Raw genomic sequence first — 55,719 nt, 5'->3', positions numbered from 1 at the left:
CTCAGTCCCGAGCTCCTGCAGCAGCTTGCCGAGTTGCCATGCGGTCGTGAGATCGAAAGTGTCGAAACTCAACACTTTTTCCTGTTCCGCGATCCGCTTGAGGTCTTCGTCGGGCATGGTCACGTTTGCTTCCTCTCCTGCGATGCTTTTGCCTGAACAAATGCAAGCGGAGTGGAAAAGTAAAGCGGAATCATGACGACGCCAGGATCAGCCGACGGCCCTTATGGGCGCAAAAGCGCTCATCGCGCCTGTAAAGGGCTTGGCCAGCGGCGATGCGTAGGAACCGCGCTTGCTGGTCGACAAACCGAGCGACACCAGCGCCTCCGCCTGCTTTACCGCCGCAGCAACCCCGTCAACGACAGGAACGCCATAGATCTCCTGCAGTTCGCGCGCCAAGTCGGTCATGCCTGCGCAGCCGAGCACAATCGCTTCCGCACCATCTTCGGCAAGTGCTCGTTCGATCTCGGCCCGAAGCTTCCCAATGGCACCCGATGCAGGATCATCAAGCTCGAGGACCGGGATATCCGATGCGCGCACCTTCGCACGTCCACCCATGCCGTAGCGCTGCACGAGATTGTCGATCAGCACGCGCGAGCGCTCGAGCGTCGTCACGACGGTAAAGCGTTGCGCTAGAAATCCCGCCGTGGCGACAGCGGATTCGCAAAGGCCGAGCACCGGCACGTCGGAAAAGCTGCGGGCGGCGTCGAGCCCGGTATCGTCAAAACAGGCGATGATGGCCGCATCGTAGCCGCCAGCCTTCTGTTCCTTCAACTCAGCAAGAAGCCCGGGGATCGCCAGCGCACCGTCATAGTGTCCCTCGATCGAGACGGGCCCCATGCGGGAGGTCGCGGCAATGACATCGGTCCCGAGGGCCGCAACCGCGCGGGCGGCTACAGCAGCCTTATCGGTCATGGTTTCAGTGGTATTGGGATTGACTAGAAGAATGCGCATGAAATCAGCTTATCTTTGCCTGGCGCCGGCGCAGCATGAGCATGATGCCGAGCGCCACGAGGATGATGGTGAAGGAAAACAGCGTCGTCACCGTGCCGAGCGCGTAAAGCACCGGGGTCGTGACGTTGGTGGTCATGCCGTAGATTTCGAGCGGAAGCGTATTGTAGCTCCCTGATGTCATCAACGTACGAGCAAATTCGTCGTAGGAGAGCGTGAAGCCGAAGAGACCGACGCCGATCAGGCTCGGCGCGATCATCGGCAACAGGACATGAAGGAAGGTCTGCCACGAACTCGCGCCAAGATCGCGCGCCGCCTCTTCGTAAGCCGGCGAGAAGCGGTTGAAGACGGCGAACATGATGAGCACTCCGAATGGCAGCGTCCATGTCAAATGTGCACCGAAGGCGGAAGAGTACCAGGCAGGCTTAAGGCCGCCCTGCTGGAAGACCACGCCGATCCCGAGCGAGATGATGATCGACGGCACGACGAGACTTGCGACCGTCGCGTAGAAAAGCACGGTCGCGCCCCGGAAGCGGCGGCGAAACGCCAGGCCCGCCAGCAGTGAGACGACAACGGTGACGACCATCACCATCAGCCCAAGCGTGAACGAGCGGCGGAAGGATGCGCCGAAATCGCCGACGGCCTGCTTCTCGAAGAGATTGTAGAACCAGTGAACGGAAACGCCGTTCAGCGGGAATGTCAGGCCACCGTCGGGGCCTTGGAAGGACAGGATCAGGATCGCCGACAGCGGTCCATAGAGGAACAGTACAAAAACGAGGAAGAAGGCTGCGAGCACGTAGAATTCGAAGGTGCGCTTCTCGTGGTTCATCTCACAGCTCCTTGCGAATATCGACGACGCGCAGGATGGCGGCCACCATCATCAGCACGACGATTAGAAGCACAACGGCATTGGCGGCGGCGGCGGGATACTGCAGCAGCGACATCTGGTTTTTCATCATCAGCGCCACCGAGGCGCTCTGCCCGCCTGACATGACCTGTACGGTTGAGAAGTCGGCCATCACAAGCGTCACAACGAAAATCGAACCGATGGCGATGCCAGGCTTGGCAAGCGGCAGAACGACATTCCAGAGGATCTGCCAGCCGCTGGCGCCTGCGTCTCGCGCCGCCTCGAACAGGGAGCGATCGATGCGCATCAGCGTGTTGAAGATCGGCGTCACCATGAACAGCGTGTAGAGGTGCACCATGGCGAGAACGACGGCGAAATCGGAATAGAGCAGCCACTCGATCGGCTGCGGCACGATCCCCATCTGGACCAGCGCCGAGTTGACCAGCCCGTTTCGACCGAGCACCGGAATCCAGGAGATCATGCGGATGATGTTCGAGGTCATGAACGGCACGGTGCAGACCAGAAACAGGATCATCTGCGTCGAGGTGCGCCGGATATGAAAGGCGAGGAAGTAGGCGACCCAGAAGCCGATGAAAAGCGTCAGACCCCAGACAATCACCGTGAATTTCAAGGTGTTGAGATAGGTCTTCCAGGTGACCCATGAACCGAGCGTGTCGGTGTAGTTCATGGTGAGGAACGCTGGGTAGAGACCGGCAAAGTCATAGTCCCAGAAGCTGACGACGGCGATCATGGCGATCGGCAGGATGAAGAAGAAGCCGAGGATGAGGATCAGCGGCGTAGCCTGCAGATAGGACGCTGCCCATGCCGGCCATCCGATCCGTCGGCGGCTTGTCTGTTCCGATTGTTGCTCGGCCTGCGAAGACGCGATCGTCGCCATGTTTCCGGTCTCTCCGTTTTGGACACCCTCCCCCCAAAGGAACTGGGGAGAGGGTCTGGCAGAAGCGGTTGCCTTAGGCAGCGATGAACTCGTTCCAGCGACGAACCATATAGCGGTCTTCGTCCATGACGGAGTTCCAGCACGCCACATGACCCATGCGCTCTTCGAACGAACCACCGTCGCGAACCGCGCCGGCCTTCTCCATGACCTTACCCTCAGGCGAGAGGATATCGCCCTGGGCTGCCTTGCCTTCGATCCAGTAGCCCCACTCGTCAGCCGTCATGAAGTTCTTGGCCGTATCCATGCAGGCGGAGTAGTAGCCCTGGCGGTTGAGGTAGCCGCCGACCCAACCGGATGTGTACCAGTTGATATACTCGTAGGCCGCATCGAGCTGCGCGCCCTTGAGGTGCGACGCGAGGCCAAGACCGCCGCCCCACGAGCGATAACCTTCCTTGAGCGGCTGGTATTTGCAGGCGATGCCCTTGGAGCGGACGGCGGCAACGGCCGGCGACCACATGGACTGGATGACGACTTCGCCCGAGGCCATCAGGTTGACCGACTCGTCGAAGCTCTTCCAGAAGGCGCGGAACTGGCCGTCCTGCTTGGCCTTGATCAGGAACTCGATCGTCTTGTCGATCTCTTCCTTGGTCATGTTGCCCTTGTCGGCGTACTTGATGTTGCCGAGCGCTTCCATGATCATCGCGGCGTCCATGATGCCGATCGACGGAATGTTGAGGATCGAGGTCTTGCCCTTGAACTTCGGATCCATGATATCGGCCCAGGTCGAGATCTCACGACCGACGAGATCAGGACGAATACCGAGCGTGTCGGCATTGTAGATCGTCGGCATCATGGTGAAGAGCTCGGTTTCGCCCTTGGCGAAGGTCTTGGCATCCGCGCTCTCGACATAGCCGACAGTGTGCGGCGCCGTGCCCTGCGCAATCACGCTGTCCGGCTTCAGCTTGCCGTTCTTGAACAGCGGAACGACCTTGTCGTAGTACTTCAGCTTCTTCACATCCATCGGCTGGATGACGCCGGTCGGGTAAACCTTCTTCAGGATCCAGTATTCGATGTCGGCGATGTCGTAGCTGTCAGGCTGCGTCACGGCGCGCTGCGCGGCCGCGTCTGAATCGGTTGCCGTCATCTCGAGCGTGATGCCGAGGTCCTTCTTGCACTGCTCGGCAATGGCGTTGATGTTGGAAACACCGGTGCCGAACTGGCGAAGCGTGATGTTCGACTGCGCCCAGATCGTCGGGAAGCCGGTGATGAGGCCCGAGCCGGCGGCAGCGCCGAGAGCAGCGGCGCCGGTTTTCAGCAGGCTGCGGCGGGAAATCCCGGCCTCAGTCTTCGTCGTCTTCTTTTCAGTTGTCATGTCAGTTCCCCTTTTTTGGTGGTGAGGTTCATGCACGGCCGAGGAGGACTGCATCCTCCAGGGCCCAACTCAGAGACACCGCATCGCCGACCGATACGGGTTTGGCGAAATAATCGCCGTCACTCGCGATGACCGTGAAGTCGTCACTGCCCGCGCCGGCCACGGTGAGCTTCACCGAGGCGCCGCGATATTCGATGTTGGAGACGACGCCGTTGAAGCCGAGCGTCTTGTCGGAAGCCGTTTCGAGCCGTACCCGGTCGGTGCGAACACCGATATCGACGCTCTCGCCGGCATGCTTGCCGTTGCCGCGCACCGAGAAGGTCTGCCCTTCCGGAACCTCAAGCGTGGTGACACCATCCTTCGAGGAAACGACGCGGCCGGAGAGAACATTGTGATCGCCCATGAAGCGGGCGACGAAGGCGGTGGCCGGCTCCTCGAACACCTTGCGCGGCGTTGCCGCCTGCTCGATCTTGCCGTCGTTCATGATGACGATGATGTCGGCGAGCGCCATAGCCTCTTCCTGGCTGTGCGTGACGTGGACGAAGGTGATGCCGAGTGTCTTCTGCAGTTTCTTCAGTTCGGCTCGCATGCGTATCTTCAGGAACGGGTCGAGTGCCGACAGCGGCTCGTCGAGCAGAAGCGCTTCCGGGTCGGTAATCAGCGCGCGCGCCAACGCCACGCGCTGCTGCTGACCGCCGGAAAGCTGCGCCGGACGCCGGGTCGCATAGGCGTCCATCTGCATCAGCTTCAGCATCGCGAGCGCCTTGGCGCGACGCACTTCCTTCTCGACGCCCTTCATCTTCAGGCTGAAAGCGACGTTGTCGATGAGATCCAGATGCGGAAACAGCGCATAGGACTGGAACATCATCGCGGTACCGCGCTTGGCCGGCGGAAAGTCCGTGACGACGGTATTGCCAAGCCTGATATCGCCTGAGGAAATGCTCTCGTGCCCGGCGATCATGCGCAGCGTCGAGGTCTTGCCGCAGCCGGACGGCCCGAGAAAGCAGCAGTAGGAACCGGCCGGTATCTTCAGGCTGATGGAATGGACCGCCGTCGTGGCGCCATACACCTTGGAAACGGATACGATATCGATCTCTGCGGCTTTCGACATTGGTCTTCCCCTGTTTGAGAAAGACAATGCATCTGCCGTGCCAGTTTCTATTGCGCTGCATCAAGCGACGGCAAATCAAGGGTTTGCTACAAAAATCGCCCCAGATATCAAAATTCAGGCATCAAACACAATTGCACACAAAATAGGCCATCGTCTGCAATTCGTGCAAAATATCGTATACAATTTAGCCGTCACTTTGCGCGCAAATTCCATTTAACTTTTGCGGGAAACGCAGATATCATTTCCCGGTCAAAAGGTATTCGAGTTCATGAAGTCCACCGCAACCGCCCTGCAGACTGCAGAGGATTCAGCCGATACAGGCGCACAACAGATCCGCGACGCGATCCGCGACGCGATCGTTGAGCGGCGCCTGTCGCCGGGTACCAAGCTGTCGGAGAATGATGTCGGCAATCTGTTCAACGTCAGCCGGACGCTCGCTCGCGCCGCCCTGCAAGCGCTTTCCTACGAAGGCCTGGTCAGCGTTGAAAAAAATCGGGGTGCATTCGTCGCCTACCCCTCGCCCGAGGAAGCACGCCAGATCTTTGCCGCCCGCCGCCTCGTCGAACCCGGAATCTTGCGCGAGGCAGCGGCGCGAATTTCGCCCTCGCAGATCCAGCATCTCAAGCAGTTACTGCTTGAAGAAGGACGGTTGATGAGCGAGCGCGGCCAGACGGCGCGACGCGCCGAAATCAAGGCATCAGGCGACTTTCACCTGACGCTTGCGGCCATATCAGGCAACGCCATCATGCAGCGTTTCATGGATGAGCTTGTCGCCCGCTCGTCGCTGGTCATCGCCCTCTACGGCCAGTCCACCATATCGAGTTGCGGGCATTCCGAGCATGGCGACATCGTCGCTGCGATCGAGCGGAACGATCTCGACGAAGCATGCCGGTTGATGCTGCACCACATCGCCCACATCGAGGCAGACCTCGATCTGCGCGAGCGCAAGAGCGTCGGCCTCAAGGAAGCCTTCGAACTGTAACAGATTTAGTGCTGGAGGCGGGATTGCGGCGCTATGGCCGCAACCACCAATTCAATTGCCGGAACGACGCTCGGCCGTTCGTTCTGCAACGGCGACGATATCAGGCGTGCCGTTTGCAAGCAGGCGCTTGCGGACGAGGACGCCCATGACGCGGGCGGCGGTCGAGAAGCTCATCTGGTCGAGCGGTCCTTCGCCTTCCCAGGGTTTGGTCAGCCGTTCTGTGACGGCTCCGACAATGTTCATCGGAACGATGTCGTCGCACAGACGCATCGCCTCGAAGACCTGACTGATGGGTACAACGCGACCTTCGAATGTGACGATTGGTTCGGTGAGTTCCGTATCCCATTCTTCGAAGGCATAGAGGGCTTCGCGGAAGAGTTCCTGAAGGGTGAACGGGGCGTGTCCATTGTGAAGCGGCGGCAAGGCATTCGTCATGTCTGTCTCCTCTTTAGGGCTAGTGCCATTCCTCCTCTTCGGCCGGCAGCAACATGGGAAACAGAACTCAGAATTCCCCTGCGGGACCGAAAACACGATCAATGTTATAGTGTAATATACGCGTGATAAAGCCTTTTATCGGCTCTGCGGTTCCATCATGACTAAAGAAAACAGATAGGCCGTTGATATCGCAGAAAATATCAACGGCCTATTTGGTCTGAAATTAGAGGCAGCGGAGCTGCCTTCAGGTCACTGCGCGATCGAAAACGTCACGTTGACGGTAATGTTGTAGCTGGTTTCACCACCCTGGATCGGCACCGACGAATCGGCAGCTTCCTTCATCATCGCAGCCCGCATGACGGGGACCGGTTGTGGACGCGGCGAGGTTTCACTGATCTCGATCACCCGCCCAAGCTTGACGTCAGCCGCACCCGCCAGGGTCTTCGCCTTCTCGATGGCATTGGCGACGGCATTCTTGCGGGCCTCTTCCATCGCCTTTTCCGGCTTGTCGTTTGTGAACTGGATGTCACCACCCTGATTGACACCAAGCGTGACAGCCTCGTCGAGGATGGCGCCGAGTTTGGACAGATCGCGGACACGCACGCTCAACGAGTTCGACACCTGGTAGCCGACCAGCTGCGGGGTCTGAGGCTGACCATCATTGGACTGCGGATAGACGAATTGCGGCTGTACCGAGAAGCCCGAGGTCTGGAGGTCTCGCTCGGCGATGCCAGCCTTTTTCAAAGCGGCAAGGACGTCGCTCATCGACTTGTTGTTTTGGTCGAGCGCTTCGCGCGCGGTCTTTGCCTGTTTCACCACGGAAAGGCTGAGGACCGCCATGTCAGGCGCGACGCTTGCCTGGCCCTCACCACTCACGGAAATCACGGCCTCGCGTGGCTGCGAATCAGCAGCCAGCGCCGGCAAGCCCATGGCGGCAGCGGTCGGAAGGCCAAGCAGAAGGCTTAAGGCGATTGTTCTGGTGTTCGGCAGCACGGTGTTTCACTCCCTGATTGTGAAGTCTCGATCGACGTCTTGCCGATTGATTGTGAAGCTATTGCGGCAGTCCCTTGTGACTGCAGAAGAATTGCGTTAGAGCGAAACCCGTTCCGGGGAACCATTGCGCCGGACACGGCAGCCGCGTTGCTGCATGGGCCTGTAGCTCAATGGTTAGAGCCGGCGGCTCATAACCGCTTGGTTGGGGGTTCGAGTCCCTCCGGGCCCACCATTCCCCAACAGATAGGCGTTTGCCACAAATGCACACGCCGAAAGAACCGAGGGATCGGTCTTCCCGCAGAGAGTCGTTCATGCCCGCATGGCACTGAGAACACTTGGCATGGCGCTCCTGCGTTCACGGGAGCGCCAAGCAGAGACAAGCCGAGCAAGTCACAGCCCGTGCGCTAGAACCTTCTGGCAGCTCGGCGACAGGCGCTGCATGTTTTCCCTTAGGCAGGCGATGCCGCGTCCACCGCCGAGAGGCACGGCGCGGCAGTAAGAGCGGAAATCCGGCCCGCAGGCTTCGCGAGCGATGACCATCTCCTCTCGCGGCGAAAGCTGCGGTGCCGCCGCCGGGGCTGCGGTCTTGGCGGTGCCGGCGTCCGGTGCCGCGGGTGCGGCGGGAGTGGTAGATGCGTCGGAAGACGACTTCGGGGCAGCGGCCTTGCCGCCTGCGCCGAGCGCGCTGATCGCCTGCTTGCATCCCGACGAAAGTGACGCTTCATGCTGCTGCAGGCAGGCAAGCGCCTCCTTGCCGCCAGGCGTGACGCCGGAGCAATTGGACATGAAATCGCTGCGGCAAGCGGACTTGATCGCATCGCGCTGCTGCTCCGTCGGCTGCTGTGCGCCGACGGCTCCCGCAAATAGCGAAACGGCAAAAAGCACAGACAGCCCAACGCTGCCTTTCCACCCACTCGGCTTGGCGAATCCGGTTTCTGTTGATGACGACGACAAATTATCCATGGTTCCTCTCCCTGCGGAAATCACAGTGTCGACGGTGTCGGCATCGTGAAGCCGCTCTGAGCCCTCTCCTTCGAGGGCGCTCCTTTGCCGTTCGCCTTGCTCGGGGAAATGGAAGGGCTAGCCTCCAATTCCCTGGGAAGGGAATGGCAAGCACTGGCGCGGCGTCAGTCCGCTCAAGGACCCTGTGAGGCGCCTATGTCTGGGCGTCCGGGACCGCCGCTGTTCGGCGCTTTCGATACTCTTCGAACCGCTGCAAAATAACGTAGAACGACGGCACCAGCAGCACCGCCAGGCACGTCGATGCGATCATACCGCTGAAGACTGAAATGCCGATCGACCGGCGCGCGTTGGCCCCGGCGCCTGTTGCCAGCACCAGCGGCAACACGCCGAGAATGAAGGCAAAGGACGTCATCAGGATCGGCCTGAAACGCAATCGCGCCGCAAGCACTGCGGCAGCGGCGATCTCCATGCCTTGCAAGCGCTTTTCACGCGCATATTCAACGATCAGGATGGCATTCTTCGAGGAGAGTGCGATCAGCAGAATGAGACCGATTTGCGTGTAAAGATTGTTGGCCACCCCGAGTGCGGTGAGTGCGCCGACGGTCCCGAGCAGAGCAAGGGGAACCGCGAGAATAACGGCAAACGGCAATATCCAGCTTTCATACTGTCCGGCCATAACAAAGTAGACAAGCAGAATGGCAAGCCCGAAGACGTAATAGATCTGACTGCCGACCGCCCTTTCCTGATATGACAATGCCGTCCATTCGAAGCCGGCGCCAGGTGGCAGCGTCTGGTCTGCGATCTGCTCCATGACATCGAGCGCCTGCCCCGAACTGAAGCCTGTCGCAGGCCCGCCGACGATCGTAGCGGTTGGATAGAGATTGTAGAGGCTGATAAGCGACGGGCCCGGCATGCTCTTGACGTCGATCACCGTGCCAAGCGGAACCATGGTGCCATCGCCCGCCTTGACCTTCAGATTGCGTATGTCATCCGGCCGCACCCGGAAATCGGGCGCCGCTTGCACATAGACCTGAAAGGTACGGCCAAACTTGTTGAATTGCGTGACATAGCTCGATCCCACATACCCCGAGAGGGCGGAGAACACCTGCCCTACCGTAACGCCGAGCGTCTCGGCCTTGATGCGATCGACCGAGACTTCAAGCTGCGGTGCATCAGCTCTAAACGAGGTCTGAAGCCGCTGCAGCGAGGACTGCGAGTTGCCGTGCTCAACGATCGTGTTGGCCAGCGTCTGCAGCAGCGAGAAATCGAAGCTGCCATCCTTGAGCACCACCTGCATGGTAAAGCCGCTCGCGTTGCCGATGCCCTGGATAGCCGGAGGAACGACGACCAGCGTCTGTGCTTTCATGACACTCTCCAGAGCGCCATTCAGATGCTCGTAGATCGATAGCAGGTCCTGGCCCTTTTCCTTTCCACGTACGTCCCAGTCCTTAAGAACGATATAGGCGACGCCGGCGTTCGGCAGGCTCGCACTGTTGTCGAGGACTGAAATCCCGCTGATCGTCAGAACCTGATCAACGCCCGGCGTCGATTCGGCAATCTCGCTGATCTGCTGCATGACGGCATCGGTGCGTTCCTTCGACGCGCCGTCAGGCAGTTGCGCGCTGACCAGCACATAACCTTGATCCTCGATCGGAAGGAAGGCGGTCGGAAGCCGCGTAAGGCCCCAGAAGGCGACACCGATCAGCCCGAGGCCAACGAGGACTGCAATCGCGCTGTTGCGCACGAGGCCGCTGACGAGCCGGGAATAGCCGTTCTCCGCGGCATCGTAGACCCGGTTGAAACCACGATAGAAGAAATTGCGCTTTTCGGGGGGCACGGGCGGGCGCAGCCAGAGGGCGCACTGCGTCGGCTTCAGCGTGATGGCGTTGATGGCGCTGATCAACGCTGTCGCCGCGATGACCAGCGCAAACTGCCGGTAGAGCTGGCCGGTCAGCCCCGGAAGAAAAGCAGCCGGAATGAAGACGGCCATCAGCACCAGCGTAATGCCTATGACGGGGCCGAGAAGTTCGTCCATCGCCTTCTCTGCGGCCTTCCTGCCTGGCATCCCCTCCTCGACGTGACGCGCCACTCCCTCGACGATGACGATCGCGTCATCGACGACGATGCCGATCGCAAGCACGATCGCAAACAGCGTCGACAGGTTGACGGTAAATCCGAGCGCGGCCATGGCCGCGAACGCGCCAATGATCGTTACCGGCACCGTTGTGGCCGGTACGAGCATGGCCCGCCAGTCCTGCAGGAAGAGCAGGATGACGATCAGCACCAGTACGCCGGCCTCGATCAGCGTCACGTAGACCTCGCGGATCGACGCCTGCACAAATTTCGTCGTATCGAACGGCATGCTGTATTCGAGGCCGGGCGGAAAGCTCTTCGCCAGCTCGGCCATCTTCACGCGGACAGATTCAGCGACGGCGATTGCGTTTGCCTCCGGCAACTGGAAAATGCCGATGCCGGTCGCCGGTCGTCGATTTTGCAGGAACGATTGGCTGTAGGTCTGCGCCCCGAGTTCCACGCGGCCGATGTCGCGTACACGCGTGATCCGGCCGCCATCTCCCGAATCCACCTTCACGATGATGTCTTCGAAGTCGGGAGCGTCGTTGAGCCGGCCGCTGACGTTCAGCGTGTATTGGAAGTCCTGGCCGCTCGGCACCGGTGGCAATCCCACCTGCCCCGCCGTCACCTCCTGGCTCTGCTGCTGAACCGTGTTGATGACGTCCTGCGGAGTGAGCCCGCGCGCCTGCAGAAGGTCCGGATCCATCCAGATCCGCATGGCATACTGACCGGCGCCGAAAACACTGACATTGCCGACGCCGGGAAGCCGGGCGAGCTCGTTCTGAAGGTTGATGACTGCGTAGTTCGACAGAAACAGGCTGTCATACCGGCTGTCCGGCGAGGTCAGGCTGACGAACCCGAGGATCGATGTCGACTTCTTCTGAGTCGTCACGCCCTGCACCTGCACAGCCTCAGGCAGGGATGGCATGGCGATTGCGACGCGGTTCTGGACGAGAACCTGCGCCTGGTCGGGATCAGTGCCGATAGCAAAGGTAACGGTCAACGAATAGGTGCCATCGCTGGCACTGGTCGACTGCATGTAGAGCATGTTTTCGACGCCGTTGACCTGCAGCTCGATTGGCAGTGCAACGGTATCGACGAGGGTCTTGGCGCTCGCGCCCGGATAACGCGTGGTCACCTGCACGGTGGGCGGAACGACATTCGGATATTGCGCCACCGGCAACTGGAACAGCGCTACCGCGCCGATCAGGATGATGACCAGGGCGAGAACATTCGAAAGCACCGGCCGCTCGATGAAGAAGCGCGAGATCATCTGCTTCGCCTCCTGGATCGGGTCGGGCCTCGGTTCATGGGACCTTCGATCCGCTGGGATCCCCTGTTGCCGCGGCGGCCTCTATCGTGACCTTTTCAGGCGTGACCTTCATCTCCGGCACGGCACGTTGGATGCCTGCCATGACCACCCAGTCGCCAGCGTCGAGACCGGACTCGATGACACGCATGGAACCATCGCGCTGCCCGATCTTCACCGGTCGCTGCTCGATCACATCATCCTTGCCAAGCACCAGCACGTAGTTCCCCTGCTGATTGGTGCCGATTGCATCGTCGCGAACGAGAAGCGCCTTGTCCTTATGGGCGACTGGAACGCGGACGCGCACAAAGAGACCCGGCAGCAGCGCATGTTCCTTGTTGTCGATGATGCCGCGAACCGAAAGCGTGCCCGTGGAGGCATCGACCTGTGGAGCGACGTAGTCGAGATGCCCCTTGTGTGGATACCCCTCCTCGTCGCCGAGCCCGATCTCTACCGGTATGTTCGGAAGATCGACCTGAGTGAGCTTGCGTCCTGCTTTGGCCAAGCTTTGCTTGATCATCAGGACCTGCGCTTCGCTGACGTTGAAATAGACGTAAAGCGGATCGGTTTGTACGATCGAGGCAAGCTTTGTCGGGCCGGATACCCCAACGAGCGCACCGACATCAACCAGATGGTCCGTTACCGTACCGTCGAAAGGCGCGACCACCTCGGTGTAGCCGAGGTTGATGTTTGCGAGATCGAGACTCGCCTGCGCATTCAGGATGGAAGCGTCGGCCTCATCCAGCGTCGCCTTGGCGCTATCGACAGCCGTCTGCGTCGTCACCTGCTGCTTCATGAGATTGAGCTGCCGGTCGTATTCCTGCTTCGCCCCCACCTGCGACGCCTGCTGCGAGGCCAGCTGCGCTTGCGCCTGGTCGACCTGTGCCTTGTAGGTGTCTCGCTGGATGCTGAAGAGCTTGTCGCCCTTCTTCACGGCTGTGCCGTCCTTGTAGTCGATCGACTCAAGGAAGCCCTGCACCCGCGCTTCGATGTCGACGGCGTTGATAGCGTCAGTGTTGCCAGTCAGCTCGAAATATTCAACCACTGGCTGCTGCAATGGCTGCGCGACATTAACCTTCGGTGGTGGCGGCGGCACATAAGCGTTGCTTCCGCTGTCGCATGCCGATAGGCCCGCGACGACTGTCAAAATTCCGAAAAGTTGCAACCCTCTGTATGATCTACCACGCATTTTCCTGCCCCGATGAATGCGCGAGCCTTAGATTCCATGCGTGCCTCTCGATAGATCCCGACTTCCCAGGGAGCGAGGCGACCTATAGTATGAGACAATATTTGCGCGAAAAGCAATAGTCGCGCACGCGATAAATGTTTGCCGAGACGAACCGAATTGTGTGACAAAATATGAACTTACGGTTACATTCGGCGGCAAGAAAAACAAACGCACAGTAGTCGACAGCGTGTCCCAGAGCTGGACTAAGCAGGCTGATCCGCTCGTTTGGTGTCTATTAGGTACACATCAAAAGCTTAGCCGCGCTTGCCCTTCGAGGATGTGCCGCCGAACACCTCTCGGTACCCTGCACTTAACCGGTACCCGATCTATCATTGTCAAAAAGAGGGTGTGTCATGTCGAAATTCACATTGCCGACGCGATTCAGGGCCCTGCTTGCCATGTGCGCGGTCACCACCGGATTGAGCTGCCCGACCGGAGCCTGGGCGGACGACTCAAGAGAGCTGCTGAAGGCCATGTCCGACTACCTGGCAGCTCAGAAGACGTTCTCCTTCGACTACGTTTCCTCCGTGGAGGCGGTGACGCCGGCTTTTGAAAAGCTTCAATTTGTCAGCTCCGGCACTGCCGCGGTCAGCCGACCCGACAAGATTCGGGTGACTCGAACCGGCGGTTTTGCCGACCTCGATGTCAGCTTCGACGGAGCGAAACTGACGGTTCACGGCAAGAACCTCGACGCCTACGCGCAAATCGATGCCAAGGGCAGCCTCGACGAGCTTTTTGACCGGCTGGAGAATGCCGGCGCGGAGATCCCCGGCTCAGACCTCCTGCTATCGAACAGTTTCGAGACGCTGATGGACGGCGTTACCGAGGCAAAGCACATTGCAAGCGCGGTGATCGACGGCGTCGAAGTGAACTACCTGACATTCCGCAAGAACGATGTCGACTGGCAGATCTGGATCGAGGCGGGACCGAAGCCCATTCCGAAGCGCTACATCGTCACCAGCAAGCATGTGGTGCAGGCACCGCAATACATGCTTGAGGTCCGGAATTTCCGCACGGGAGAAGATGTGAAGGTAGCAAACTTTGCGATCGAGATACCGGGCGATGCAAAGAAGGTTGATCTAAGCGAACTCGGCGAGATCGATGAACTGCCGGCGCCGACAGGCATGATGGGAGATGCACAATGAAAAACTCCGCACGGATTTTCGCCCTTCCGCTCGCAGTCGCACTTGTCTTCCTTGACATCAGCATGGAGGGCGGCGACCTGACCGCGTTGACGGTCAGGGCGTCCACCCCGGCTAGGGCCGAAATCGGTCGCCCCCTGACGCCACTCTCCTATGCCGGCGCCGCCCGTCGGACGACGCGCCGCGTCGCGCGCAGAACGAGCGTCTACGTGAACACCCTGCCAGCCGGCTGCGTCTATGGAGCGTACTACGGAGCCTACTACTACCGATGTGGATCGCTCTACTACGCTAAGAGCGGCCCCACCTACGTTCAGGTGGTCATCGAATAGCGGGAGCGCCGAGCTCTTCACGTGGGGCTGCCCCAAGGTTGCCCCGCTGTTATCGGAACCTACCGACGACAACTGCGTTTCATGCTCACTGTGGACCAGAGAGCGAGCTATAAACAGCAACTTGACGAGAAACTGGCGGCTGCGCTCGGCGAGCCACCAGCAGTCGGCGGCCTTGTCTTCATCGCGGCCCTGGAGACCGGCATTACAAGGCGAACCGTCAAGAACGGATTTGTCTATTACGATGCGGTCGGCACCCGGTTAACCGACCCGGCGGAACTCGATCGCATCGCCGCGCTCGCCATTCCGCCCGCCTATACCGATGTTCTGATCTCTGCAGATGCGAATTCGCACCTTCAGGCGACCGGCCGCGACGCACGGGGCCGCAAACAATATCGCTACCATCCCGAATGGACGGCCGAGAGGGACAGGAGCAAGTTCGAACGACTTGCCGATTTCGGCTCGGCGCTGCCGGCAATCCGCAAGAAGGTGGATTCCGACCTCAGGCGACGAACTCCCAATATCGACAAGGCGCTCGCGACGATCGTCTGGTTGCTCGACAACCTCTATATCCGCGTCGGCAACGCAAGTTATGCCGCGGAAAACGCCTCCTACGGCCTGACGACACTGCGCAACAAGCATGTGAAGATATCCGGCTCGAGCGTTCATTTCCGCTTCAAGGGAAAATCAGGAAAGGAATGGCGCCTGAGCTACAGCGATAGGCGCATCACGCGCGCGGTGCGAATGCTCCAGGAACTGCCCGGCCAACAACTCTTCCAGTACATCGACAGTGACGGCGTGCGCCACCCCATCCAATCACAGGATGTCAACGCCTACATAAGATCGGCATCAGGGACCGATTTCAGCTCGCGACAGTTTCGAACCTGGGGTGCCACGCAAATGGCGGCAACGGCGTTGGCGACCTTGGAACCGCAGGAAAGCCAGCGAGGGCGCGCGCGGCAGATCAACGAGGTTATCGACACTGTTGCAGCGCGGCTCGTCAACACGCGCGCCGTATGTCGCTCGTCATATATCCATCCGAAGGTGTTCGAATGCTTCGAGACCGGCGAACTGGCCAAGCTCGCCAACACTCGACCGAGCCGAAGCGCCAGGTTGTTGCGTTGGATGGACCAGGGTGAAATCGCCGTGCTGCGCTGGTTGAAGGGCCTGGACGTCCGCTGACGCCGCCGCGCTCGGCATTTTGACGCGCAATGGAACCAAACCGCACTTCAGGCCGTTATGTGGCATTGCCGCGAATGCGGCCACGGGAGATGGCGCCAGGGCGCCAGGGCGCAAATGGCACGTCAGACCTATTGGAAGGGCTATCTCAAGCTGTCACTCGTCACCGCCGCGGTCTCGCTGACCCCGGCGACGACTGATAGCAATCAGCTTCGATTTCACGTCTTGAACCGAAAGACGAAGAACCGCGTCGAAAGCCGCTATGTCGACAGCGTCACTCACAAGCCGATTGCCGATAAGGACCAGGCCAGGGGCTATCCGCGCGGCGAAGACGATTACGTCATTCTAGAAGACAAGGAACTCGACGAAGTCGGGCTGGAAAGCACCAAGACGATCGACATCGATACCTTCGTTCCGCGCGGTTCGATCGACTGGATCTGGTACGACAAACCGCATTTTCTGACACCGGAGGACAAGGTTGGCACCGAAGCTTTCTGCGTCATCCGCGAGTCGATGAAGGCAAACGATGTCGTGGGTATCGCGCGGCTCGTCCTTTACCGGCGGGAGCGCGCCGTCCTGCTTGAGCCACAGGGCAAGGGTATCATTCTCTGGACGCTGCATTTTGGCGACGAGGTCCGGCCCCCTGTCGCAACACTGGACAGCCACGGCAAGGTGGATTCAACCGTACTTTCCTTGATGACGAAACTGGTCAAAGACCGAACCGAAGAATGGCAGCCCGCCATGGTGCAGGATCCAATCCAGAAGCGTTTGAGGGCCATGATCCGCGCGAAGCAGAAGAACCTTGCAAAGACGGCGCCCGCTCCTTCCAAACGGCCAGCCACGAGACCTACAGGCAACGTTGTCAACATCATGGACGCCCTGAAGAAGAGCCTTGCCAAGGAAACAGGGCGTCCGAAGTCCCATTGAGACGGCAGAAGGCACGTTGTCTTTACTTCCGCTTGTCGAGCGGGGCGGCAGCAGCGAAGAAATCCGCCCACGGATCGCTTCGCAGGCCATCAAGACGCGCCGGCGCGTTGTCAACGGTGAAATAGGCCGGGCCGATTTCCTCGGTCAGTTCGCTCCATGCCAGCGGCATCGAAACGGCCGCGCCCGGACGCGCGCGCGCAGAATAGGCGGCGACGGCGGTATTGCCCCGCCCATTGCGCAGGTAGTCGATGAAGATCTTGCCGTTTCGTTTCGCCTTCGTGGCGGTCGCCAGATATTTGTCCGGGTGATCGTTGGACATGCCATCGGCCAACGCCTTGGCGAAGGCCTTGACCGGCGCCCAGCCGGCCTTCGGCTTCAGCGGGCTCACGACATGCAGCCCCTTGCCGCCTGAGGTTTTGACAAAAGCCGCGAGACCCGCAGCCTCCAAACGCTCCTTCAGTTCGTAGGCTGCGGTGATCACCTCAGCCCAACTGACACCATCAGCCGGATCAAGATCCATCGTGATCATGTCCGGCCGCTCCCAGCTGCCTGTCGTGGCACCCCAGGGATGGATCTCGAGCACGGCCGATTGGACGAGGGCGACCATCCCATCGAAGTCCGATATGCGGAGCAATTTCTCACCGCCCCTGTCCTTCGGATCGGTGATCTGTTCGATATTGGAGTTCATGCCCTTCCAGGCGTGCTTCTGAAAAAAACGTTGTCCGGCAATTCCGTCGGGGCAGCGCAGCAATGCCAGCGGCCGCTTCGTCACATAGGGTTCGATGAAACGCCATACCCGAGCATAGTAGCTGGCCAACCCCTGCTTGGTGATCCCCTCCTCCGGCCAATAAATACGATCCGGATGCGTGAGCGTAACGCTGGACTGAGGCAGTTCCTGAGAAGTCGCGTTTGTTTCTTCGGACATCACTTCCTCTGGCGCCTTATCTTCTCGCAGCCCGCGAAATGCGGCGTGCCGCAAATTGTGGTCTGCCGACCATGCCTGAAACTCAACCTCGGCAACAAGCTTCGGTTCGACATAGACCAGCCCGCGACGCTCTTCAGCAGTAAGGTCATCGTCGAAGGAACTCTCCGTCTGCTCCATCGTCGACAGCGTCTCATAGAGCTCGTGCGCGACGTTGATACTGAATCCCGTTCCGACCCGGCCAACATGCTCCAGCTTGCCCTTGCGGTAAACGCCCATCGCCAGCGAACCGATCGCATTACTCATCGCGGTCGAAGGCACATAACCGCCGATCACCAGCTCCTCTCTCTGCAGACATTTCGATTTGACCCAATCGCCGGTACGCCCCGATACGTACTCGCTGTCGGCCAGTTTCGAGATAATCCCTTCGAGCCCGAGTTGGCGCGCATGCTCCAGCACCACGGCACCCTTCTCCGTAAAATGCTCGCTATAGCGAAGTCGCGCGTCGACGTTGGCGAGCAGGTTCGCAAGCAACGCCTTGCGATTGGTCAGCGATACTTGCCGCAGGTCGTACCCGTCGAGGTAAAGCAGATCGAAGGCATAGAACACAAAGCGATCATGACGGCCCGTGCTGAGATCATTCTGCAAGGCCGAAAAGTCCGAGGCACCGGTTTCCCGCTCGACGACGATCTCACCGTCGAGGATCGCCGATTTCGCCGGCATTGCAGTCAACGCTTTAACGATTTCCGGGCCGAATTTTTCCGTCCAGTCGAGCCCGCTGCGGGTCAACAGAGATGCGTTGTTCTTCTCAAGGCGAACCTGGAGCCGATACCCATCGAACTTGATCTCGTGGATCCACCCGTCTCCAGAAGGAGGCTTTGCTTTGAGCTTGGCAAGCTCCGGCTCGATGAAAGCAGGCATAACCGCCTTCGCAGCCCCCTTTGGCCACTCGAGGCGCTTGCGCTTTGAAGAGGTAGACTTCGACGCTCCCTTGGGATGGGAGTTCCAGGTGGCGTCCGGGTGCTTCGCCACTTCCTCGATCTTGCGACCCGTTTTCACGGACTCGGGCCGCTGTTTGAGAATGTCGCCTTTGTGGCTGGCCTCCGCGTCTTCGGCCTTGATAAGCAACCAGTTTTCCTGTCGCTCGCCCGGCTTGCCGTGCATACGAACCAGATGCCAGCGGCCGCTCAGTTTCTCACCGTCCAGGTCGAATTCGAGATGGCCCTTCTTGTAGCCCTTGTGCGGATCGCCATTCGGCGTCCACGTACCGCGATCCCAAACCAGCACCGTGCCACCGCCGTATTGGCCCTTCGGGATGATGCCTTCGAAGTCGCCGTAATCCAGCGGGTGGTCCTCGACATGGACTGCAAGCCGCTTCTCATCGGGACTAAGGCTTGGGCCGCGCGTGACAGCCCAACTCTTCAGCACGCCATCGAGTTCTAGGCGGAAGTCATAGTGGAGCCTCGTTGCATCGTGCTTCTGAATGACGAAGCTCAGCGCCGTTTGTGTTGGAGGCTTGCCGCCGCGCTTGCTTCCCCGCGGCTCCGGCGTCGTCTTGAAATTGCGTTTGGCTTGATAGGCCTCTAGAGCCATTGTCAGCTCGCCTTCGTCTGCCCGCTATCGGCTCGCGCCGCCTTTCCGGCGCGCGGCTTAGCGCTCAACTTGGCGCTCTGTCTCAGGGCATCCATGAGATCGATGACCTTGCCTTGCGGCTTCGGCTTGGCCTTCGGCAACTCCCGGCCCTCGATCTTCGCCTTGACCAGCTCCGAGAGCGCCATCTCGTATCGATCCTCGTATTCCTGGGGAACGAAGGTGCCCTTTTTCGTTCCGATGATATGCCCGGCCAGCTCGAGCATCTCCTTGTCGAACTTCATCTCAGGAATGTCCTTGAAGACCGTATCCGGCTTACGCACCTCATAGTCGAAGCTCAGGGTCGTCGCGATGATGTAGTCGTCCTGCGGCCGGATCAGAACCGTACGATTGCGGCGGAAAAGCACCGCTTCCGCGATCGCCGCGACCTTCTGATCGCGCATCGCACGGGCGATCAGCCCGAGCGCCTCTTCGTCATCCTCGCTGACGGGCGCCAGGTAGTAGGGTTTGTCGAAATAGAGCTTGTTGATTTCGCTGTATGGCACGAAATTCTGAACATTCAGGACCTTGTCGCTTTCCGGCATGACGCCGGCGATCTCATCACCCTCAATGACGATGTATTCGCCATTGTCCAGCTGATATCCCTTCACCTGATCGTCCCGCTCAACGGCCTTGCCGGTCTCGCTGTCGACGAACTGCCGCTCGACCCGATGGCCAGTCTTCCGGTTGATGATGTTGAATGAGATGCGGTCCGAGGTCGAAACTGCAGTATATAGCCCCACGCTGCAGACAAGGTCTCCCACCTTTAGATGGCCTTTCCAGCTTGCCCGACCTGCCATGACATCCCCCTCAGTTGTCGTTTTGCAGTTTGCGCTTGCGTCGTTCGTCTATCGCTATGATCTTCTCGACAGATGCGATGTCATCGCCGGTAACGACCGGAACGGGATCGGCGGCGATCGCCTCGAGCACTTCTTTGGACAAGCCCCCATTGCGGATGACCCATTCCAGCGTTTCGCGCGTCTGCCGCTCGGCCCTTAGTTGCGCGTAGAGCGCGACAATCAGCCGATCTCGAGCATCCATCTGCCCGCTTTTGCGATCGATTTTTCGGATGTGTGCCACCTGATGACCCGCCCGCGTCTGCAACGAAGGGATTCAACACATTGAAGGCAAAAAAGTTCCAGACAATCACGCTTGGGGCTCGCCGTCAGTGTTTGGCAGGAGCGGTCGGGATCGTGGATCCGGTTGCGGAAACTGGGTCACTTGCCGGAAACGTACCTTCCAGCCCTTCGTCCAGTTGCTCCTCCATGGCGCTCTGATCGCCAGCTGTCCTCGCGCTCGGTCGCGTCGCCATGCGCCCCGGGGCGCCGTTGCCGGTCTCCGCTGCAGCCATTTCCAACATAACCGCCTTGGCCCGTTCGATCGCGTTGATCGAGTTGATGGATTGCTTCTCGTCGTTGCGCAGTTGAACCGAGACGACCTCTCCACCGTCACCAACGAATTCAATTATGAAGCCGAGCTTGCCGCCCTTTTCCGGGATGACCTGTGTGCCGACAACCTGCATGACACTCTCCTTCAGCTCTTGCATCGAGGAGAACGGAAGCCACACCTGAATGTTCCGAGTTCTTGCGCGGCGTAATGGGCAAAAAAAAGCCACCGCTTGCACGATGGCCGAGATACGAAGGTCAAAAACCTCCAGAGGGAACAGTTGCCCATCGACCGGGAGGAATGGCCGACATGCACGAGCAACCATAACTAATATGCGGGTTTGGGGCCGCGTGCTCAATCAACCAGGCACTGAAATTCTTCAGACGCGGAAATCGTCTTTCCATCGTTTCGAGAAAACGCGCGATATTCTACCCACTGCCAAGCCGGCAGATATAGCTCCGCTTGGTATGTCAGGACGGGGACTGGCCGGCAGGTCCGGTCGATTCGCGCAGGATCAGTTCGACGGGCCACAACTCGTGAATCTCAAGCGGCGACCGCCCAGACAGCAGCTGCAGCACAAGATCTGCGCATCGCGTTCCGGCCGCGCGCATCGAAGACCGCGTCGCCGAAAGCGACGGGACCATGTTATCCGCCGTGAGATACGGGAAGACGTCGTCGTGAGCGATGACCGAGACGTCCCGGCCAATCTGAAGCCCCAGCGACCGGGCCGCGCGATAGACGCCGAGCGCCGTCATCATGGATCCGGCGACGAAGGCCGTTGGCGGGTTGGGCTGTTCGAGGAAGGAGCGCGCAAAACGGAAGCCAAGCTCGTCGGTGAAGTTCCCGCTCGCCATCAGCTGTGGATCAGGCTCAATGCCATGAATTTGTAGGGCCTTGCGGAAGCCGGTCTCCCGGTGAAGAGCGTAGGTCGCCCCCGGGCGACCGTTGATCATGGCAATTCGCCGATGACCGAGATCGATCAGATGCGACGTCGCGCGCTGGATCGCGGCTTCGTTGTCGATATCTAGCCAGGCGTGGGGCACGTCGATGGCTGACCGACCATGAACAAGGAACGGCATACCGAGTTCGTGGAGAAGCGCGATGCGCTCGTCATTGGGTTTGGGCGAGTGCACGATAATCGCGTCGACACGCCTGCTCTCCACAAGCCGGCGGTAGAGTTGCATCTCGTCGTCCTGATTCGGATCCGCCATCGGTATAACGAGAATGTCGGTCTCTTCCGCGACCAGCCGCTCGGCCATGCCGGCCATGAATTCCGCGAAGTGAAATTCGCCGGCCCGCCCCATTACCACACCAATCGCGCCCGCGCGCCCGGTCTTCAGCCGGACGGCGTTGACGTTCGGGCTGTAGCCGAGCCTGGCAGCAGCTTCCTCGACACGTGCCCGCGTCGTCTCGCTCACCTCGGGGTAACCACTCAGCGCACGACTGACTGTCGTTGGCGACAGTCCGACCTGTTTCGCGAACTCTTTAAGCTTCATGCAACATTGCGTCTTTCGTGCTGGTATGTCTGGCTGGTTCCCGCCAAGCGTTATCTTTCTTATGGCCTAAGCATAGCAGCTTACAAAGAACCAAACCGTTTTCAATTTTAGATATTCCCGAGCAACGCTTTTCGATCTTTTCCCACAACCCAATTGAGCAGCATCTGTATGATTTTGCTTTGTTATCAATATGTGATCATGGTTGTGCGACTTTGACATGAGTGCCCGCTTGACTCAATATCGACCTTCTGACAGTTTTTTCCAGCCAAACCGTTTTCAATTTTTCCAATGTTTGGTTCTTTTGGGAGGAAGATATGAAGTTTCGTTTCACAGCGGTCGCCGTCGCGGCCGCGCTGATCGGCGTCGCACAGCCCTCGTTCGCCGCAAATATCAGCATTTCAGCAAGCTCAACTGGCAAGAACCTCGACCTGTTCCGCAAGCAGCTCGACGAGTTCGAGAAGGAAACCGGCAACAAGGTCAGCATCGTGACCATGCCGTCGTCTTCGACGGAGCAGTTCTCGCAGTATCGCCTGTGGCTAGCCGCCGGCAACAAAGACGTCGACGTCTATCAGACCGACGTCATCTGGGCGCCGCAGCTCGCCGACCAGTTCGTCGACCTGAAGGATGCGGCAAAGGATGTCGTCGGCGATTTCTTCCCGTCGATCATCGCCTCGCAGACCGTGAACGGCCGCCTCGTCGCCATGCCGCTCTACACCGATGCGCCGGCGCTTTTCTACCGCAAGGACCTGCTCGAGAAGTACGGCAAGCAGCCGCCGAAGACCTGGGACGAAATGGCGGCGACCGCCAAGGAAATCCAGGAAAAGGAGCGCGCCGCCGGCCAGAAGGATCTTTGGGGTTACGTGTTCCAGGGCAATGCCTATGAAGGTCTGACCTGCAACGCGCTCGAATGGGTGAAGTCATCGGGTGGCGGCCAGATCATCGAAGCCGACGGCACGATCTCCATCAACAATGAAAACGCAGCAGCAGCGCTTGACCGCGCCAAGGGCTGGGTTGGAACGATCTCTCCAGGCGGCGTGCTCGCCTACCAGGAAGAAGAGTCCCGCGGCGTCTGGCAGACCGGCAATGCCGTCTTCATGCGCAACTGGCCTTATGCCTATGCGCTCGGCAATGGCGGTGACAGCGCCGTCAAGGGCAAGTTCGACGTGACGACGCTTCCGGTCGCCAAGGAAGGCGACACGCCATCCTCGACGCTCGGCGGCTGGAACCTCGCCGTCTCCAAGTACTCCGAGAACCCGGATGTCGCAATCGCGCTCGTCAAGTTCCTGACCTCCAAGGAACGCCAGAAGCAGCGCGCCATCGAACTCTCCAACCTGCCGACACTGTCTGCGCTCTACGACGACAAGGACATCGCTGCCGCGGCACCCTTCATGCCGAACTGGAAGCCGATCTTCCAGAACGCCGTTCCGCGTCCGTCGGCATCCGCCAAGGTCAAGTACAACGAGGTCTCCTCGAAGTTCTGGACCGCCGTTCACAACTCGCTTTCGGGTAACGGCACCTCCGCAGAAAACCTCGAGCTTCTCGAGGCCGACCTGACGACGCTGAAGGGCGAGAACTGGTAACCGACGGCATCGGCAGCGGCGGGCATTCGCCGCTGCCCTTCCCCGAAGCCGCCATCGTCAAATCGCCTCAAGAAGCGGGTACCTCATGACTGAAGCCGCAGTTTCCTCAAGCGTCGGATCGCGAGCGCGCGCCGTCAATACCTCGTCGGACTTGCGCTCCGAGCGCATCCGTTCCGCCTGGATATTCCTGGCTCCCACCCTGTTCATCCTGGCCGTCGTTGCCGGATGGCCGCTTTTCAGAACGATCTATTTCAGCTTCACGAACGCATCGCTCACCAATCTCGGCGGCGCTGAATTCGTCGGCTTCAAGAACTATCTCTCGTGGGTCACGCTGAAGAGTGGCCGCACGGTCTACAACGGCCTGCTCGCCGACCCGAACTGGTGGAAAGCGGTCTGGAACACGATGAAGTTTGCGCTTCTGTCGGTGACCATCGAGACCATCCTCGGCCTCATCGTCGCTCTGGTGCTGAACGCGAATTTCCCCGGCCGCGGCATCGTGCGCGCCGCCATCCTTATTCCCTGGGCGATTCCGACCATCGTTTCCGCCAAGATGTGGGCCTGGATGCTCAACGACCAGTTCGGCATCCTCAATGACATCCTGCTCGGCGCGGGCCTGATCACCCAGAAGATCGCCTGGACCGCCAATCCGGAGACGGCGATGATCGCCGTTCTGATCGTCGACGTCTGGAAGACCACGCCCTTCATGGCACTTCTGATCCTTGCCGGCCTGCAGATGGTCCCCGCCGATATCTACGAGGCGGCCAAGATCGATGGCATCAATCCGATCAAGGTGTTCTGGCGCCTGACCCTGCCGCTGGTCCGCCCAGCCATCATGGTCGCCGTGATCTTCCGCATGCTCGACGCCCTGCGCATCTTCGACCTGATTTACGTGCTGACGCCGAACAATGCGCAGACAAAGACCATGTCGGTCATGGCGCGCGAGAACCTCTTCGACTTCGACAAGTTCGCCTACGGAGCAACGGCCTCGACGGTGCTCTTCCTGATCATCGCGACGATCACCGTGCTCTACATGTGGCTCGGTCGCGTCAAACTCGGTGGGAGCGAACGCTGATGCTGCTGACCCTGACCAAGAACACGCTCTTCTACCTGCTCGTCACCGTTATCGTCATCATCGCTGTCTTCCCGTTCTACTATGCGATCCTGACGAGCTTCAAAGCCGGCACGGCCCTCTTCGAGGTCAATTACTGGCCAACCTCGATCTCGCTCACCAACTACACGACAGTCCTGACCACGGGCAGCTTCATCCGCAGCCTCGGCAACTCGCTGCTCGTCGCCATCCTCGTTGTCGCCGCCTCCCTGCTGCTCGCCGTCACCGCATCCTATGCGCTTGCCCGCGTCAATTTCCGCGGTCGCGCGCTGCTGATGCTGACGATCCTGTCGGTCTCGATGTTCCCGCAGATCGCCGTACTCGCCGGCCTGTTCGAGCTGATCCGCTGGATCGGCATCTTCAACACGCCGTTCGCGCTGATCTTCTCCTACATGATCTTTACCCTGCCCTTCACGGTCTGGGTTCTGACCACCTTCATGCGCGATCTGCCCATTGAAATCGAGGAAGCGGCGATCGTCGATGGCGCCTCGCCGTGGGTCATCATCACCCAGGTTTTCATGCCGCTGATGTGGCCGGCACTGGTCACAACCGGCCTGCTTGCCTTCATTACGGCCTGGAACGAATTCCTCTTCGCCCTAACATTCACCTCATCGGACGCTCAGCGAACGGTGCCGGTTGCCATCGCCCTGCTTTCGGGCGGCAGCCAGTTCGAAATCCCGTGGGGCAACATCATGGCAGCATCCGTCATCGTTACGGTCCCTGTCGTTGTCCTGGTCCTGATATTCCAGCGGCGCATCATTTCCGGCCTGACTGCCGGCGGCGTCAAAGGTTGAAGAAAGCACGATATGGCACAGATTCGACTCGACAATGTAAGAAAGAGCTTCGGTGCGCTTGAAGTCATCAAGGGGGTCTCGCTCGATATCCGCAAGGGCGAGTTCATGGTCTTCGTCGGCCCGTCCGGCTGCGGCAAGTCCACGCTGCTGCGGCTGATCTCCGGGCTGGAAGACATCAGCTCGGGTACGCTTTCCTTCGATGGCGAGGCGGTCAACCGCTACGCACCGTCGAAGCGCGGCATCGCCATGGTGTTCCAATCCTATGCGCTCTATCCGCATATGACCGTGTTCGAGAACATGGCCTTCGGCATGAAGCTGTCAGGACGCACGAAGGAAGAATGCAAGGCTCGTGTCGAGCAGGCCGCCGGCATGCTGCAGCTGTCGCCCTATCTCGAACGCCTGCCGCGCCAGCTGTCGGGCGGCCAGCGCCAGCGTGTCGCGATCGGCCGCGCCATCGTCCGCGATCCCAAGGTCTTCCTCTTCGACGAGCCACTGTCGAACCTTGATGCGGCGCTGCGCGTCGCGACGCGCCTGGAGATCGCCAAGCTTCACCGCAGCATGCACGGCACGACGATGATCTACGTCACCCACGACCAGGTCGAGGCAATGACGCTCGCAGACCGTATCTGCGTTCTGCGTGACGGCGTCGTCGAGCAGGTCGGCACGCCGCTCGAACTCTACGAGACGCCGAATTCCGTTTTCGTCGCCGGCTTCATCGGTTCACCGAAAATGAACTTCCTGACCGGTGAGTTCTCGGCGCCCTACAATGCCCACACCATCGGCGTCCGCGCCGAGCATATGGAGATCGTTCAGCAGGACGCCGCCTGGAGCGGCACCGTCATTCATTCCGAAATTCTCGGCTCGGACAGCTTCGTCTATCTCGACATCGGCACATCGGAGCCGCTTGTCGTTCGCGAGACCGGCGTATCGAGCCATCAACCCGGCCAGAAACTGGGCGTCGCCCCGGTTCAGGGCTCGGTCCACCGTTTCGACCAATCCGGACGCGCGCTCGAAAGAATATCCCTCAAGGGCGCGGCCTGACATCTACCCAAAACCACAGGATCCGCCTCGCCTCCCATCGAGGTCGATCCACCATCCGCATGAAGGAGCAAGACCTTGCCTATTCGCACCATTGTCTGGGGTGAAAACATCCATGAAAACACCAACGAGATCGTTCGGGGCATTTACCCCGAAGGCATGCACACCACCATCGCCAACGCGCTGAACTCCGATCCGGCGATCCAGGCGACCACGGCAACGCTGCAGGAGCCCGAGCACGGCCTGACAGAAGCGCGCCTTGCCGAAACCGATGTCCTCACCTGGTGGGGTCACAAGGACCACGGCGCGGTCTCCGACGTCGTCGTCGAGCGTGTCGCCAAGCGCGTCTGGGAAGGCATGGGCCTGCTGGTCCTGCACTCCGGCCACTTCTCGAAGATCTTCAAGCGCCTGATGGGCACGCCCTGCGCGCTGAAGTGGCGCGAAGCCGGCGAGCGCGAGCGTCTGTGGACGATCAACCCGCGTCACCCGATCGCAGCCGGCATCGATGAAAACTTCGTCCTCGAAAACGAGGAAATGTACGGCGAGCAGTTCTCCGTGCCGGAGCCGCTGGAAACCGTCTTCATCTCCTGGTTCCAGGGTGGCGAAGTCTTCCGTTCGGGCCTCACCTGGCGCCGCGGCGCCGGCAACATTTTCTACTTCCGCCCCGGCCATGAGACCTATCCGACCTATCATGATGCCAACGTCCAGAAGGTACTCATCAACGGCGTGAAATGGGCATATAACCCGCAAGGCGATCTGAAGAGCATCACCGACGCACCGAATGTTCCGGTCGAAAAGGCTCTCGAGCCGATCGTCGAACGCGGCCCGCGTCTGCACCAGGCCGGCGAAGCCGGTTACCGCTGAGGAGCACACACATGCGTCTACTCGTTCTTGGTACCGGCTCGATGGCCAGAAACCAGGTTGCCAACTTCCTCGCCATTGATGGCGTGGAGGTTGTCGGCGCCGTCGATACTGATCCGGCGCGCCTTGCCGAATTTGCCGATCACTTCCATATCCAGAATCGCTTCCTCTCCCTCGAAGAAGCGATCGCATGGGGTGAATTCGACGCGGCGACCAACGTCACGCCGGATCGCATCCACCACGCGACCAGTCTTGCGCTGATCGCAGCTGGCAAGCATGTCTTCTGCGAAAAGCCGCTGGCCGAGCACTACGACCACGCGTTGGAGATGACGGAGGCAGCGGAAGCTGCCGGCGTCATCAATATGGTCAACCTCACTTATCGCAACGTCGCGCCTCTGCAGCGCGCCCGCGAAATGGTGCTGGCTGGTGAGCTCGGCACCATCCGCCACGTCGAGGCCTCCTACCTGCAGAGCTGGCTGGTCTCGCGCGCCTGGGGTGACTGGCGCACGGAATCGCGCTGGCTGTGGCGCCTGTCGACCGGTCACGGCTCGAACGGCGTGCTCGGCGACGTCGGCATCCACATCCTCGACTTCGCCGCTTACGGCGCGGCGACAGATATCGACCACGTCTTTGCCCGCCTGAAGACCTTCAACAAGGCTCCCGGCGGCCAGATCGGCGAATATCTGCTCGATGCCAACGACAGCTTCACCATGTCGGTGGATTTCACCAACGGTGCGCTCGGCGTCATCCATGCGACCCGCTGGGCGACCGGCCATCTCAACGAACTGAAGCTTCGCATCTATGGCGAAAAGGGCAGCCTCGAGGTCATCCATCGCCCTGATGGTTCCGAGCTGCGCGGCTGCTTCGGAGAGGATATCGAGACCGCCACCTGGCGCGACATCGAGGTCCCGGCTGTGCTGACGAACTACCAGCGCTTTGCCGAAGCCGTCCGTACCGGCAAGCAGGACGACCCGACCTTCCGTCACGCCGCAAACCTGCAGAAGGTCCTCGACCTTGCGATCGTGTCGGAGAAAGAGCGGCGGGAGCTCAATCTGCTGGAGGCCTCCGAACAGGATAGCCCGGCAGACAAGCGGATACCGCCGCTGACCATCGTGGTCTGATACGAGTACCAGTCAGAAAGAATAAAGGCCCGCTCATGCGGGCCTTTAGACCGCCGATAAAGCCGTCAACTCGATTGATTTTCTGGAAGGGCGAAATACCCATCGCCGTCATATCGGCCTCGTGCCGTTATCCAGCGCGATCAAGTCCTTGATCGCGAAAGACTCTTTTGCCGCGCAGACGCGCGGCGAGCTGAATTCCGGCTCAAGGCCGGAATGACAGAGAAGCTAAGGATCTCAAACAACAAGAGGTTTGTCAGTAGTCCGAGGCCCGCTAACGCGGGCCTTTATAATTTCAAACTACCGAAGACGATCCGCCAGCAGGCTGATCGAAGCAGCGTCGGCATTGGCAAAGGCGAGCCTGAGATAATGCTCCTGACCTTCCCCGAAATAGCTTCCCGGCAGGCACACGACACCGGCCTCCTTCGCCAGACGCTCTGCGACAGCGGCTGAGCTGAGCTCCGCGAACGGATGGCGGATGAACGCGAAATAGGCGCCAAGCGCACCGATCTCCCAGCCGGGCAACCCTGATATCACCGCCCGCAATGCATCCGCACGGCGCGCGATCTCCAGGCGGTTTTCCGCCTGCCAGTCGACAAGGATCGGCATCGCCGCGGCAACGGCGACCTGGGCTGCGCGTGGCGCGCAGATCTGCATGTTGTCCATGACCTTGGCGATCTCGGCAACGACGTTGGCGCCAGCCGTGATCGCACCAAGGCGATGGCCCGGAATGCAGAAGGATTTCGAGAAGCTGTAGAGCAGGATCAGCGTGTCTTCCCAGCCCGGAATCGTCAGCAGCGGATGCGGAGCACCGTAACCATCAGGAAGGAAGTCGCGGTAGGTCTCGTCGACGATCAGCCACGCCCCATGCTTGCGGCAGAGGCTGAACAGCTCAAGCAGCAATTCGGGCGGATAGACCGCGCCAGTCGGATTGTTCGGCGTCACCACCGCGAGCACCTTGGCGCCGCCCTGCAGCGCCTTCTCGGCCGATTGAACCTCCGGCAGAAAGCCGTTCTCCGCGTCGCATTCGACCAGAACCCGCTTGATGCCAAGCATCGACAGCGTCGTCTCCTGATTGAAGTAAAACGGATTGGTCAGCGCAACCGTATCACCTGACCCGGCGAGCGCGATTGCCGCCGACATGAATGCCTGGTTGCAGCCCGCGGTTATGTGGATGTTGCCTGCGGAAACGGACGCCCCATAGACCTCCGACATATGCCGGGCATAAGCGTCTCTCAGCACGGCCTCGCCCTCGATCGGACCGTAGCCCGTCGTCTTCGGCGACGATGCCGCCTCGCCAAGCAGCCGCAGCATCTCGGGATGCGCTGGATAGCCGGGTACGGCCTGCGAGAGATCGACCAGCGGCCCCTTGCCGCCCCTGTATTCTCGAGCCCAGGCAAGAACCGAGGGAATGGGTGGCGGAGACAGGCGGGAAACGAGCGGATTGGCGAAGGCAGACATGCAACTCTCTTCTCGAATGAAAGTGAACCCTCACTCCTGCATGGAATGGCCTTCCTCGGCAACATGCATTGAAGAATGCCGCACAGGCACCATCAGGAGCCGCAGCAGGCCTTGAGCTTCGAGACCTTCGGGACCTCGATATGCCGGTTGGCAACGATCGAGATCACACCATCGGCTTTCAGTTTCGACATCTGGCGGGAAACCGTCTCGATCGTCAGCCCCAGGAAGTCTGCAATGTCGGCTCGCGACAGCGGCAGATCGAACTGGCGCTTTTCGCCGACGGCCTCGGGATCGAGATGCGTCGCAATCAGGAGCAGGAAGCTCGCAACCTTTTCCGCCGCCGTCTTGCGCCCGAGCGTCACCATCCAGTCGCGCGCTTCATCCAGCTCGCGCAGCGTCTGCGCCATCAGCCGTTCGGCGAGCGCAGGGTTGCTCTTGACCATGCGCTCCAGCGCGGCCTTCGGGATGCGACAGAGGTTGACGTCGGAAGCTGCCTCCACCGACACGGCATTCTCATCCGCATTCAGCCGGCCAAGAAGATCCGGCGCGAACTGCAGGCCGACGATCTGCTGGCGGCCGTCTTCCAGCGTCTTGGTGAGCTTCACGACGCCACGAATGACAGTGGCATAGGATTCGGCCGGCATCTTCTCGCCGGCAAGCTCATCGCCGGATTCGTGATTGACCAGGCGCGTATGCGCTGACAGCGCCAGCAATTCGTCGGCGCTGAGCGCGCCGCACATGCCCTTGTGACGAACCTCACAACTCATGCAACGTACTGGTATGTTTGAATTATGTATGTCTTTGCGCATCAAATCAGCTCCGCGCAAAAGCATAGACTACAGCCACAGCGGGAGAACAGCATTTTCTTGATCGAGATCAAAGTGTCGCCGTTCGGGGCCGGTTATGGCTTCCCCAAAAGGACACGCCATGAACGCCGAACTCATCGCCCGCTACGCCGCTCCCGTGCCACGCTACACCAGCTACCCAACGGCTCCGCACTTCCATGACGGCGTCGACGAAGCCGTCTATCGGGAATGGCTCGGCCAGCAGGCGGATGGATCGCTGTCGCTCTACCTGCACATCCCGTTCTGCGATCGGCTCTGCTTCTACTGCGGCTGCCATACCAAGCAGGTGCGTCGCTATGATCCGATCGCTGCCTATCTCGTGGCTCTCAACAAGGAGATCGAGCTGGTCGCCGAGAGCCTGCCGGCGAGGAGCAAGGTCAGTGCCATCCATTTCGGCGGCGGTTCACCGACGATCGTCAGCCCGCAAGATCTGCAGAGATTGCGCGACACGTTGGATCGGCATTTCGACGTGGCTCACAATGCCGAGATCAGCGTCGAAATCGACCCGACGCATGTGGACGCCGAACGCCTGCAGGCGTGGAGATCCTTCGGGATCACGCGGGCAAGTGTCGGCGTGCAGGACTTCGAACCGATCGTGCAGGCCGCCATCAACCGCCCGCAAAGCTTCGCGGAGACGGCTGAGGTTGTGACGACGCTGCGAGACCTTGGTGTCGCCTCGATCAATCTCGACCTTGTCTACGGCCTGCCGCACCAGGACAAGGCGATGCTGCTGCGGACGATCGAGCAATGCCTGTTGATGGCTCCCGACCGGATTGCGATGTTCGGGTATGCCCATGTTCCCTGGATGAAGAAGCATCAGTCGCAGATCGATGCCGCGACGTTGGCGGGTCCGGCCGAACGTTTCGAAATGGCAGCAATTGGTGCCGAATCCATAGTTGCCGCAGGCTATCTCCCCGTTGGCATCGATCATTTCGCAAAGCCCGGCGACTGCATGGCACAGAAGCTCTCCGACGGCACGCTTCGACGCAATTTCCAGGGCTACACCGCCGACGACGCCGATACGCTGATCGGCTTTGGTGCCTCCTCGATCGGCCAACTGCCGCAAGGCTACGTGCAGAACATCACCGCGACGGGACAATATTGCCGGACGATCTCTGATGGACATCTGGCCGTTGCCCGCGGCTTTGCGCTGTCAGAGAGCGACCGCGCCGCCGCGTCCGCGATCGAGGACCTGATGTGCCGCTACGCCTTCTCCGTTACCGATCTGCGCTCACGCTTCGGTCGCGCTGCCGACGCGGTCTGCACCGATGCCATGCGGGCGCATCTCTTCAACGAGGACCACCTGACGACGTTCGACGGCAACACCTTCGCAGTCACGCCGCAAGGCCGTCCCTTCGTGCGCGCAATCGCCGCAAAGTTCGACCGTTACCTCAATCAGGGACACGCCAAACATTCCGTAGCCGTTTGATCCAGATCAAGTCTAGCCGCGGAGAATCTTCCTATGACTCGCCGCGACACCAAATTGCCGCAGCCCTTGATTGCCGATTGCCCATCAAACCGACCCAGTTATAGTAATTTCAGAAATTTCTGAAATCACAGACATAACGGAAAACCAAGATGAACCTCCCACCGCTTGTTCAATCCTTCGTTCTGCACTTTGGTGAAATGGGCTCGCGCTGGGGTATCAACCGCACGGTCGGCCAGATCTACGCGCTGCTCTACGTATCCCCTTCGCCGCTCTGCGCCGAAGAAATCGCCGATTCCCTCGGCATTTCCCGTTCGAATGTCTCGATGAGCCTGCGCGAACTGCAGACCTGGAACCTTGTCCTGCTCAAGCACAAGCCGGATGACCGGCGAGACTTCTTCACCACGCCGGATGATGTCTGGCAAATCCTGCGGACATTGGCGGAAGAGCGCAAGAAGCGCGAGGTCGATCCCACTCTTTCGGTCCTTCGCGAAATCCTGATGCAGCGCCCCGCAAGCGAAGCCGAACGCCATGCCCAGGAGCGCATGAGCGAGATGCACGCGCTGATCGAGCAGCTAACGCATTGGTATGAAGACGTAAAACAACTTGAAACCGAGCGGCTTGCAACGTTACTCTCTCTAGGTGCGAAAGTGACGAAGCTGTTGGAGGCCAAGGACCGAGTTGTTTCGCTCGGCCGCAGCCGCCGGCCCAATCCTGCGAACAAGAGTTAGCGCTATGGGGAGTGCTTACTTAGACGCAAATGGAAAGCAGGCTTTCGGCAAGCCGGAAAAACCTGTGCCCAGGCATGGCGGGCTTCGAAAAGCGGCAGCCGTCCAGACGCTCGCATCGCTCCTCTGGATTCCGCAGGCGGCAATTCTCGCCATCGCGGTCGGCCGTATCGCTGACGGTGGCGGCTTCAACGACATCTTCTGGCTTGCTGTCTGTATCGCGCTGCTCGGACTAGCGAAAAGCTGTCTCGAGGCGGCTGGCGGCCGCATGGCATTTCGCGCAGCCCGCGCCGAACTGACGGCGCGGCGAAAACTTGCCATCGCAGCCCTCGCCCGGCGCTCGCCGATCGACAGCACAAGGCCGAGCTCCGGCGAAGCCGCAAGCATCATCGGCGAACAGGCCGAAATGATCGCTCCCTATCTCTCGCGCTTTCAGCCGGCACGCTTCAAGGCGAGTGCCGTGCCATCAGTCATCCTTGCCTGCGTCTTTCCGATCTCCTGGATCGCGGCTCTCATTCTCCTCTTTGCCATGCCGCTGATTCCCGTCTTCATGGCGCTGATCGGCTGGCGCGCGCAGGCAGCCAGCGAGAAGCAGCTGGCCGCGACCGGAGGCCTCAACGGCTTCCTGCTCGATCGCCTGCGCGGGATGGCGACGATCCGTTCGCTTGGCGCCGTCGATGCGACCGCGACCAGGCTTAGAGCCGACGCGGAGTCGCTAAAAGCTCGCACCATGGCCGTCTTGAAGATCGCCTTCCTGTCGTCAGCCGTTCTGGAACTCTTCGCCGCGCTCGGCGTCGCACTGGTTGCCGTCTACGTCGGTTTCTCCCTGCTTGGCGAAATCCGTTTCGGCGCCTGGACAAGCGGCCTCGACCTGACGAGCGGTCTCTTCGTCTTGCTGCTGGCGCCTGCTTTCTTCGAGCCACTGCGTGAACTCTCGGCGGTCTGGCATGATCGCGCCGCCGGCGAAGCGGCGATAAATGCAATCGATGGGCTGAGCGCGGATGGCCTGCAATTGCCTGTTGCTGCCGATTCTCCCGCAAACGAAACGGCTGGCGCCATTCGCCTCGAAAATGCCGGCTTCCACTACAGCAAGGAAAGCAACGCCGCCATCGACGACTTCAATCTGAGCATCCATCCCGGCGAGCATGTTGCATTGCTCGGCGCCAGCGGCTCGGGCAAGTCGACGTTGCTTGCCCTGATCGCAGGCCACGCAGCCTGCGAAACTGGCAGCGTCACCATCGACGGACAGCCCGCAAACCCTTGCGTTGCAACCGGCATCGCCTGGATTGGCCAGAAGCCGCACATATTTGCGGGCACTGTTGCCGGCAACATTTCGCTCGGCCGCCCGGGTGTTTCCACGCAAGCTGTGGCACAAGCCCTCGATCTCGCAAAGCTCAGGCGGTTCGCCCGCAGCCATACTCGCCGTCCGCTTGGCGACAGTGGCATAGGTGTGTCCGGCGGCGAAGCGCTGCGCCTCGCCATCGCCCGCGCCGCTTGCAATCCCGAAGCCTTTATTGTGCTTGCTGACGAGCCGACAGCGCACCTCGACACTGAGACCGCAAACGAGATCACGGAAAGCCTGCTTGCGCTTGCCAAGGGGCGCACGCTCGTCGTCGCAACCCATGATCCACGCCTCGCCGCCCGCATGGATCGAACGATCGTCCTTGATCCCGAAAGTGCGCGGGAGGCCGCCGAATGAGTGCATCGCTTTCCAACCTCAAGCCGATCGTAAAGCTTTTCTTGGCGGAACGCCGTCGTGGCCTGCTCCTCGGTGCTGCCCTTTCCGCAACCACGGTGTCGGCAGGAATTGCCCTGCTCGGCCTCTCCGGTTGGTTCATCACGGCAGCCGGCATCGCCGGACTTTCGGCAGCAACGGTCGCGACCTTCGACGTCTTCATGCCGTCGGCAGGCATTCGCCTGCTCGCGCTCGGTCGGACGGCTTCGCGCTACGGAGAGCGGTTGACCACTCATGACGCAACGCTGAGCGTGCTCGCCGCCCTGCGCGAGCGCCTGTTTCGTGGATGGGCGGCACCCGGCGCCGCACGCGAGCTCTCACGCCGGCCAGCCCGCCTGCTCTTCCGGCTGACCGGCGACATCGATGCGCTCGATTCCCTATACCTGCGTGTCCTGGTTCCGGCAGCCGTTGCCGTTGTCGCAGCACTTGCGGCCTGCGTGGCCCTTGGCCTTATGAACCCGTTCTTTGGGCTAGCTGCAGGTACCGCGCTGCTCGTCGCAGGTCTCGGCATCCCGCTACTTGCTGGGCGCCGGGCAATAAAACATGCCCGCCGCCGAACTTACGGGATCGAGGCCATTCGCGCCCGCACCATTGATCTCGTCGCCGGACAAACGGATTTGCTGATGGCCGGACGCCTCGTTGCCCAACGCGTGGCAATTGCCGATGCAGACAGCTACGCCGCCAATGCCGACGATCGCCTGAACCGCATCGAAGCCGGCGTCACATTCGGGTTTGGCCTGACAACCACCGCTCTGCTCGCCGGTTCGCTTCTGGCCGTCGCAGCGCTTGCGGAAGCGGGCACCATCAGCCCGCCGGTCGCCGCCCTTGCTGTACTGATCACCTTCGCGGCGATCGAACCTTTCGGCGCCCTCCGCCGCGGAGCGATGGAACTTGGCCGCACGCTTCTTGCCGCGCGCCGCATTGCACCTCGTCTGTCGGCTGATGAAGATCAACACCCCAACGTTGCGTCGCAGCCCGGATTTGCGTTTCGCCTGCAGAAGGTGAGCGCCGGCTATCACATGGAAACGCCCGTGCTTCACTGCGTCGATCTCGATCTGATGGCCGGTGAAAAGTTGGCGCTCGTCGGCACCAGCGGAGCAGGAAAATCGACGCTGCTTGCGCTCCTTGCTGCCGAAATGCGCGCCAGCCAAGGAAGCGTCGAATGCTTCGCCGCCACACTGCTCACGCAGCGCACCGAGCTTTTCCGGGACAGTCTCCGCGGCAATCTCCAGCTAGCAAATCCTGATGCAAGGGACGCTGCCTTGCACGAGGCGCTCGCTGCGGCCGGCCTCCTTCACGATGTCACCGCACTACCGCGCGGCCTCGACACCCAACTCGGCGAAGGGGGCATGGGGCTCTCGGGCGGTCAGTCGCGCCGCCTTGCTCTTGCCCGCCTGTTCCTTCGCGACACGCCGCTCTGGCTGCTGGACGAGCCGACGGAGGGCCTCGACGGCGCAACCGCGCGCGACGTCATGACCCGCCTGGCTGACAAGGCGGAGGGACGCTCGCTCGTCATTGCCACGCATATCCGTCGCGAAGCCGCAATAGCTGATGTCATCGCCGTCATGGAGGATGGGCGCATCACAGAAGTTTCACGCCGTGGAGAGGCGGCGTTCGAAAAGGCTTTGAACCGGCTGAGACCGGACTGAGCCAACCCGCATGACCGCCCGGCAATCCGGCCTGGCGGAAACTCTTCATACCCCGTGGGGCCGTGGGAGAAAGACAATGGAACTAGACATAGTTGCGCTATCGCGCTTCCAATTTGCGCTGACCGCGCTTTACCACTTTTTATTCGTGCCTTTGACGCTCGGGCTCTCCGTGCTGCTCGCCATCATGGAAACCGTCTATGTCATGACGGGTCGCCACATCTGGCGTCAGATGACGAAGTTCTGGGGCGTACTCTTCGGCATCAATTTCGCCATCGGCGTCGCCACCGGCATCGTCATGGAATTCCAGTTCGGCATGAACTGGAGCTACTACAGCTATTATGTAGGCGACATCTTCGGCGCGCCTCTGGCCATCGAAGGGCTGATGGCCTTCTTCCTCGAGGCGACCTTCGTCGGTCTGTTCTTCTTCGGATGGGACAAGCTTTCCAAGGTCGGTCACCTGGTGGCGACATGGTGTGTGGCTCTGGGTTCCAACTTCTCGGCCCTCTGGATCCTCGTCGCCAACGGCTGGATGCAGAACCCGGTCGGTTCGGCACTGAACCCGCAGACGATGCGCATGGAGGTGACCAGCTTCTTCGACGTGGTTTTCAACCCGGTTGCCCAGGCGAAGTTCGTCCACACGGTTTCGGCCGGCTATGTCTGCGCGTCGATCTTCGTGCTCGGCGTCTCGGCCTGGTACCTCTTGAAGGGACGGCACATCGAGATCGCCAAGCGGTCCATGACGGTTGCCGCGTCCTTCGGCCTTGCCTCGGCGCTGTCGGTCGTCGTCCTCGGTGACGAAAGCGGCTATCTCGCCACTGAAAACCAGAAGATGAAGCTCGCCGCGATCGAAGCCATGTGGAAGACGGAACCGGCGCCCGCCGCCTTCACCGCCTTCGGCTTCCCCGATCAGGAAGCGCGCGAGACACACTTTGCCGTCCACATTCCCTGGGTCATGGGCCTCATCGGCACGCGCTCGCTGACTACCGAGATCCCGGGCATCGACAAGCTCGAGCAGCAGGCGGAGGTCCGCATCCGCGAGGGTATCAAGGCCTACGACGCGCTGATGCAGATCCGCGCTTCGGCAACGCCGGACGGTATCGCACCGCAGATCCGCTCGTCCTTCGAAGACCTCGGGCATCAGCTCGGCTACGGGCTGCTCCTGAAGCGCTACGTCGACGATCCCCGCCAGGCAACCGATGCACAGATCGCCCAGGCCGCGCGCGACACCATTCCGCATGTGCCGACGCTCTTCTGGTCGTTCCGCATCATGGTCGGGCTCGGCATGTTCTTCATCGTCCTGACGGCGACCTTCTTCTGGCTCTCGGCACGGCGCCACTTGGACAAGTACCCTCTCCTGCTTAAGATTGCCGTCTTCGCCATCCCGCTTCCATGGATCGCCATCGAAGCCGGCTGGATCGTTGCCGAAATCGGACGCCAGCCATGGGTTATCGAAGGCGTGCTGCCGACAGCAATGGCGGTGTCGAGCCTCGGCGCAAGCACCGTACTGATGACAATCATCGGCTTTGCCGTCCTTTATACCGCGCTGATTATCGTCGAGATGACGCTGATGATCCGCGCCATCCAGAAGGGACCGGCGCCGGACGACGAGCCGGAAGCCGAGCTGATTTCCGAAACCCTCGTTCCCGCGGCGGAGTGATCCATCATGATCCTGCACGAACTCATAGACTACGACATCCTGCGCTTGATCTGGTGGCTGCTCCTCGGCGTGCTGCTGATCGGCTTCGCGGCGACCGACGGCTTCGACCTCGGCGTCGGCACGCTGCTCCCCTTCGTCGCCAAGACGGACACGGAACGCCGTGTCGCCATCAATACGATCGGCCCTGTATGGGAAGGAAACCAGGTCTGGCTGATCCTCGGCGGCGGCGCCATCTTCGCCGCGTGGCCGCCGCTCTACGCCGTGTCGTTCTCGGGCTTCTATCTTGCGATGTTCGCGATCCTGATGGCGCTCATCCTGCGTCCCGTCGCCTTCAAGTACCGCTCGAAGCGCGAAAGCGCCCGCTGGCGGAGCAATTGGGACATTGCGCTGTTCATCGGCGGCTTCGTACCGTCGCTGATCTTCGGCGTCGCCGTCGGCAACGTGCTGCAGGGTGTGCCTTTCCGCTTCGATCCGGCTGATATGCGTATCTTCTACGAAGGAACGTTCTTCGGTCTGTTGAACCCCTATGCGCTGCTTTGCGGGTTGCTGTCCGTCGCGATGCTGGTTCTCCACGGCGCCGCCTGGCTGGTCCTCAAGGCAAGCGGTCCGGTCGCCGAACGAGCAAGAAGCTACGGCAGCCTTGCCGCGCTCGCCGTGCTCGTCCTCTTCGCCCTTGGCGGGATCTTCCTCGCAATTGGGGTGAGCGGTTACAGCATCACGAGCGAGATCAACCCGACCGGCCCATCGAACCCGCTCTTCAAGACGGCAACACATGACGGTTCGTGGCTCGCCAACTACAGCACCTACTCATGGATGCTGATTGCACCGATCCTCGGCTTTGCCGGGGCGGCTGCGGCCTTGGTTGCCCTGCGGGCGAAATGGGAGGTTGCGGCCCTGCTCTTCAGCAAGCTGTCGATCTTCGGCATCATTTCCACCGTCGGCCTCTCGATGTTCCCGTTCATCCTGCCCTCGTCGCTCGAGCCGAACTCGAGTCTGACGGTATGGGATGCATCGTCGAGCCATTCCACTCTGTTCACGATGCTCGTCGTCACGGTGATCTTCCTGCCGATCATTTTGGCCTACACCGCCTGGGTCTACAAAGTCCTCTGGGGCAAGGTCGACGAGAAGACTGTCACTGACAAGAGCGGCCACGCCTACTGAAGGAGAAAGACGATGTGGTATTTCGCATGGATCCTCGGCCTGCCTCTGGCCGCCGCCTTCGCCGTCCTCAATGCCATGTGGTATGAGCTGATGGACGACGAAGCAAAGAAGCGAAAGCAGTAGCGCTTAGCTCTTACCGGACAAAACAAGGGGACACGCCCTCTCAGGCGTGTCCCCTTTGCGTTATGCGGTACAGATGCATAGGCTCAGTAGCTGGCCTCGACAAAAATTCGGGCCAGCGCCTCGACACCAGCCTGATCCTCGGCGTCGAAACGAGACGGCGTCGGGCTGTCGAGATCGATGACCCCAAGAATTTTGCCGTCGTGATGAAGCGGCACGACAAGCTCCGAGCGCGACGCTGCGTCACAGGCGATATGCCCGGGAAAGGCATGCACATCCTCAACCAGGATAGAAGCGCCCTTCTCGACGGCAGTTCCGCAAACACCTTTTCCGACAGCAATGCGAACACACGCCGTCTTGCCCTGAAACGGCCCGAGAACCAGCTCGCTGTCCGACTTCAAAAAGTAGAAGCCTGCCCAGTTCAGATCCGGCAGCGCTTGGAAGATAAGAGCCGACGTATTCGCTGCATTGGCGATCGTATCACGTTCACCATGCAGCAGGCCGTTCAGCTGCTGGCAAAGCTCCCTGTAGAAATCGGTCTTGTTAGTGGCGTTGATGGTAGCGGCTTGAAACATTTTCGGTCGTCGCTTCTGTTGGCGTCAGGCGGATTGATATAGTCACGCTCGTCCCGATTGCCAAACGCAATCGCAATGAGCAAGACATCATGGCTGTCACCACTCAGTGATAGTTGTTGCCAACGATCTTGTCCGTCGCTGATCCGACTCTATGTAGTGGATTGTCGCGACCTATTGCTGATCGCGAGCGAAATCGGCCGGCAGCTGCGGTCTGCGCGCACGGCGATATCGGGCGACGGCACAGAAAATGCCTGCCGCCCCTCATTGTTAGGGCATTCCGATGAGCGGAGCAGCTATCTCGATCGGAGGCTGCGCAAAGGTCATGAAACCGCTTCGGCTAGGCAGATAGTTCCATTGATTTCAAGCAGAGGTAAGGACAATGACACCGGAAGACAGACGGGCGGTCTTTAGCCACCGCCAGATTGCGGCAATTATTGAAGGCATCATGCAGGACGACGGCAGCGAAGCGCCGATCACCGGAAAATCACTTGGCGAGGCGATCCTCTTCGTGTCGGAGGAAGCGTCAACCAGCGCATCCAGCGCCCATGTCATTTATGGCGACAACGGTTCACTTAGCTATACCGACTGCCTGAGCGTTTATCGCGACTACGGCGCAGCCCTCCGCCAGACGCCGAATTAAAGAACGGTTCCGGGCGCTGCCAGCGCCCGGAACCTCCGCTTGAGCAGAAGGATGCAGTCGATATGGCGAAACGAAGTGCAGGCCTGCTGATCTATCGCCTCCACGATGGCGGCTACGAAGTTCTCCTGGTCCATCCAGGAGGACCTTATTGGGCAAAAAAGGATATCGGCGCCTGGTCGATTCCGAAGGGGCTTGTCGATGAGGGCGAAGATGAACTCGACGCGGCCCGGCGTGAAGCGCGCGAAGAGCTGGGCTTCGAGGTCGAAGGCAGCTTCCATCATCTCGGGGAATATAAGCAACCCGGCGGCAAGATCGTTGTTGCCTGGGCGGTCGAGGCCGATATCGACCTGGCCGCAACTGCCAGCAATCGCTTTCAGATGGAGTGGCCGCCGCGTTCCGGCGTGCTCGTCGAGTTTCCCGAGGTGGATCGAGCCGAATGGTTCACGTTGGCGGAGGCTGAGCGCAAGATCCTGAAAGGCCAGCACCCCCTGCTCGTGGATTTTCTTCGGCGCAGATCGCAGACTCCCCTGGAGGCCGTGCAAGCTGATGCGTGACGATGCCTGCGATTGTGCATGGCAGCTATTCGCAATCGGCGCTCGCTTTGTCGGTGACGGTCCGTAAAACTTCGGAAACACTCCTCCGGACGATTCTCGATCATGACAGCCCCTATCTCGCCGCTGCGCGGTGTCCTCGTCGCGTTTGGCGCCTATGCCGTTTTTGCCTTCAGCGACGCGTCGATCAAAATCCTGCACGGCAGCGTTCCCGCCTATCAGATCGCCTTCATCGGCGCGCTGTTCGGCTGTGCCGCACTGCCTTTCATCAGGGGCAAGGATGATTCCTGGCTCGATATCGTCAGGAGTACGAACCGCAGCCTTTGGCTGGCCAGATTCGTCTGTGGCGCGGTAGGTGCAATCGCCTCGATCATTACATTCACCAAACTGCCGATGGCGGAAGCCTTCTGCTTGCTGTTCCTGCTCCCGTCATTCGTGACCATCCTATCGGTCATCTTTCTCGGGGAAGACGTGAGGTGGCAGCGCTGGGCTGCAGTTATCGTCGGCTTCATCGGTGTTCTGGTCGTCCTGCGTCCGGGCTTCCGCGAACTGTCTTCCGGCCATCTTGCCGCTGCGATCGGGGGCCTGGCAGCGGCAATCTCAATCGTCATCATGCGAAAGATGGGACCGGCCGAGAAGCGCCTCTCGCTTTATGGCGCCGCGCTGCTCGGGACGCTTGCCGTCAGCGGCATCCTGATGCTTTCTGAGATGGTCGTTCCAACCCCGCGTCAGTGGCTGTTCATCGCGAGCTACGGTCTGCTTGGCGCGGCCGGCAACGTGCTGCTGATGACGGCGGCCCGCCTCGCCCCGGCAAATCTGGTCGCCCCTCCCCAGTACAGCCAGATGCTATGGGCAATCGCTTTCGGCTATCTGATCTTCGACGACACCATCGACCTTCCAATGGCCGCAGGGATCGTTCTCATCATCTGTTCCGGCCTGCTGACTCTCGCTCGTGAACGGAAGCGTGGCACGCCACTGCCGCGGGCCGTCGTCTCGACAGACAACCAGGCACCGCTTGCAACTGCGGCCGACGAGGGCGGCGATGTAGGGCAGCAAGCGCAAACAGGCTCGCACGTCATTCCGTGATGACGACAAAAAGAAACCGCCTCGGCCGATGGCAGAGGCGGTTCTTTATTTCAGAGTCCGGCCAAGTCGCAAAAGTCAGCGACGCAGGACCGGGCAGCCTCGAACGTTGCCGAAGCTGATTTCATCCGCACCACGGCGCGTCCAGCCTTCGACAATCACCCGGCGGGGCGTGACGTCGACAACGCGTGCTCGACGGAAGCCGTAATCGCGCGCGATGTCCTCGGCAAGCCGCGGGTCACAGCCACGTGGGCGCGGCGGCGGACGACCATAGTCCGGCGGTGGTGGGCGGTAATAGCCGGGAGGCGGTGGCGGGCGCCCCGAACCGATATAAACGTCTACCTGAGCGGAAGCGGGTGCAACTGCCCCGACGACAGTGCCGGCAGCGAGCAGCGTCGCAAATCCCGCCTTGGCCAGAAATTGCATCATTGAAAGTTCTCCATCAGGGTGCGGCGGAGCCGACCCCCATTCGATATTCCCTTGCCGGTCAGGTCCTGCCTTCCCGGATCTGCGCATTCATATGCGATTCGCACAAAGCAGGCTGAAAATGGCGTCGCCAAGGCAAGCTCGCGGCACCATTGTGGACTGTACCGATTAGCGGCGAATCAGCGGGCAACCACGAACATTGGCGAAAGCAATCTGGTCCCAGCCGCGATAGTTGCGTCCGGAAACGACGATGCGGCGCGGCGTAACATTGGTGACGCGCGCAGCGCGCAGGCCGGTCCAGCGTGCCTTCTGAACAGCCTGCACAGGCGAGCAGCCCTGGACGGGACGGTATGGGGCATTCGCAGCCGGTCCATGTCGCCAATCCGACGCAGAGGCCGTGGGCGCGGTAAGCGGAATTGAGGCCAACGCGATAAGGGCGGCAAACGAGATCTTGGCAACGAAATGGCTCATGATGCTACTCTCCAAACGATTTACTGCATCTCCCGTCAGGGATTGACGTGACCATAACCATCTGAAAATGAATGATCTTCGAACCGCTCGTTCAGTTCCAGTTCAGCCGCCGAGATGCAGCACGACCTCACGCCGATGCGGCCGGTCACGATGCTCGAACAGGTAGATTCCCTGCCACGTACCGAGCGCCAGCCGCCCCCCGACGACAGGAATGCCGATGGAAACCTGCGTCAGCGCAGCCTTGATGTGAGCAGGCATGTCATCCGGCCCCTCGGTCGTATGAACGATCCAGCGCATCGAAGCATCGGAAGCCGGGGGCACCAGTCGGCGGAAGAACGCGTTGAGGTCCGTGCGGACGTCCGGGTCCGCGTTCTCCTGAATAAGGAGCGAACATGATGTGTGGCGCACGAACACCGTCAGCAGGCCCTCGCCCGCGCCAGTCGCCCGGACGAAAGACGCCACTTCAGCAGTAAATTCGTAAAGGCCTTGGCCCGTGGTGGAAATGCTGACGATCTTCTGAGGCATGCACGAGGTCCCGCTTGCGTGTCTTGCTGCACACGTGCCGTTCGACTGACCTCATGTCAATGCCGCCTCTCCCGCAGCCTAGAGCTGGAGAAATGGCACGAAACCACCAAAAATCATCCGTTTGCCGTCAAAGATCGACTTCCACTCATCGCCCTGCAGGCGTGAATCCGCCATTACCTTGGCCATGATGTCGTCTCGCTCCTGGCGCGAACCGTAGACAACCCAGGAGAACACCACGACTTCATCGTCAGTCGCCTGCACCGCGCGCGGAAACGACGTCAGCTCTCCATAAGGCACATCATCGGCAATGCACTCCACATATTCCATGGCACCATAAGACTTCCAAACCGCGCCGGTGGTGGCGGAAAAGGCCTTGTAGGCCTCGATATTCTTCTGCGGCACGGCCACGACAAACCCATCGACATAGGACATGTTTAATCTCCCTTGCGTTGTTTCGCGTCCCAAGGACGAATGGAGGTGGACTGGGCCGACACCTCACCTTCATTTAACATTAGGCGAGGCTGCCGATAGGCAAGGGAACCGCGGCCAACTTTCAATCGGGCGAAGCCTAAGCCGATTGAACGCCGGCGAGCTTGATAGAGGGGTTGCGATCCTTTGATCGCAGTTCCGCATCGGCCTCCTGGCACTGCGTCGTGACACGCATCGTCCGGAACTGCTCAACCAGAAAATCGACGAGCGCCCGAACTGCCGTCGGCAATCCCCTTGAAGCGGTGAAAACGAGATAGATCGTTGCCTGGGACATCTGGTGGTCGGGAAGAAGACGCACGAGCCTGCCGTCGCGAATCCCCTCTCCACAGATATGATCAGGAAGAAGCCCGACGCCGACGCCTGCATATATTGCCTCGAGGACGGCGGAGACGCTGCGGCAGCTCATGCGCGGCTTGTGTTGGTGCCGGTATCGTGTTCCATCCGGCCCGGTGAACTCCCAGACATCCGAATCCTGCCACTCCGTCAGCGGCCCGGCAAAGGATACGGTCGGAGCGCCGACGAGGCTTTCCACGCCCTCGACTGAGGGCAATAAACCGGCAACCTTCTGATTGGCGACAAGGATAAGGTCAACCTTGCTGAGCACACGCATCGTCAACTCCGAATCGGTCTCCTCGGTCAGCTGCGCGCGAACAGCAAGATCGAGCCGCTCGTTGATAATATCGACCCGTCGATCCGTGGTGAGTATCTGCAGCTGCACCTTCGGGTAACGCGTCAGGAATTCCGGAATCATCGTGCTCAGCGGGCCGTCCAGCAAGCCATGGGGCACGCTTATCCGAATTTGGCCCTGCGGTTCGCCGGTCGCGTCGTTGATGGCGTTGGCTGCCCGCTCCGCCTCATGCAGCATGTTTTCGCAGTGGCTGTAAAAGGCGCGCCCGATTTCCGTCACTCGGAAACGATTGACCGTTCGCTCCAGCAGCCTGACACCAAGCCTCGTCTCGAGCGCTGTGATATGTCGGCTGAGCTTTGATTTCGGCATGTTCAGCACACGCCCGGCAGCGGAAAAGCCATTGTGACGAACGACTGCGGCAAAATAGACGAAATCGTTCAGATCTTGCAAAACACCCTCTGCGTTCAGCATCGGGGTACCTCTTTCAGTAAGCATATACGGACGCGAGCATATGCGGGCCAGCAGGCATCGCTTACGCCTCTCCCAAGGCGATGCCAACCATTCCCGGCAAGATTTCGTTCCAAATCTGGAACACTGCGTTCCAAACAGTGCTCTTCAATCCGGTCTCTCGCGGGACTATCTGCGGGACATATTTTCATGGCGCCATTGCAACGGTGGTGTCAGACGCCCTCCTGGGCGCCTCCGAAACAGCATGGATCATCGAGACGCTCCGCGCAACCGCGGAGCGCGTCATCATTATTCACAAGTATTTGATATTGTTACATAAAAACAACATTTCACCTCGAAGAATTGTCACAAACGGGGATTTTGTTGCCGGGAGAATTGATAGATTTAATCAAGGATGAAATGAAGGCGCCAGCGGTTCGCTGATCCGCCAGCCGAAAGGCAAATTACGGAACTGCCCCATCTCCCCTGGTGGCGGTTCAATCGAAAAGGAAATGGATTTCAAATGAATATACGGATGGCATTGCTGACCTCCGCCGCAGCGTTTGCTGCTGCCTCCTCGCCGGTCTTCGCTGCTGATGCAATCGTCGCAGCAGAACCCGAGCCGGTTGAATACGTCCGCGTCTGCGACGCGTACGGCACAGGTTACTTCTACATTCCGGGCACTGAAACCTGCCTCAAGGTCAGCGGTTACCTGCGTTTTGAAGTATACGGTGGCCCTGATCAGAAGGGCACGTCGGACTGGAACGCCCGTACACGCGCTCAGGTTCAGTTCACCGCCAAGAGCGACACTGAATACGGCCCGCTCACCGGCGTGATCGTTTTCCGTAACAACGGCGACAACACCTCGACCGAAACCACGCTGGACTCGGCATATATCGACGTTGCCGGTTTCCGCGCTGGTCTGTTCTACAGCTGGTGGGATGACGATCTTTCAGGCGAGCCGGACGTTCTCTCCAGCTTTGAAACGCTGCACAACTCCATTCGCTACCAGTATGAAAACGGCGACTTCTACGCCGGCATCAGCGTAGACGAGCTGGAAGACGGCTACTACAAGAACGGCGAGCGCCCGAACAACGTCGGCGTTGCCTTCGGTATCGGCGGCAAGGCTGGCGCAATCAGCTACCAGGTTATCGGCGGCTACGACACCGACAACGAAGAAGGCGCTATCCGCGGCATGCTGTTCGCCGACATCGGCCCGGGCACGCTCGGCCTGGCAGGCGTCTATGCGTCTGGTCCGAACTCCTACTACGCTCAGTCGGAATGGACCGTTGCTGCAGAATACGCGATCAAGGCAACCGACAAGTGGACGGTTACCCCGATGGCTCAGTACTTCGGAAACTACGCTACGGACACGGATAACGGCGCGATTCCGCACTCGTTTGACGGCCTCGGTGACGCTTGGAAGGTCGGCATCACCGTCGACTACCAGATCGTAGACAACCTCTATGCCAAGGCAACGGTTGACTACACCGATCCGGACGACGCCGAAGAAGTGACCAAGGGCTTCTTCCGCCTGCAGCGCGCGTTCTAATTTGACAACTGGTGCCCCGGATCAACCCTGGGGCACCACCAAGTATTGCGTTTTCTGATCCGATTGACCTCCGATCAGTTACGGGGATTGGTCCGGTTTCCCTGCCGGACCATCCTTGCTTTTCCTCCCTAGGCATATCGACACGCCCCACCTCGGCAGGATCTCGCTCCTGAATCCAGCGGGCACCTAGTCCGGCAGTTCGTCGATAGAGTCGACCCGATCCGGATAGAAGGCGAGATACTCCTTGATCTCAGGAACCGCCGCATGCGGATTCTCGTAGGTCCAGATCGCGTTCGCGGAATGCTCGTCAGCCAAAACGATGTTGAAATACGAAGCCTCGCCCTTATAGGGACAATAGGTATGGTGTTCGCTTCGGCTAAGAAGCGCCATGTCGACATCAGCGCGTGGCACATACTGCACCGGTGGATAGGACGCTTCCTTGAGCGTCAGCGCGTTCCGGCTGTCAGCAATCACTTGCCCGCTGTATTTCACCACAACGCGCCGTGGATTGGGCGTGATGGTGATTGGATGGTCTGGACCGGGTATCTTGATTGCCGGAGAAGACATTGGCAGCTCCTTTCGCCGATAAGCCAGATATATGGGGACCAGAACGTCAATTTGCATCGCTTGACCGATCTGAAGCTGGATCGGCGTTCATCGCTTGACACGCAACCGGTTTCGGCCGTTGAAACAGTCCAAGCCCCAGAACAGCTGTCAGAACGCACGCGACACCAGCGATCTGGTGGAACGACAACGGTTCGCCGAGTATTGCGAACGCCATCAGCAAGGCGGAGACCGGCGCGACGGCCGTGAAGAGCGACGCCTCGACCCCGCTCACCAGTTCCGCCCCGGCATACCACAGGATGAAACCTGCAACGGTCGGGACAAGCGCGTAGTAGAAGACGGCCGAAATCGCGCCCAAGGCAACCGTTCCCGGTATGCCCTCTACCATGAGGGCAACAACAGCAGAAACGACGAAGCCTATTCCTGTCATCAACGTAGACTGGGTCAGCGCCGGGATTCGCGTGGTGAGGTTCTTGTTCAAGAGGATGAACAGGCTTTCGCAAACGACCGCTCCAAACACGAGAGCATTGCCAAGCAACGACCCGCTCCCGGCTTCGGGCGAAAGCGTGATGAAGAGGACACCGCTCGCCGCCAGCGCAATTGCGAACACCATCGAGGCGGCCGGCCTTTCGCCCAGAATGGCGACGGAAAATGCCCCGGCGACGATGGGCAACGTGCCGATGATCACGCCAGCGTCAGCCGCCGTCGTCGTTCTCAGGCCCGAAATCAGCAAGGTAGTGTAGCCGACGCTGCCCGCACCGGCCTGAACAACGAGGATGAGCCAATCGCGCAACGGCAGACTCGGCAATCGCAGCCGGCTGATGTGCATCAAGAGCACGAAGAACAGGAAGGCCACGGCGAAGCGCAGGGCCGTCGCGCCGAAGGGCGGCATGCCCGACGCAATGATCCGGCTTGCGATCACCGTGCTGCCAACGGTGATCATCGCCAATGTCAGGTAGAGATAGCCTTGAATATGTCGCTGCATCGCCTTCTCCTTTTCCACGGAGGAAAGGCGAACACAGCCCAGAGGTCTTGTACGAAATTGCAGCGGGCTCAGGCGACCGCATCAGAATAGGTGCGCGGAGAGACACCATACTTTTTTACAAACACACGTGTCATATGGCTCTGGTCGGCGAAACCGCTGGCGAAAGCAGCCTCTGCCAAAGGCGCGCCACGGGCGATCAGACGCCGTGCAAGATGAATCCGGCTCTGTACCAGATAGGCGTGAGGCGTCATTCCGATCGACTTGGCAAATCCCCGCAACACCTGAAACCGGCTGAGCCCGCTTGCACATGCAAGATCGGACAGCGAGATTGCGGCAGTCGGATCGCAATCGATCATCTCCTGCGCCGTCCGGATGGCCTTCGGAACGGCCCTCCAATCGGTGGATGCGGTCTCCACAACGACACGCGCAATCAGCTCGAAAAGTGCCTCCTCGTGCTGCAGCCGCTCCTCGCCCGCGCTGGTGACGAGCGCAAAAGCGGCCTCGAAGTGCGCCGCGACCGATCGGTCCTGCAATACCGGATGCGGGATCTCAACAGCCGATCGCCGTCCCTCGGTGATATCGGAGACTTTGGCAGCGATCACATCAGGATCGAAATAGAGGATCCGCCAGGATCTCCCCTCGCCGATCGGCGTGCCGTCATGCACTTCGTTTGGATTGACTGTGATGATATCGCCAGTGCCAGCCTCGACCATCCCTCGTCCGCTCAGGGATTTCTGCGCACCGGACGAGACCAGTCCGATACCGAACTGCTCGTGCGTGTGGCGAGCGAAACTCTGGCTGCTGTTCGCAGCCACTGCCTCGACGCCGGCAATGGCCGACCTGAACATACGAAATTGACTGCGGGCCATAAGCGGATTTCCGAAGGTGACGGCGCATAGTGCCAGCCCACCCGACCGAAAACAACGCGAATGCATGAGACAGCGTCAGTGTTGTTCCGTTCGGCCGCTCAATGGACCGTTTCGTGAAAATCGTCGTCGGCGAGGATCGAAAAGACATCGCTCAAGGCCGCAACAAGGATATCGGTGAGCTCGTCTCCGCGGTGCTCGATAAAGGCCACCTTGGTTGCTTCATCCTGCAATTCGAAGAAGCGCTCGAACTCGTTCGACATCTCATTGTCCTTTCACGCGCCATCGGCATGTGGCGATGGGAAAGGGTTACACCGACTTTCTTGTGCCGAACTGGTGTCCGCTAGTCCATCGGAAAACGGCGGCTCGCCCATTCGCTTCTCGGAACAGGATTGCCGACAGCAAAACTGAACGATTCAACTTTCATCGCTCCCTCATCCACTTCGCAACGGAAGGTGACATCATACCATCGGCCGGACGCCCGGAACGCGTTGCTTGCCTGAAGGACCGTACCTCTCGAGAGTGTGTAGGATGGCAGGATCTCCGGCCGATATGACGGAGACCCGTGTACCAGCTGCTGGCGAAGCTCCGTGCTGCACAGTTCCGCCACACGAGAACCGCGAGGCATGTCCCCCATTGCAGTCCTGGCAACCGGGTCGTTGGTCATTTTTTGCGAGAACAGCGTCTTTGCCTCTTTCAACTCAATTGGCTTGCCGGCCTTGGCAGTCGCCTTCGCATCAGGTTTTGCTCCAGCAGGCGGCTTTCCTTGCTCGAAGCTGGTTTTGGCTTCGCTTTCGGTGCCCGTCGCAGGGCCGTTTTTCTCGGCATGGCTATCCGCTAGGTCAACCTGCGGGAGTTCGACATCTTCAGGAACCGGATTGGCGGGTGGCTCCTCGCTTGCGGGGCCTTTGGCGGCTTCTGCCGTTTCTTCTGGCTTCGCCTCGTCCTCCTGTGGTGCCGGTTCGGGCTCTGTCGCAGGCTCTTGCGTATCTGATTTCACACCAGCGACCGATGCATCGCCCTCGGTAGATTTCTCCGGTCCCGTATCCTTGTCGCCGAACTCGACAACCGGACGCAGTGTCGGCAGCGACTGCGGCTTGCCTTGCTGCTGCTTGGATTGAACATCTTCCGCAGCCGCTTCGGGCGGCTTTTCCGCCGGCTTCTCTTCAGGAGCCTTCGCCTCTTCCTGAGGAGGCGGTGGCGGTGGCGGCGGTTGCTCGGCCTTTTCTTCCTTCGGCGGTTCCGGCGGCTTCTCGGCCGGCTTTTCCTCTGCCTTCTTCTCTTCAGGCTTCCGCTCTTCCGGCACTTTCACTTCCGGCGGCTTCTCCTCGGGCTTTTTTTCCTCCGGTGGCGGCACGAGGTCGACACTGACGGTCTCTTCCTCCGGCTGAGGAGCCGGCACAGGCAGCTTCACGAGAAAGAAGGCAACGACGGCAAGATGCAGCAGCGCGGAGGCAAAGATGCCCCAGCCGAACACTCCCCACTTCTTTGCCGAAACCTGCTGCATGCCTGAACGATGCCCTACACCACCCTACCGATGTGGCCTTTCAAGAAGGCATCATCAAGCCATAAAACAAAAAAGCCCGCACCAGACAGATGCAACCGTCTGGTGGAGTACATGATCCACATTTTTAGCGGACGCCTGGGAGCGCAGCCCTCAGCGTTATCCGAGCGAGCCGATGATCTCGCGATAGGCCGCCTCCGGGAACGCCTTCAACGTCTTGGTGCGTACGTTCCCCGCCATCCCCAGCGACAGACCGAAGCGCGCCATCACGGCATCATCGGGCGCATCACAGACTGCAACCATGTCGTGATCGCCCAAGGTAAGAAAGAACTGGTGAAACGAACCGCCCATATCACCAAGCAGCTTCTTTGCCGCGTCGAGACGCTTTGCCGAGTCGCGAACGTTGCGAATGCCTTGATCCGTCCAGTTGATAAGCACGATGTAAGTGGTCATTGCACACCTCCCACCGGAGGGCTTGGCCCACACAACAGGCAATGGCGACCTTCGCGCATGCGCCGTGGTCGGTCCCTTTCCCCCGTAAACGCACCTTACTCCTGTCACCATTCGACAACAAGAAACGGCATGCTTGCAGGTACGCAAAGCAAAAGCCGGGCACAGGGCCCGGCTCTAGAATAGCTTGGTCGACGATGAAGCCTAGCTGTCCAGGAAGCTGCGGAGCTTTCTGGAGCGGCTCGGATGCTTCAGCTTGCGCAGCGCCTTCGCCTCGATCTGACGGATACGTTCACGGGTAACCGAGAACTGCTGACCGACTTCTTCGAGCGTGTGGTCGGTGTTCATGCCGATGCCGAAGCGCATGCGCAGGACGCGCTCTTCGCGCGGCGTCAGCGATGCCAGAACGCGGGTTGTCGTCTCGCGCAGGTTCGCCTGGATTGCGGCGTCGATCGGCAGCAGCGCGTTCTTGTCCTCGATGAAATCGCCGAGGTGTGAATCTTCTTCGTCGCCCACTGGGGTTTCGAGCGAGATCGGCTCCTTGGCAATCTTCAGGACCTTGCGGACCTTTTCGAGCGGCATGGCGAGCTTTTCGGCCAGTTCTTCCGGCGTCGGCTCGCGACCGATCTCGTGCAGCATCTGGCGCGAGGTACGAACGATCTTGTTGATCGTTTCGATCATATGAACCGGAATACGGATCGTGCGGGCCTGGTCGGCGATCGAGCGCGTGATCGCCTGACGGATCCACCACGTCGCATAGGTCGAGAACTTGTAACCGCGACGGTATTCGAACTTGTCGACCGCCTTCATCAGGCCGATGTTGCCTTCCTGAATGAGGTCGAGGAACTGCAGACCGCGGTTCGTGTACTTCTTGGCGATGGAGATGACGAGGCGAAGGTTCGCTTCGACCATTTCCTTCTTGGCGATACGCGCTTCGCGCTCGCCCTTCTGCACCATCGAGACGATGCGGCGGAATTCGGCGATCGAGATGCCGGTTTCCGTCGCGAGGTTCTGGATCTCCTGGCGGATGTCGCGGATAGTCGTGTTTTCGCTCTTGGCGAATTCCTTCCAGCCGCGCGCAGCCAGATTGCCGATCGACTTCATCCAGTTCGGATCGAGCTCAGCGCCCTGATACTGCTCGAGGAACGAGTCACGCTTGACGCCGTAGGATTCAGCCAGGCGCAACAGGCGGCCTTCGTTCTGCATCAGTCGCTTCGAGATGTCGTAGAGCTGCTCGACGAGGGCGTCGACGCGGTTCTGGTTCAGCGACAGAGACTTGACGGCCTTGACGAGCTCATCCTTGAGTTCCTTGTAGCGGCGTTCCTGGGCTGATGACAGCGTACCGGTCGCAGCCAGACGCTGCTCGACCTGCTGGTCCTGCAGCTTGCGCAGCTTCTTGTAGGTCTCGGCAATGATGTCGAGCGTTTCCATGACCTGCGGGCGCAGCTCGGCTTCCATGGCGGCGAGCGACAGGTTGGACTCGTCTTCGTCCTCTTCTTCCTCTTCCGGAGGCAGGCCCTCGCCGCCGACATTGGTGATGTCGTCGTCGCCGGAACGGACGCGGCGCGTCTTTTCCTTTTCTTCGGCAGCCTTGCGGTCAGCCTCGATCTTCTCGGGGCTCTGGAACTGCGGAGCAGCCTTGGCTTCCGGACCGGAATAGGTCGTTTCGAGATCAATGATCTCGCGCAGCAGCGTCGTGCCTTCGTTCAGTTCGTCGCGCCAGATGATCAACGCCTGGAACGTCAGAGGGCTCTCACAGAGGCCACCGATCATCGTTTCGCGGCCAGCCTCGATGCGCTTGGCGATCGCGATTTCGCCCTCGCGCGAAAGAAGCTCCACCGAGCCCATTTCGCGCAGATACATACGAACAGGATCGTCGGTGCGATCGGTCGGCTCTTTCTTCTTGGCGGTCGCAAGCGCGGTGCCGCCGGAAGGTGCGAGTTCGCCGCCTTCGCTCTCCTCGTCGGAGCTGGAATCGTCGTCATCGCCACCGGCCGTGGCTTCCTCGGCTTCTTCGTCTTCGATGACGTTGATGCCCATGTCCGACAGCATAGACATCGTGTCTTCGATCTGCTCGGACGTCACTTCCTCTGACGGCAGGACAGCGTTCAGCTCGTCCATCGTCACGTAGCCGCGTTTCTTCGCGGCCTTGATCATCTTCTTGACCGCGTCATCGGAAAGATCGAGAAGAGGGCCGTCGGTTCCGCCGTCGCGTTCGACTTCCGCTTCTTCGTTCTCTTTGACCTTGGTTGCCATTTATGTCGTCGCCTTCCTGACGCTATTCAAACTCGCCGCAGTGAACGGCCGCACGCAGCCGATACGCCGCAAACGACCGTCTCGAATCACCTGCTCCCACCTAATGGGATGAGATTTAATGCCTGATTAACCACGATTGCCGGCGCCGGACGACAGAGCTTATTAGTCATCAAATGTCCGGCCATGGTTTGTGCGATCCGCCCTTGACCCAGTTCACCGCTTTCCAAGTCGAACGGTGATTCCCACAATTTTTGTTCTCGTCAAGCTTTTCTGGAAAAAAAGCCTCAGAAAACCCGGAAAAAGCCTTATCCACAGGCCCGGAACCGCTCAGGCGATTGCCAAGCATAGATAGGATGTCACCACAAGAAGACAAGAGCAGCAGGCATTCTTCTCGAACGGCAAAGTTGCCGCCGAGATTCCGAACGCCCGCCGACAGTTGTTCGACCTCGATCGAAGCTAGTGGGACTGTCCGTCCCAGGGTTGAATTTCCAGACTGGCAAGATCGACCGCGGGAATGCAGCGGACATTGATGCAAGCCATCTCTGCGCCATCGGGCATCCGGGCTTCGGCGAAAGGAGCGATACCGCAGGTGCCGCAGAAGCGGTGCTGGATCGTGCGCGTATTGAACGTATAGGTCGACAAATTCTCGCGCGGCGTTTTCAGCGTGAACTTGTCGCGGGGCACGAAGGCCAGCAGCCCCCCGCGCCGACGACAAAGCGAGCAATTGCAATCAAGTGCCGAGGTGAATTCGCCCTCGACTTCAAATTCGATTTTGCCGCAATGGCAGCTTCCTTCGTAAAGCATCGATCCTCCCTTAGTTCCAATCCATTACCACCTTGCCCGAGTTGCCCGAACGCATTGCCTCGAAACCCTCCCGGAAATCGTCAATGCCGATCCGGTGCGTAATCACGGATGACAAATCCAGACCGCCCTGCACAAAGGCAATCATCTTGTACCAGGTCTCGAACATCTCACGACCGTAGATGCCTTTCAGGTTAAGCATCTTGAAGATGACTTTGTTCCAGTCGATCTCGAAGCCGGCAGGCGCAATACCAAGGATCGCGATCTTGCCGCCATTGTTCATCTTGTCGATCATGTCCCGGAAGGCCGGCGCGGCTCCGGACATTTCCAGCCCGACGTCGAAGCCCTCGGTCATGCCGATCGACTTCATGACATCGGTGAGGTTCTCCTTCGAGGCATCGACGACATAGTCGATGCCAAGCTTGCGGGCGAGGTCCAGGCGATGCGGGTTGATGTCTGTTATGACCACCTTGCGCGCGCCGGATCGCTTGGCAACCAGCGCCCCCATGATGCCGATCGGCCCGGCGCCGGTGACCAGAACGTCCTCGCCGACGAGATCGAAGGAAAGCGCCGTATGCACGGCGTTACCGAAGGGGTCGAAGATCGCAGCGATCTCATCTGGAATATCGTCGGGGATCGGCACCACGTTCGCCTCGGGAATGCAGACGAACTCACCGAAGGAGCCGGGGCGATTGACACCGACGCCGAGCGTATTGCGGCAAAGATGCCCCCTGCCCGCGCGGCAGTTGCGGCACTTGCCGCAGACAATGTGGCCCTCGCCCGAGACACGCTCGCCGACATGGTATTTCGTCACCGCCGATCCGATCTGCGCGATCTCGCCGCAGAACTCATGGCCGACGACCATCGGCACCGGAATGGTCTTCTGCGCCCACTGATCCCAGTTCCAGATATGAACATCGGTCCCGCAGATCGCTGATTTCTTCACCTTGATCAGCACATCGTTCGGCCCGACCTCGGGAACCGGAACATGCTCCATCCAAAGCCCGACTTCCGGCTTCGCCTTGACGAGCGCCTTCATCATGTTCGACATGATCTTACTCTCCCAAACCCTTCAAATGACTCCGAGTTCACGGCCGGCTTCCGCGAAGGCCGCAATCGTCCGCTCGACGTCCGCCCGCGAATGCGCTGCCGACATCTGCGTGCGGATGCGCGCCTGTCCCTTCGGCACCACAGGGAAGGAAAAGCCGATCACGTAAATCCCCTTCTTCAACATCAGCGCCGCCATGTCCTGCGCGAGCTTGGCATCGCCGAGCATGACCGGAATGATCGGGTGCCCCTCACCCGCCAGCGTGAAACCGAGCTTGGTCATTTCGGAGCGGAACAGCGCCGCATTCCCAGCCAGCCTCTCGCGCAGCGCGTTGCCGTTCTCGATGAGATCGAAAACCTTCAGTGATGCAGCCGCAATGACCGGCGCCAGCGTGTTCGAAAACAGATAGGG

Annotated in this window: 57 protein-coding genes and 1 tRNA gene (2 of these 58 only partly in view); 23 read left to right on the top strand and 35 right to left on the bottom strand. The window is 60.1% G+C overall.

The window, feature by feature from the left end:
• From JNB88_RS17515 to JNB88_RS17490, 6 genes are all read right to left on the bottom strand, one after another.
• Positions 1-117, bottom strand: the 5' portion of a protein-coding gene (locus tag JNB88_RS17515; protein WP_222858056.1) for a heme-degrading domain-containing protein. It extends 369 nt beyond the left edge of the window; the window shows 117 of its 486 coding nt (coding positions 1-117); the start codon lies at positions 115-117; its stop codon lies off the left edge, out of view.
• A 90-nt stretch (positions 118-207) separates the two neighbouring features.
• Positions 208-951 (bottom strand): aspartate/glutamate racemase family protein, encoded by a 744-nt coding sequence (locus tag JNB88_RS17510; RefSeq protein ID WP_220356539.1) that lies wholly within the window; start codon positions 949-951, stop codon positions 208-210.
• Between the two features lie 4 nt (positions 952-955).
• A complete protein-coding gene (locus tag JNB88_RS17505) occupies positions 956-1,777 on the bottom strand; it encodes an ABC transporter permease (RefSeq protein ID WP_220356538.1) in 822 nt (273 codons plus the stop codon).
• Between the two features lies 1 nt (position 1,778).
• Positions 1,779-2,693, bottom strand: a complete 915-nt coding sequence (locus JNB88_RS17500) for an ABC transporter permease (RefSeq protein WP_220356537.1) — start codon at positions 2,691-2,693, stop codon at positions 1,779-1,781.
• A 73-nt stretch (positions 2,694-2,766) separates the two neighbouring features.
• Positions 2,767-4,065: an ABC transporter substrate-binding protein gene (locus JNB88_RS17495; protein ID WP_037133025.1), complete on the bottom strand. Its 1,299-nt coding sequence runs from the start codon at positions 4,063-4,065 to the stop codon at positions 2,767-2,769.
• A 28-nt stretch (positions 4,066-4,093) separates the two neighbouring features.
• On the bottom strand, positions 4,094-5,176 hold the full coding sequence (locus JNB88_RS17490) for an ABC transporter ATP-binding protein (protein ID WP_220356536.1): 1,083 nt from the start codon (positions 5,174-5,176) through the stop codon (positions 4,094-4,096).
• Positions 5,177-5,444: 268 nt separating this feature from the next.
• Between JNB88_RS17490 and JNB88_RS17485 the strand changes: the two genes are divergently transcribed.
• Positions 5,445-6,158, top strand: a complete 714-nt coding sequence (locus tag JNB88_RS17485; protein WP_037133022.1) for a GntR family transcriptional regulator — start codon at positions 5,445-5,447, stop codon at positions 6,156-6,158.
• Positions 6,159-6,209: 51 nt separating this feature from the next.
• On the opposite strand, the gene JNB88_RS17480 is transcribed toward JNB88_RS17485, so the two are convergent.
• On the bottom strand, positions 6,210-6,593 hold the full coding sequence (locus tag JNB88_RS17480; protein WP_037133020.1) for a BRA0787 family protein: 384 nt from the start codon (positions 6,591-6,593) through the stop codon (positions 6,210-6,212).
• 249 nt (positions 6,594-6,842) lie between these two features.
• A complete protein-coding gene (locus JNB88_RS17475) occupies positions 6,843-7,586 on the bottom strand; it encodes an SIMPL domain-containing protein (protein WP_220356535.1) in 744 nt (247 codons plus the stop codon).
• Positions 7,587-7,742: 156 nt separating this feature from the next.
• Here JNB88_RS17475 and JNB88_RS17470 point away from each other — a divergent pair.
• A tRNA-Ile gene (locus tag JNB88_RS17470) sits at positions 7,743-7,818 on the top strand.
• Positions 7,819-7,976: 158 nt separating this feature from the next.
• Here the strand turns inward: JNB88_RS17470 and JNB88_RS17465 are convergent.
• From JNB88_RS17465 to JNB88_RS17455, 3 genes are all read right to left on the bottom strand, one after another.
• Positions 7,977-8,549 carry a hypothetical protein gene (locus JNB88_RS17465; RefSeq protein ID WP_220356534.1) on the bottom strand — a complete coding sequence of 191 codons (573 nt, stop codon included), beginning with the start codon at positions 8,547-8,549 and terminating at the stop codon, positions 7,977-7,979.
• 193 nt (positions 8,550-8,742) lie between these two features.
• Positions 8,743-11,895 (bottom strand): efflux RND transporter permease subunit, encoded by a 3,153-nt coding sequence (locus JNB88_RS17460; RefSeq protein ID WP_220356533.1) that lies wholly within the window; start codon positions 11,893-11,895, stop codon positions 8,743-8,745.
• Positions 11,896-11,929: 34 nt separating this feature from the next.
• Entirely contained in the window at positions 11,930-13,120 is a 1,191-nt protein-coding gene (locus JNB88_RS17455) for an efflux RND transporter periplasmic adaptor subunit (RefSeq protein WP_220356532.1), read from the bottom strand.
• Between the two features lie 392 nt (positions 13,121-13,512).
• Between JNB88_RS17455 and JNB88_RS17450 the strand changes: the two genes are divergently transcribed.
• From JNB88_RS17450 to ku (JNB88_RS17435), 4 genes are all read left to right on the top strand, one after another.
• Positions 13,513-14,304, top strand: a complete 792-nt coding sequence (locus tag JNB88_RS17450) for a DUF2092 domain-containing protein (protein ID WP_220356531.1) — start codon at positions 13,513-13,515, stop codon at positions 14,302-14,304.
• On the top strand, positions 14,301-14,630 hold the full coding sequence (locus JNB88_RS17445) for a hypothetical protein (protein WP_220356530.1): 330 nt from the start codon (positions 14,301-14,303) through the stop codon (positions 14,628-14,630). The genes JNB88_RS17450 and JNB88_RS17445 overlap by 4 nt, the downstream gene beginning before the upstream one ends.
• Positions 14,631-14,711: 81 nt before the next feature.
• Entirely contained in the window at positions 14,712-15,809 is a 1,098-nt protein-coding gene (locus JNB88_RS17440) for a DNA topoisomerase IB (RefSeq protein ID WP_220356529.1), read from the top strand.
• 114 nt (positions 15,810-15,923) lie between these two features.
• Positions 15,924-16,733, top strand: a complete 810-nt coding sequence (ku, locus tag JNB88_RS17435) for a non-homologous end joining protein Ku (RefSeq protein ID WP_220356528.1) — start codon at positions 15,924-15,926, stop codon at positions 16,731-16,733.
• Between the two features lie 22 nt (positions 16,734-16,755).
• On the opposite strand, the gene ligD is transcribed toward ku (JNB88_RS17435), so the two are convergent.
• The 6 genes from ligD to JNB88_RS34620 all read right to left on the bottom strand — a co-directional run bounded on the left by ligD (position 16,756) and on the right by JNB88_RS34620 (position 22,563).
• Positions 16,756-19,248, bottom strand: a complete 2,493-nt coding sequence (gene ligD, locus JNB88_RS17430; protein ID WP_220356527.1) for a DNA ligase D — start codon at positions 19,246-19,248, stop codon at positions 16,756-16,758.
• A 2-nt stretch (positions 19,249-19,250) separates the two neighbouring features.
• Positions 19,251-20,084, bottom strand: a complete 834-nt coding sequence (gene ku, locus JNB88_RS17425) for a non-homologous end joining protein Ku (protein WP_037132936.1) — start codon at positions 20,082-20,084, stop codon at positions 19,251-19,253.
• 10 nt (positions 20,085-20,094) lie between these two features.
• Positions 20,095-20,325 (bottom strand): hypothetical protein, encoded by a 231-nt coding sequence (locus tag JNB88_RS17420; RefSeq protein WP_222858048.1) that lies wholly within the window; start codon positions 20,323-20,325, stop codon positions 20,095-20,097.
• Between the two features lie 124 nt (positions 20,326-20,449).
• The gene (locus JNB88_RS17415; protein ID WP_220356525.1) at positions 20,450-20,806 is read right to left on the bottom strand and encodes a hypothetical protein; all 357 of its coding nucleotides are present in this window, start codon (positions 20,804-20,806) and stop codon (positions 20,450-20,452) included.
• 334 nt (positions 20,807-21,140) lie between these two features.
• Entirely contained in the window at positions 21,141-22,166 is a 1,026-nt protein-coding gene (locus JNB88_RS17410) for a substrate-binding domain-containing protein (RefSeq protein ID WP_220356524.1), read from the bottom strand.
• Between the two features lie 196 nt (positions 22,167-22,362).
• Positions 22,363-22,563: a hypothetical protein gene (locus JNB88_RS34620; RefSeq protein ID WP_420832193.1), complete on the bottom strand. Its 201-nt coding sequence runs from the start codon at positions 22,561-22,563 to the stop codon at positions 22,363-22,365.
• On the opposite strand from JNB88_RS34620, the gene JNB88_RS17405 reads away from it, so the two are divergent.
• The 6 genes from JNB88_RS17405 to JNB88_RS17380 all read left to right on the top strand — a co-directional run bounded on the left by JNB88_RS17405 (position 22,481) and on the right by JNB88_RS17380 (position 28,668).
• Positions 22,481-23,746: an ABC transporter substrate-binding protein gene (locus tag JNB88_RS17405; RefSeq protein WP_220356523.1), complete on the top strand. Its 1,266-nt coding sequence runs from the start codon at positions 22,481-22,483 to the stop codon at positions 23,744-23,746. The two genes, JNB88_RS34620 and JNB88_RS17405, sit on opposite strands and share 83 nt — an antisense overlap.
• A gap of 85 nt (positions 23,747-23,831) precedes the next feature.
• The gene (locus JNB88_RS17400; protein ID WP_220356522.1) at positions 23,832-24,818 is read left to right on the top strand and encodes a carbohydrate ABC transporter permease; all 987 of its coding nucleotides are present in this window, start codon (positions 23,832-23,834) and stop codon (positions 24,816-24,818) included.
• Entirely contained in the window at positions 24,818-25,648 is an 831-nt protein-coding gene (locus tag JNB88_RS17395; RefSeq protein ID WP_088691881.1) for a carbohydrate ABC transporter permease, read from the top strand. Before JNB88_RS17400 ends, JNB88_RS17395 begins: the two co-directional genes overlap by 1 nt.
• Before the next feature lie 12 nt (positions 25,649-25,660).
• Positions 25,661-26,689, top strand: coding sequence for an ABC transporter ATP-binding protein (locus JNB88_RS17390; RefSeq protein WP_220356521.1), 1,029 nt, complete (start codon positions 25,661-25,663; stop codon positions 26,687-26,689).
• Between the two features lie 75 nt (positions 26,690-26,764).
• Complete coding sequence (locus JNB88_RS17385; protein WP_220356520.1) at positions 26,765-27,550, top strand: ThuA domain-containing protein; 786 nt, start codon at positions 26,765-26,767, stop codon at positions 27,548-27,550.
• Positions 27,551-27,561: 11 nt separating this feature from the next.
• On the top strand, positions 27,562-28,668 hold the full coding sequence (locus JNB88_RS17380) for a Gfo/Idh/MocA family protein (protein WP_220356519.1): 1,107 nt from the start codon (positions 27,562-27,564) through the stop codon (positions 28,666-28,668).
• Positions 28,669-28,965: 297 nt separating this feature from the next.
• Here JNB88_RS17380 and JNB88_RS17375 read toward each other — a convergent pair whose 3' ends face one another.
• The gene (locus JNB88_RS17375) at positions 28,966-30,126 is read right to left on the bottom strand and encodes an aminotransferase (RefSeq protein WP_220356518.1); all 1,161 of its coding nucleotides are present in this window, start codon (positions 30,124-30,126) and stop codon (positions 28,966-28,968) included.
• Between the two features lie 92 nt (positions 30,127-30,218).
• Complete coding sequence (locus tag JNB88_RS17370; RefSeq protein WP_276572935.1) at positions 30,219-30,866, bottom strand: Crp/Fnr family transcriptional regulator; 648 nt, start codon at positions 30,864-30,866, stop codon at positions 30,219-30,221.
• 187 nt (positions 30,867-31,053) lie between these two features.
• On the opposite strand from JNB88_RS17370, the gene hemN reads away from it, so the two are divergent.
• The 7 genes from hemN (at position 31,054) to cydX (ending at position 39,450) form a co-directional block, all read left to right on the top strand.
• Positions 31,054-32,400: an oxygen-independent coproporphyrinogen III oxidase gene (gene hemN / locus JNB88_RS17365; RefSeq protein WP_220356516.1), complete on the top strand. Its 1,347-nt coding sequence runs from the start codon at positions 31,054-31,056 to the stop codon at positions 32,398-32,400.
• A 149-nt stretch (positions 32,401-32,549) separates the two neighbouring features.
• Positions 32,550-33,128, top strand: coding sequence for a GbsR/MarR family transcriptional regulator (locus tag JNB88_RS17360; RefSeq protein WP_220356515.1), 579 nt, complete (start codon positions 32,550-32,552; stop codon positions 33,126-33,128).
• A gap of 4 nt (positions 33,129-33,132) precedes the next feature.
• Positions 33,133-34,824: a thiol reductant ABC exporter subunit CydD gene (cydD, locus tag JNB88_RS17355; RefSeq protein ID WP_220356514.1), complete on the top strand. Its 1,692-nt coding sequence runs from the start codon at positions 33,133-33,135 to the stop codon at positions 34,822-34,824.
• On the top strand, positions 34,821-36,509 hold the full coding sequence (gene cydC, locus JNB88_RS17350) for a thiol reductant ABC exporter subunit CydC (RefSeq protein ID WP_220356513.1): 1,689 nt from the start codon (positions 34,821-34,823) through the stop codon (positions 36,507-36,509). Before cydD ends, cydC begins: the two co-directional genes overlap by 4 nt.
• Positions 36,510-36,585: 76 nt before the next feature.
• On the top strand, positions 36,586-38,166 hold the full coding sequence (locus JNB88_RS17345; protein WP_037132909.1) for a cytochrome ubiquinol oxidase subunit I: 1,581 nt from the start codon (positions 36,586-36,588) through the stop codon (positions 38,164-38,166).
• Between the two features lie 6 nt (positions 38,167-38,172).
• A complete protein-coding gene (gene cydB / locus JNB88_RS17340; RefSeq protein ID WP_220356512.1) occupies positions 38,173-39,327 on the top strand; it encodes a cytochrome d ubiquinol oxidase subunit II in 1,155 nt (384 codons plus the stop codon).
• A gap of 12 nt (positions 39,328-39,339) precedes the next feature.
• Positions 39,340-39,450, top strand: coding sequence for a cytochrome bd-I oxidase subunit CydX (gene cydX / locus JNB88_RS17335; RefSeq protein WP_007790147.1), 111 nt, complete (start codon positions 39,340-39,342; stop codon positions 39,448-39,450).
• 83 nt (positions 39,451-39,533) lie between these two features.
• Here the strand turns inward: cydX and JNB88_RS17330 are convergent, their stop codons facing one another.
• Entirely contained in the window at positions 39,534-40,022 is a 489-nt protein-coding gene (locus JNB88_RS17330) for a GAF domain-containing protein (RefSeq protein WP_220356511.1), read from the bottom strand.
• A 379-nt stretch (positions 40,023-40,401) separates the two neighbouring features.
• Here JNB88_RS17330 and JNB88_RS17325 point away from each other — a divergent pair, with 379 nt between their 5' ends.
• The 3 genes from JNB88_RS17325 to JNB88_RS17315 all read left to right on the top strand — a co-directional run bounded on the left by JNB88_RS17325 (position 40,402) and on the right by JNB88_RS17315 (position 42,299).
• Positions 40,402-40,662, top strand: coding sequence for a hypothetical protein (locus JNB88_RS17325; RefSeq protein WP_037132903.1), 261 nt, complete (start codon positions 40,402-40,404; stop codon positions 40,660-40,662).
• A gap of 62 nt (positions 40,663-40,724) precedes the next feature.
• Positions 40,725-41,216, top strand: coding sequence for an NUDIX hydrolase (locus JNB88_RS17320; RefSeq protein WP_220356510.1), 492 nt, complete (start codon positions 40,725-40,727; stop codon positions 41,214-41,216).
• Positions 41,217-41,318: 102 nt separating this feature from the next.
• A complete protein-coding gene (locus JNB88_RS17315; RefSeq protein WP_220356509.1) occupies positions 41,319-42,299 on the top strand; it encodes a DMT family transporter in 981 nt (326 codons plus the stop codon).
• 75 nt (positions 42,300-42,374) lie between these two features.
• Here JNB88_RS17315 and JNB88_RS17310 read toward each other — a convergent pair whose 3' ends face one another.
• From JNB88_RS17310 to JNB88_RS17290, 5 genes are all read right to left on the bottom strand, one after another.
• Positions 42,375-42,725: a hypothetical protein gene (locus JNB88_RS17310; RefSeq protein ID WP_220356508.1), complete on the bottom strand. Its 351-nt coding sequence runs from the start codon at positions 42,723-42,725 to the stop codon at positions 42,375-42,377.
• A gap of 165 nt (positions 42,726-42,890) precedes the next feature.
• Positions 42,891-43,193, bottom strand: coding sequence for a hypothetical protein (locus JNB88_RS17305; protein WP_220356507.1), 303 nt, complete (start codon positions 43,191-43,193; stop codon positions 42,891-42,893).
• A 102-nt stretch (positions 43,194-43,295) separates the two neighbouring features.
• Positions 43,296-43,718 carry a secondary thiamine-phosphate synthase enzyme YjbQ gene (locus JNB88_RS17300; RefSeq protein ID WP_220356506.1) on the bottom strand — a complete coding sequence of 141 codons (423 nt, stop codon included), beginning with the start codon at positions 43,716-43,718 and terminating at the stop codon, positions 43,296-43,298.
• A 78-nt stretch (positions 43,719-43,796) separates the two neighbouring features.
• Positions 43,797-44,150, bottom strand: a complete 354-nt coding sequence (locus JNB88_RS17295; RefSeq protein WP_220356505.1) for a DUF1428 domain-containing protein — start codon at positions 44,148-44,150, stop codon at positions 43,797-43,799.
• Between the two features lie 136 nt (positions 44,151-44,286).
• Complete coding sequence (locus tag JNB88_RS17290) at positions 44,287-45,306, bottom strand: LysR substrate-binding domain-containing protein (RefSeq protein ID WP_220356504.1); 1,020 nt, start codon at positions 45,304-45,306, stop codon at positions 44,287-44,289.
• 499 nt (positions 45,307-45,805) lie between these two features.
• Between JNB88_RS17290 and JNB88_RS17285 the strand changes: the two genes are divergently transcribed.
• Positions 45,806-46,834, top strand: a complete 1,029-nt coding sequence (locus JNB88_RS17285; protein ID WP_220356503.1) for a porin — start codon at positions 45,806-45,808, stop codon at positions 46,832-46,834.
• Positions 46,835-47,020: 186 nt separating this feature from the next.
• On the opposite strand, the gene JNB88_RS17280 is transcribed toward JNB88_RS17285, so the two are convergent.
• The 10 genes from JNB88_RS17280 to JNB88_RS17235 form a co-directional block, all read right to left on the bottom strand.
• Entirely contained in the window at positions 47,021-47,401 is a 381-nt protein-coding gene (locus JNB88_RS17280) for a DUF427 domain-containing protein (protein ID WP_220356502.1), read from the bottom strand.
• Positions 47,402-47,447: 46 nt separating this feature from the next.
• Positions 47,448-48,383 (bottom strand): DMT family transporter, encoded by a 936-nt coding sequence (locus JNB88_RS17275; protein ID WP_220356501.1) that lies wholly within the window; start codon positions 48,381-48,383, stop codon positions 47,448-47,450.
• Between the two features lie 68 nt (positions 48,384-48,451).
• Positions 48,452-49,252, bottom strand: a complete 801-nt coding sequence (locus JNB88_RS17270) for an AraC family transcriptional regulator (RefSeq protein WP_220356500.1) — start codon at positions 49,250-49,252, stop codon at positions 48,452-48,454.
• 98 nt (positions 49,253-49,350) lie between these two features.
• Complete coding sequence (locus JNB88_RS17265; RefSeq protein ID WP_220356499.1) at positions 49,351-49,512, bottom strand: hypothetical protein; 162 nt, start codon at positions 49,510-49,512, stop codon at positions 49,351-49,353.
• 80 nt (positions 49,513-49,592) lie between these two features.
• On the bottom strand, positions 49,593-50,756 hold the full coding sequence (locus JNB88_RS17260) for a DUF930 domain-containing protein (RefSeq protein WP_220356498.1): 1,164 nt from the start codon (positions 50,754-50,756) through the stop codon (positions 49,593-49,595).
• 156 nt (positions 50,757-50,912) lie between these two features.
• Positions 50,913-51,206, bottom strand: a complete 294-nt coding sequence (locus JNB88_RS17255) for a GYD domain-containing protein (protein ID WP_037132881.1) — start codon at positions 51,204-51,206, stop codon at positions 50,913-50,915.
• A gap of 201 nt (positions 51,207-51,407) precedes the next feature.
• Complete coding sequence (rpoD, locus tag JNB88_RS17250; protein ID WP_037132879.1) at positions 51,408-53,459, bottom strand: RNA polymerase sigma factor RpoD; 2,052 nt, start codon at positions 53,457-53,459, stop codon at positions 51,408-51,410.
• 456 nt (positions 53,460-53,915) lie between these two features.
• A complete protein-coding gene (locus JNB88_RS17245; RefSeq protein ID WP_037132877.1) occupies positions 53,916-54,263 on the bottom strand; it encodes a GFA family protein in 348 nt (115 codons plus the stop codon).
• A gap of 10 nt (positions 54,264-54,273) precedes the next feature.
• On the bottom strand, positions 54,274-55,311 hold the full coding sequence (tdh, locus tag JNB88_RS17240) for an L-threonine 3-dehydrogenase (protein ID WP_220356497.1): 1,038 nt from the start codon (positions 55,309-55,311) through the stop codon (positions 54,274-54,276).
• A 21-nt stretch (positions 55,312-55,332) separates the two neighbouring features.
• On the bottom strand, positions 55,333-55,719 hold the final stretch of the coding sequence (locus JNB88_RS17235) for a glycine C-acetyltransferase (protein WP_220356496.1). The gene runs 801 nt beyond the window's last position; 387 of the gene's 1,188 nt are visible here — the last part of the coding sequence; its start codon lies off the right edge, out of view — the gene reads right to left on this strand; it ends in the stop codon at positions 55,333-55,335.

This window comes from Rhizobium cauense, from assembly GCF_019511525.1.
GTDB classification, from domain to species: Bacteria; Pseudomonadota; Alphaproteobacteria; order Rhizobiales; family Rhizobiaceae; genus Rhizobium; species Rhizobium cauense.
The sequence above is the reverse complement of the archived record's forward strand: the minus strand, read 5'-3'. Positions and strand labels throughout refer to the sequence as shown.

Excerpts from the sequence above, each read along its gene's own strand:
- hemN (WP_220356516.1), top strand. The coding sequence starts at position 31,054 with ATGAACGCCGAACTCATCGCCCGCTACGCCGCTCCCGTGCCACGCTAC.
- cydX (WP_007790147.1), top strand. The coding sequence starts at position 39,340 with ATGTGGTATTTCGCATGGATCCTCGGCCTGCCTCTGGCCGCCGCCTTC.
- JNB88_RS17370 (WP_276572935.1), bottom strand. The coding sequence starts at position 30,866 with ATGTGCGGCGCGCTCAGCGCCGACGAATTGCTGGCGCTGTCAGCGCAT.
- cydB (WP_220356512.1), top strand. The coding sequence starts at position 38,173 with ATGATCCTGCACGAACTCATAGACTACGACATCCTGCGCTTGATCTGG.
- JNB88_RS17395 (WP_088691881.1), top strand. The coding sequence starts at position 24,818 with ATGCTGCTGACCCTGACCAAGAACACGCTCTTCTACCTGCTCGTCACC.
- ku (WP_220356528.1), top strand. The coding sequence starts at position 15,924 with ATGGCACGTCAGACCTATTGGAAGGGCTATCTCAAGCTGTCACTCGTC.
- JNB88_RS17465 (WP_220356534.1), bottom strand. The coding sequence starts at position 8,549 with ATGGATAATTTGTCGTCGTCATCAACAGAAACCGGATTCGCCAAGCCG.
- JNB88_RS17270 (WP_220356500.1), bottom strand. The coding sequence starts at position 49,252 with ATGGCCCGCAGTCAATTTCGTATGTTCAGGTCGGCCATTGCCGGCGTC.
- JNB88_RS17280 (WP_220356502.1), bottom strand. The coding sequence starts at position 47,401 with ATGTCTTCTCCGGCAATCAAGATACCCGGTCCAGACCATCCAATCACC.
- JNB88_RS17490 (WP_220356536.1), bottom strand. The coding sequence starts at position 5,176 with ATGTCGAAAGCCGCAGAGATCGATATCGTATCCGTTTCCAAGGTGTAT.
- cydD (WP_220356514.1), top strand. The coding sequence starts at position 33,133 with ATGGGGAGTGCTTACTTAGACGCAAATGGAAAGCAGGCTTTCGGCAAG.
- JNB88_RS17330 (WP_220356511.1), bottom strand. The coding sequence starts at position 40,022 with ATGTTTCAAGCCGCTACCATCAACGCCACTAACAAGACCGATTTCTAC.
- JNB88_RS17315 (WP_220356509.1), top strand. The coding sequence starts at position 41,319 with ATGACAGCCCCTATCTCGCCGCTGCGCGGTGTCCTCGTCGCGTTTGGC.
- JNB88_RS17265 (WP_220356499.1), bottom strand. The coding sequence starts at position 49,512 with ATGTCGAACGAGTTCGAGCGCTTCTTCGAATTGCAGGATGAAGCAACC.
- JNB88_RS34620 (WP_420832193.1), bottom strand. The coding sequence starts at position 22,563 with ATGCTGATATTTGCGGCGAACGAGGGCTGTGCGACGCCGATCAGCGCG.
- JNB88_RS17245 (WP_037132877.1), bottom strand. The coding sequence starts at position 54,263 with ATGCTTTACGAAGGAAGCTGCCATTGCGGCAAAATCGAATTTGAAGTC.
- JNB88_RS17405 (WP_220356523.1), top strand. The coding sequence starts at position 22,481 with ATGAAGTTTCGTTTCACAGCGGTCGCCGTCGCGGCCGCGCTGATCGGC.
- JNB88_RS17295 (WP_220356505.1), bottom strand. The coding sequence starts at position 44,150 with ATGTCCTATGTCGATGGGTTTGTCGTGGCCGTGCCGCAGAAGAATATC.
- JNB88_RS17260 (WP_220356498.1), bottom strand. The coding sequence starts at position 50,756 with ATGCAGCAGGTTTCGGCAAAGAAGTGGGGAGTGTTCGGCTGGGGCATC.
- JNB88_RS17495 (WP_037133025.1), bottom strand. The coding sequence starts at position 4,065 with ATGACAACTGAAAAGAAGACGACGAAGACTGAGGCCGGGATTTCCCGC.
- JNB88_RS17305 (WP_220356507.1), bottom strand. The coding sequence starts at position 43,193 with ATGAGCCATTTCGTTGCCAAGATCTCGTTTGCCGCCCTTATCGCGTTG.
- JNB88_RS17320 (WP_220356510.1), top strand. The coding sequence starts at position 40,725 with ATGGCGAAACGAAGTGCAGGCCTGCTGATCTATCGCCTCCACGATGGC.
- JNB88_RS17420 (WP_222858048.1), bottom strand. The coding sequence starts at position 20,325 with ATGGATGCTCGAGATCGGCTGATTGTCGCGCTCTACGCGCAACTAAGG.
- JNB88_RS17410 (WP_220356524.1), bottom strand. The coding sequence starts at position 22,166 with ATGAAGCTTAAAGAGTTCGCGAAACAGGTCGGACTGTCGCCAACGACA.
- ku (WP_037132936.1), bottom strand. The coding sequence starts at position 20,084 with ATGGCAGGTCGGGCAAGCTGGAAAGGCCATCTAAAGGTGGGAGACCTT.
- tdh (WP_220356497.1), bottom strand. The coding sequence starts at position 55,311 with ATGTCGAACATGATGAAGGCGCTCGTCAAGGCGAAGCCGGAAGTCGGG.
- JNB88_RS17455 (WP_220356532.1), bottom strand. The coding sequence starts at position 13,120 with ATGCGTGGTAGATCATACAGAGGGTTGCAACTTTTCGGAATTTTGACA.
- JNB88_RS17485 (WP_037133022.1), top strand. The coding sequence starts at position 5,445 with ATGAAGTCCACCGCAACCGCCCTGCAGACTGCAGAGGATTCAGCCGAT.
- JNB88_RS17380 (WP_220356519.1), top strand. The coding sequence starts at position 27,562 with ATGCGTCTACTCGTTCTTGGTACCGGCTCGATGGCCAGAAACCAGGTT.
- JNB88_RS17480 (WP_037133020.1), bottom strand. The coding sequence starts at position 6,593 with ATGACGAATGCCTTGCCGCCGCTTCACAATGGACACGCCCCGTTCACC.
- JNB88_RS17500 (WP_220356537.1), bottom strand. The coding sequence starts at position 2,693 with ATGGCGACGATCGCGTCTTCGCAGGCCGAGCAACAATCGGAACAGACA.
- JNB88_RS17345 (WP_037132909.1), top strand. The coding sequence starts at position 36,586 with ATGGAACTAGACATAGTTGCGCTATCGCGCTTCCAATTTGCGCTGACC.
- JNB88_RS17460 (WP_220356533.1), bottom strand. The coding sequence starts at position 11,895 with ATGATCTCGCGCTTCTTCATCGAGCGGCCGGTGCTTTCGAATGTTCTC.
- JNB88_RS17310 (WP_220356508.1), bottom strand. The coding sequence starts at position 42,725 with ATGATGCAATTTCTGGCCAAGGCGGGATTTGCGACGCTGCTCGCTGCC.
- JNB88_RS17450 (WP_220356531.1), top strand. The coding sequence starts at position 13,513 with ATGTCGAAATTCACATTGCCGACGCGATTCAGGGCCCTGCTTGCCATG.
- JNB88_RS17415 (WP_220356525.1), bottom strand. The coding sequence starts at position 20,806 with ATGCAGGTTGTCGGCACACAGGTCATCCCGGAAAAGGGCGGCAAGCTC.
- rpoD (WP_037132879.1), bottom strand. The coding sequence starts at position 53,459 with ATGGCAACCAAGGTCAAAGAGAACGAAGAAGCGGAAGTCGAACGCGAC.
- JNB88_RS17400 (WP_220356522.1), top strand. The coding sequence starts at position 23,832 with ATGACTGAAGCCGCAGTTTCCTCAAGCGTCGGATCGCGAGCGCGCGCC.
- cydC (WP_220356513.1), top strand. The coding sequence starts at position 34,821 with ATGAGTGCATCGCTTTCCAACCTCAAGCCGATCGTAAAGCTTTTCTTG.
- JNB88_RS17390 (WP_220356521.1), top strand. The coding sequence starts at position 25,661 with ATGGCACAGATTCGACTCGACAATGTAAGAAAGAGCTTCGGTGCGCTT.
- JNB88_RS17285 (WP_220356503.1), top strand. The coding sequence starts at position 45,806 with ATGAATATACGGATGGCATTGCTGACCTCCGCCGCAGCGTTTGCTGCT.
- JNB88_RS17300 (WP_220356506.1), bottom strand. The coding sequence starts at position 43,718 with ATGCCTCAGAAGATCGTCAGCATTTCCACCACGGGCCAAGGCCTTTAC.
- JNB88_RS17255 (WP_037132881.1), bottom strand. The coding sequence starts at position 51,206 with ATGACCACTTACATCGTGCTTATCAACTGGACGGATCAAGGCATTCGC.
- JNB88_RS17440 (WP_220356529.1), top strand. The coding sequence starts at position 14,712 with ATGCTCACTGTGGACCAGAGAGCGAGCTATAAACAGCAACTTGACGAG.
- JNB88_RS17375 (WP_220356518.1), bottom strand. The coding sequence starts at position 30,126 with ATGTCTGCCTTCGCCAATCCGCTCGTTTCCCGCCTGTCTCCGCCACCC.
- JNB88_RS17275 (WP_220356501.1), bottom strand. The coding sequence starts at position 48,383 with ATGCAGCGACATATTCAAGGCTATCTCTACCTGACATTGGCGATGATC.
- JNB88_RS17360 (WP_220356515.1), top strand. The coding sequence starts at position 32,550 with ATGAACCTCCCACCGCTTGTTCAATCCTTCGTTCTGCACTTTGGTGAA.
- JNB88_RS17325 (WP_037132903.1), top strand. The coding sequence starts at position 40,402 with ATGACACCGGAAGACAGACGGGCGGTCTTTAGCCACCGCCAGATTGCG.
- JNB88_RS17505 (WP_220356538.1), bottom strand. The coding sequence starts at position 1,777 with ATGAACCACGAGAAGCGCACCTTCGAATTCTACGTGCTCGCAGCCTTC.
- JNB88_RS17445 (WP_220356530.1), top strand. The coding sequence starts at position 14,301 with ATGAAAAACTCCGCACGGATTTTCGCCCTTCCGCTCGCAGTCGCACTT.
- JNB88_RS17510 (WP_220356539.1), bottom strand. The coding sequence starts at position 951 with ATGCGCATTCTTCTAGTCAATCCCAATACCACTGAAACCATGACCGAT.
- JNB88_RS17290 (WP_220356504.1), bottom strand. The coding sequence starts at position 45,306 with ATGCTGAACGCAGAGGGTGTTTTGCAAGATCTGAACGATTTCGTCTAT.
- ligD (WP_220356527.1), bottom strand. The coding sequence starts at position 19,248 with ATGGCTCTAGAGGCCTATCAAGCCAAACGCAATTTCAAGACGACGCCG.